Here is a 56,451-nt window from a genome sequence, read left to right as displayed (position 1 = left end):
GCGGGCACCGCCGGGCAGGTCGTCTACGACTACCTCAGGGCCCAGGTCGACGCGCTGTACGCCCAGGACCCGCAGGTGCGCCGCGCCGGACCGGACGCCGTCCACCAGATGCGCGTGGCGAGCCGCCGGCTGCGCAGCGCGCTGAAGTCCTTCGCCGCCGTGGTGCCGGAGACCGGCGCGCTGCAGGATGAGCTGAAATGGATCGCCGGCGTGCTCGGCGAGGCCCGGGACCTGGAGGTCATCCGGGAGAGGTTCGCCGGGTCGCTGGCCGGCCTGGACGAGACCCTGGTGGTGCCGCCGGTCCGCGAGCGCCTCGGCGGCGACCTGGCCGAACGCGAGCGGGCGGCGCTGGCCCGCGCGCACGAGGCGATGAGCGGCGACCGCTACCACGCCCTGCTCGACCGGCTGGACGCGATGATCCTCCGGCCGCCGCTCGCCCCGCTCGCCGCCCGCCCGGCCGGTGCGGCGCTGCCGAAGATCCTGCGAAAGGAGTGGCGCCGGGTCGAGCGGCGGTACGCGGCCGCGCGGGCCATTGAGGACGCCGCGCGCCGCGAGATCGCGATGCACGACGTGCGCAAGGCGGCCAAGCGGGCCCGCTACACCGCCGAGGCGCTGGCCGGCCCACTCGGCGCCGAGGCGGCCGCGATGGCCAGGCGCGCCAAGACCGTGCAGAAGGTGCTCGGCGAGTACCAGGACGGCGTGGTGGCCCAGCAGATCCTGGTGGAGGAGGCCGGGCGGGCCCGGGCGGCCGGCGAGGACACCTTCACCTACGGCGTGCTGGCCGGGCTGGAGCGCGCGGCGGCCGAGCGCTCCCACCAACGGTTCCCCGAGGTGTGGGCGGAGGTCACCGGTTGACCGCTCCCCCCCGCCTCGCCGCCTCGCCGCGCCCTCCGGGCCGAGGTGGCGGCTGACCGCCGCACCACCCGCGGCCGTCCCGGCCGGCCCCCGCGGCGGCCGGGCGATGGAGGTGACCTCGCCGGCCTCGGCTCGGGCAGGCCGAGCCGGTGAGGGGGTGCCGGTGAAGGGGCGCCGGTGAGGGAGTGCCGGTGAGAGTGTGCCGGTGAAGGTGTGCCGCGCCGGCTCGCCGCCGCGCTCACACGTCGCGGCGGCGCAGCAGGACCAGGCCGGCGGCCGCGATCACCGCGCACCACAGGCAGTAGACGCCGAACCCGGCCCACGGCCCCAGCAGGTCCTCGTTCACCCGGGTGACCATCACCCGGCTGCCCGCGTTGGACAGGAAGTACCGGCTGAACGTCTGCCCCCACTCGCCGGGCAGCGCCGCCACCAGCGGCGGCAGGATGAACAGCAGCGCGACCGCCGTGGTGATCGCCCCGGCGGTGTGCCGGATCAGCGTGCCGAGCCCGAGCCCGATCAGGCCGGTCACCGTCAGGTAGAGGGCGGCGCCCACCACGGCGCGCACCGCCTCCGGCTGCCCGAGCGACAGCTCCAGGCCCTTGCCGCCCAGGATCGCCTGGCCGATGAAGAAGGCGCCGAACGCCGCTACCAGGCCGGTCACCAGGACCGTCCCGGCGAACACCGCCGCCTTGGCGGCCAGTACGCCGGCCCGGCGCGGCGCCGCGGTGAAGGTGGTGCGGATCATGCCGGTGCGGTACTCCGCGCTGATCGTCAGTACCCCGAGCGCGACGATGGCGAGCTGGGCGAACGAGGCGCCGAGCAGTACGCGGTCCGCGGTGGGCATGCCGTTCCCGTCACCGCCGGAGGTGGCCGAGGCGGCCAGCGCGGCCGCACCGATCATGATCACTACGGTGATGAGCAGCGTCCAGACCGTCGAACGCACCGAGCGGAGCTTGGTCCACTCCGAGCGGAGCAGGTTGCCCGCGGTGCCGAGGGCCGAGGTGCGGCGGACCGGAGGCGCCGCACCCGGCGCGGGGGAGAGCCGGGTTTCCGTCATGACGCCACCGCCTCGTACTCGACGCTGTCCTTGGTGAGATCCATGTAGGCCGCCTCCAGGGTGGGCCGCTGGTCGGCGAGCTCGTGCAGGGCCAGCCCGGCCGCGCAGGCCAGCTCGCCGATCCGCGCGGCGGTCAGCCCGGTGACCCGCAGCCCGTCGCCGGCCGGGTCGACACCGGCGCCCTGGCCGGTCAGCATCGTGGCCAGCTCGGCGGCCCGCGGCGAGCGGACCAGCACGTGGGCGCGCGCGCTGCCCTGGATGAACGCCTCCATCGGCAGGTCGGCGAGCACCCGGCCGCGGCCGATCACGATGAGGTGGTCGGCGGTCTGCGCCATCTCGCTCATCAGGTGGCTGGACACGAAGACGGTGCGGCCCTCGGCGGCCAGGCTCCGCATGAAGGTGCGGATCCACAAGATCCCCTCCGGGTCGAGCCCGTTCACCGGCTCGTCGAACATCAGCACCGGCGGGTCGCCGAGCAGCGCGGCGGCGATGCCGAGCCGCTGGCCCATGCCGAGCGAGAAGCCGCCGACCCGCCGGCGGGCGACCTCGGTCAGCCCGACCATGGCGAGCACCTCGCGTACCCGGCGGGCCGGGATCCCGTTGCTCTGCGCCAGGCACAGCAGATGATCGTGCGCGCTGCGCCCGCCGTGCACCGCCTTGGCGTCGATCAGCGCGCCGACCGTGCGCAGCGGGTCGCGCAGCTCCCGGTACGGCTTCCCGTCCACCAGGACGGTTCCGGAGGTGGGCCGGTCCAGCCCGAGGATCACCCGCATCGTGGTCGATTTTCCGGCGCCGTTCGGCCCGAGGAAGCCCGTCACCATCCCCGGGCGCACCGTGAACGACAGGCCGGCGACCGCCGTCGTCCTGCCGTAGACCTTCGTGAGGTCGTTCACGTGGATCGTTGTCATGCCTCCACGATGGCAGCGACCGGCGCGGCGGCCATCCGGCCACAGGACGTTCCCGGAGGGGGACCAGGGTCCTATACCGCGCCGCCGGGTCGGACCTGGGGCCTACGCCGGGGCGGGACATCGCCGGCGGGCGGTGCCGGCGGGCGGTGCCGGGCGGCGCGGGACGGGCGGCGCCAGCCCGGCGGTGCGGGACGGCGGCGCTAGCCGGGCAGGGCGACCAGGCCGGACTCGTAGGCGACGATCACGGCCTGCGCGCGGTCCCGAGCACCGATCTTGGCGAACACGCTGGTGACGTGGTTCTTCACCGTGGAGCCGCTGAGCCCGAGCTCGGCCGCTATCTCGGCGTTGGCCCGGCCCCGGGCGATGAGCAGCAGCACCTCCCGTTCCCGCTCGGTCAGCCGGTCCAGCAGGCCCGCCGCGGCGCTCTTCGCGACGCTCGGCGCCGGGCCGATCAGGGTGCCGATCAGCCGGGTCAGCAGCCGGGGGGTGACCACCGCCTCCCCCCGGTGCACCACCCGGACCGCGTCCACCAAGTCCTCCGGGGCGATGTCCTTGGTGAGGAACCCCGACGCCCCGGCGCGCAGCGCGGCGACCACGTACTCGTCCAGATCGAACGTGGTGAGCACCAGCACCCGGGTGGCGGGCGAGCGCTCGGCGATCCGCTCGGTCGCGGCGACCCCGTTCACCCCCGGCATCTGGATGTCCATCAGCACCACGTCCGGCGTCAACTCGGCCGCCCGGGCCGCGGCCTCGGCGCCGTCGGCTGCCTCGCCCACCACCGAGATGTCCGGCTGGGCACCGAGGATCATGCGGAAGCCGGTGCGGATCAGGGCCTGATCGTCGACCAGCAGCACCCGGATCATCTCCGCCACCCTGCGACCGGTTTGCGGGCGTACACCCGGAACCCACCTCCCGGACGGCATCAGTGCACAGAACGCCTCACATGATGCCATCCGTCCGGGCGTCACGCGTCGCGGCGGCGCAACACCAGATAGCCGCCGACCAGCGCGGCGGTGACCCAGACCACGAGCAGGGCGAGCCCGGTCCACGGACCGTAGGCGCGCGCCCACCGGGGATCGTCCGGCGGCCCGGACACATGGATGATCACCATGCCGAGCTGGTCCGGCAGATACTGCATGACCGGCTTGAGCTGCGGCATGTTGCCCAGCCCCTGCGAGCCGAGGAACAGCAGCGGCATCAGGATGCCGAGCGCGCGGGCCGAACCGCGCAGCATCGTGGTCACCCCGGTGGCGAACAGGCAGATCAGGGTGAGATAGGCACATCCGCCGACCAGCGCCTCGACGGTCCCGGGAGCGCCGAGACCGACCCCGCGCGGCCCGAGCGCCGGTTGCGCGGCCAGGAACGCGGCCACCGCGGCCACCGCCGAGACGCCCGCCGCCGGCAGCGCCACCGCGAGCACCTTGCCCGCGTAGAACACCCCGCGGCGTGGCACCGCCGCCAGCGAGGCCCGGATCGTCCCCGCGGAGTACTCCGCGCCCACCGCGGTCACCCCGAACGTCACCAGGGCGAGCTGGGCCAGGGTGAGCCCGTAGAAGGCGGCGAACAGCGGGTCGAACGCGCCCCGCGCCCGCCCGCCGCCCAGGCTCAGCGCGACCAGGTATCCGAGCGCGGCGGACAGCACGACGGTGGCCCCCAGCGCCCACCAGGTCGACCGGACGGTACTGAACTTGGTCCACTCGGCGAGCACCGCACCGCGCAACGCACTACCGATCACCGCGCGCCCCCGCCCCGGTACTCCGTCAGGTCCGCGGTGAGCCGCATGAACGCCTCCTCCAGCGACGCCTGCCGAGCGCCCACCTCGTGCACCACCAGGCCGCGCGCCGCGGCCAGCTCGCCCACCGCCGCCGGCTCGGCGCCGTGCGCCTCCAGGGCACCGTCCGGGCCCTCGGTCACCTCGAACCCCGCCGCGGCCAGCGCGGCCCGCATCCGGCCCGGCTCGGGAGTGCGGATCACCGTGCGCGGCCGCGAGTTCGCCCGGATGAACTCCGGTACCGGGGCGTCGGCGAGCAGCCGGCCCCGGGCGATCACCACCAGGTGGTCGGCGGTGAGCGCGGTCTCGGCCATCATGTGGCTGGAGACCAGCACGGTGCGGCCCTCGGCGGCCAGATCCTTCATCAAAGTGCGGATCCACCGGACGCCGTCGGGGTCCAGGCCGTTGACCGGCTCGTCGAACAGCAGCACCGGCGGGTCGCCGAGCAGCGCGGCGGCGATGCCCAGCCGCTGGGTCATCCCGAGGGAGAACCCGCCGGCCCGGCGCCGGGCGACGCCGGACAGCCCGGTCAGCGCCAGCACCTCGCCGACCCGGGACCGGGCGATCCCATTGCTGCGCGCCAGCCACAGCAGGTGGGCGTACGCGCTGCGGCCGGGGTGCAGGCCGCGCCCGTCCAGCAGTGCGCCGGCCCGGCACAGCGGCCGGGCGTGCTCGCGGTAGGGCCGGCCGTCCACCAGCGCCCGGCCGGCCGCCGGCCGGTCCAGGCCCAGCACCATGCGCATCGTGGTGGTCTTCCCCGCCCCGTTCGGACCGAGGAACCCGGTCACCCGGCCCGGCCGCACGGTGAACGACAGCCCGTCCACCGCGACGGTGTCCCCGTATCTCTTGGTCAGTTCGCGAACTTCGATCACCGGGCCCACGCTAGGAACGCCCCTGCGTGGGCGCAGCCCCCGAAAGTGACCGCGTCCGTCCACCAAAGTGAACATCCACCCCGCAGCGGACGGCGTGGCCGGGGTGCCGCGAGGTCCGCCATATCGCTGTCCGACCGCCGCCGAGCGATCGCCCCCGTTCCGCGGGAACCCACCGGGGCGTCCGGACCGGTCGGTGGTGCCCGGTCAGTGGTGGTGGGGTGGGTGGCCGGCGGGGGAAGTGCCGAGGTCGTCGTCGTGGCCGGCCTTGAGGCGGGACCACTGGGCGGTGGGGCGGCCGTCCTGGCTGAACTGGCCGCCCAGGGAGTCCCAGTGCTGGGGCCACCCCGGCGGGGAGTCCTCCCAGAACTCCTGCCGGCCGTAGGCGGTCCGGTCCAGCAGTCCGTAGGACGGCGCCATCACCTCGTTGCCGCGGCCGGTGGTCCAGTAGGTCTCGTAGACCTGGTCGCCGTCCCGGAGGTAGCTGACCAGGATGCCGAAGTGCCGGCCGGCGACCAGCCGGTCCACCGACTCCGGCGGCACCGAGTACCAGGGGATCGTCCAGCCCATGAAGTCGCGGTAGCGGGAGCTCTCCTCGTACGGTCCCTGGCAGAAGGTGGCGTAGCTCACGTCCCGCGAGTGCAGGTAGGACAGCTCGTTGATGTGGCTGGTGGAGAAGGTGCAGCCCACGCACTGCTCGGCCGCGGGCCGGCCGGTGTGCCACATCTGGAAGTAGGCGATCAGCTGCGACCGGCCGTCGAAGACGTCGATCAACGGCACCGGGCCGCCGGAGCCGATCAGCGGGGTGCGCGGGTCGACCTCGACCATCGGCAGCCGGCGGCGTTCGGCGGCGAGCGCGTCCCCGGCCCTGGTGTGGGCCTTCTCCTTGAGCCTCAACTCGTCGATCCTGGCCTGCCAGGCCTGCCGATCGGTGATCTGCGGGAGGGCGGGGCGGGCCGCCGATCTCTCTGTCACGCGACCTGTATAGCCCCGCCGCCGAGTGCGGCACAACACCACCGGCAGCTCGTGGAGTATCGAGGCGGCCGATCCGGCGCCGGGATCCGCGCGGTGCGAGGCTCCTGCCCGGCCCGCCGCACCGGGGTGGCGGTGCGCCGGCGGCGAGCAGCCGGCCCCGGTACGAAGTCCGGAAAGTCAGGTGATCGGGCACCGGAGCGGGGGATGGCGGGCGAGCATGGAGGGGTGCCGATGCCACGCCGCCTCCTGAACCGCCGGATGATGCCGTCCCTGGGCCGACCACCGGGGGTACGCCGCGTCCTGGCGCCGGTCGCCGCCGCGGCCGGCGACATCGCGCTGTTCGCGCTCGCCCATCCCGGTGGCGGGCCGGCGCCGCTCGTCCTCGCCGGGTACGTCCTCGCCGCGGCGGCGGCCGCCGCGCTCGGTGCCGCCGCCGGGCCACGGATGCCGCTCGCCGGGCTGGTGGTGGCGCTGGCGCTGGCCGCGCTGACCGGCCGCGGCCACATCGTGATGTTGTGGACGTCCTACCGGGCCGGCCGCGCGGTGGTGTCCCGCGCGGGTTTCGCCGGGGCCGCCGGCGCGGCGGTGGGCACCGCGACGGCCTTCATCATGTTCGCACCGGCCGCCCGGGGGTCGGAGTCGCCGCTGGTCGCCGGCTATCTGATCTTCGTGGCGTTGCCGCTGCTGGTCGGGCGGTACCTCGCCCAGCAGGAGCGCCTGATGTCGGCGCTGGCCGAACGCAACCGCGAGCTGGTCCGCCGGCGAGAGCTGCTGGCCGAGCAGGAGCGCCTGGCCGAGCGGCTGCGCATCGCCCGCGACGTGCACGACTCGCTCGGCCACCGGCTCAGCCTGGCCTCGGTGCAGGCCGCGGCGCTGGAGGTGTCCGCGCTGCCGCCGGAGCATTCGCGCGCGGTGCGCCGGCTGGCGGGCACGGTGCGCGAGGCGATGGACGAGCTGCAGGAGCTGGTCGGCACGCTGCGCGCCGAGGACGACCGGGGTGCGGTGCCCGGCGCCGGGGAGATCGGCGCGCTGGTGGCGGGCTTCCGTACCGCCGGGGTGCCGGTGGAGCTTCGGGAGAGCGGGCCGCGCTTCCCGCTGCCGCCGGCCGCCGGGCACGCCGCGTACCGGGTGGTGGAGGAGGGGCTCACCAACGCCGTCAAGCACGCCCCCGGACGGCCGGTCGTCGTGCGGGCCGAGTGGGACCCGGACGCCCTGCTGGTCACCGTCACCAACCCACTCCCACCGGCCGGCCCGGCCGGGGACGCGATCGGGGACCCCGCCGGGCGTGCGGACGGTGCCCGGCTCGGCACCGGGGGCGCGGCCGGCGACCCGGTCGGGCGCCGCACCGGGGAAGCGGCCGGGTACGGGCTGGCCGGGCTGGGGGAGCGGGTGCGGGCGGCGGGCGGGCTGCTGCGGCACGGCCCGGACGGCGACGATTTCCGGCTGTCGGCCATGCTTCCGGCCATGCTTCCGGCCGGCGCGCCGTCCCCGGCGGAGGATCCGCCGGTGGCCACCCTGGCCGGCAACACCCGGGTGGCGCTCGCCGGGGTGGCGGCCGCGCTGCTGATGTTCGGGCTGCTGCCCGCCGGCATGCTGATGGGCCTCCGATGATCCGCGTACTGGTGGCCGACGACGAGCCGCTGATCGTCGAGGGCATCCGGGCGGTGCTCGCCGCCGCGCCCGGCATCGAGGTCGTCGCGCAGGCCGCCGACGGCCGGGCCGCGGTGGCCGAGGCCGTCCGGCACCGCGCCGACGTGGCGCTGCTGGACGTGAACATGCCGCTGCTGGACGGGCTGGAGGTGCTGGCGGAGCTGGGCCGCCGCGCGCCCGGGGTGCGGGCGGTGATGCTGACCGCGTTCGGCACCGAGCCGAACGTCCGGCGGGCGCTGCGGCACGGCGCCGCCGGGTTCGTGCTGAAGAACTGCGCGCCGGACGAGCTGGTCCGCGCGGTCCGCGCGGCGCATCAGGGCGAGGCGTTCCTGTCGCCGGCGGTGACCCGGCTGGTCCTCGGCATGGTGCCCGGCGCGACCGGCACGTCCGGGGCGGGGACGGGCACGGCCGGCACGACGGGCGTGGTGACGGGCACGTCCGGGGCGGTGACGGGCAGGACGGGCACGTCCGGGGCGGTGACCGGCACGTCGGGGGCGGCGACCGACATGACCGACATGACCGGCATGACCGGCATGGCGGGCGGTGCGGCGGCGCGGCGCGCCCGGGAGGCCGCCGATCGGCTGTCGGCGCTGACCGCCCGCGAGTCGCAGGTGCTGGCCCTGGTCGCCGAGGGACTGTCCAACGCCGAGATCGGCCGGCGGCTGCGGACCAGCGAGACCACCGTCAAGACCTACGTCAGCCGGGTGCTCGCCAAGCTGGGTTGCGCCAACCGGGTCCAGGCCGCCCTGCTCGCCCGGGACGCCGCCACCCGTCCCGGCGCGGGCTGAGCCGGGCGCCGCCGTGGACCGTCACCGGGTGCGGCCGGCCGGGCCGGCGTGCGGTGCCGGTAGCCGGTGCCGGTGACGGGTGCCGGTGACCGGCCGGAGCGAGACCGGCGCCGAGGCCGAGTTCTGCTGGCCGAGTTCGGCCGGCCGATCAGGTTCGGACGGTCGGTGGCGTCAGGTGAGGTGCCGTTCGACGGCGACGACGCGGCCGGCGGCGTGGTGCAGGACGGCGACGCCGCCCTTGGGCAGGTGGAACTCGGCCTCGCCGTCGCCGGCGCGCTCGCGCAGCACGCCGGCGACCAGGTCGGGCAGCACCTTGCCGTGGCCGCACAGCGCGGCCGGCCCGCCCGCGTCCAGCAGCGACAGCGTGAGGTCCAGCGCGGCGTCCGGCTCGTACTCGGTCTCGGTGTAGACGCGTTCGGTGCGGACGCCGAGGCCGTGCCGGGCGGCGTACGGCGTAAGGGTCTGCACGCAGCGCAGGCTCGGCGAGCTGACCAGCGACCGCGGCCGGTATCCGGCGAGCACACCGGCGATCGCCGCCGCCTGGGCCCGGCCGCGGTCGTCCAGCGGGCGCAGGTCGTCGTCGCCGGACCACTTCTCCCGGGAGCCGGCCCGCGCGTGCCGGACCACCGCCATCGGCCAGGTGTCGAGCGGCGCGGCCCGCAGCCGGTCCAGCGTCGCCCGGTCCCAGTCCAGCCGCAGCCGGGTGGCGGCCTCGGCCACCGGCACCCACTCGATCCGGTCCACCTCGTCGGACGGCAGGTGCGGGGCGTCCTCGGCGACCCGGGCCACCCAGTAGTCCACCTGTTTCGGCAGCCCGTCGACCAGGTAGCGCGCCGGGGGGAGCGGGCGGCCGAGTACGACGCGCAGGCCGGTCTCCTCGGCCACCTCGCGCAGCGCGGCCGTCACCCGGTGCTCGCCCGGCAGCAGCTTGCCCTTGGGGAACGACCAGTCGTCGTACCTGGGCCGGTGGATCAGCACGATCTCCGGATCGCGCGGGTCGCCGCGCCAGACGACCGCGCCGGCCGACCGGATCGCGGGTTCCGCCGGTGCGGCCCCCGCCGCGGGTTCAGCCATCGATGGTCCTCCAGCGGCGCTTGCCGATCAGGTGTGACTGCAGGTCCGTGAGCGGCTCGCCGTCCGGGCCGCGGTGGTGGCGCTCCCAGCCGCCGTCGCCGGCCAGCCACCAGCTGCTGGTGGTGTCGGCCATCGCGAGGTCGAACAACTCCGACAGGTACGCGCGGTGCTCGGGGCTGGTGACCTTCACCAGCGCCTCCACCCGGCGCTCCAGGTTGCGGCGCATCAGGTCGGCGCTGCCGATCCAGATCTCCGGGCGGCGCGGGCCGCCGAACTCGTAGATGCGGGAGTGCTCCAGGAACCGGCCGAGGACGCTGCGCACCCGGATGTGCTCCGACAGGCCCGGGATGCCTGGACGCAGCGTACACACGCCGCGCACCCACAGGTCGACCGGCACGCCGGCGTTGGACGCCGCGTAGAGCGCGTCGATGACCGGCTCGTCCACCAGCGAGTTGGTCTTCATCCTGATCCGGGCGGGCCGGCCGGCCCGGTGGTGCTCGATCTCCCGCTCGATCCGGGCGAGCAGCCCGTCGCGCAGCGAGTGCGGGGCGACCAGCAGCCGGCGGTACTCCGAGTGCATGGAGTACCCGGTGAGGTGCATGAACAGGTCGGTGACGTCCTCGCCCACGGTCGGGTCGGCGGTGAGCAGCCCGAAGTCCTCGTACAGCCGCGCGGTCTTGGGGTTGTAGTTGCCGGTGCCGATGTGGCAGTACTGGCGCAGCTCGCCGGAGGGCTCCTGCCGGACCACCAGGGCCAGCTTGGCGTGGGTCTTCAGCCCGATGATGCCGTAGACCACGTGGCAGCCGGCGCGCTCCAGCTTGCGCGCCCAGGAGATGTTGGCGTGCTCGTCGAACCTGGCCTTGATCTCCACGACCACCACGACCTGCTTGCCGGACTCGGCCGCGTCGATCAGCGCGTCGACCACCGGGGAGTCGCCGCTGGTCCGGTACAGGGTCTGCTTGATGGTCAGTACGTGCGGGTCGGCCGCCGCCTGCTCGATGAAGCGCTGCACGCTGGTGGCGAACGAGTCGTAGGGGTGGTGCACCAGCACGTCGCGCTCGCGCAGCATCGCGAAGATGTCGTCGTCGGCGTGCACCGCCTCGGCCGGTACGAACGGCGGGAAGCTGAGTTCGCCGCGGTCCAGGTCGGCGATGGCGTTCAGCCCGGTGAGGTCGAGCGGCCCGGGCACCCGGTAGATCTCGTGGTCGGAGACGCCGAGCTCGTCGACCAGCAGCTCCAGCACGGCCGGGCTGATCGTGTCCTCGACCTCCAGGCGCACCGGCGGGCCGAACCGCCGCAGCAGCAGCTCCTTCTCCAGTGCCTGCATGAGGTTCTCGGTGACGTCCTCGTCCACGTCGAGGTCCTCGTTGCGGGTGACCCGGAAGGCGTGGTGCTCCACGATGTCCATGCCCTTGAACAGCTGCCCGAGATGGGCGGAGATGACGTCCTCCAGCGGCACGAAGCGGTGCGGGGAGGCGGTCACGAAGCGCGGGAGCTGCGGGGGGAGCTTGACCCGGGCGAAGACCGTGTGCTTGGTGCCGGGGTTGCGCACCAGGACGGCGAGGTTCAGCGACAGGCCGGAGATGTAGGGGAAGGGATGGGCCGGGTCCACCGCCAGCGGGGTGAGCACCGGGCGGATCCGCTCCCGGAACAGCTTGCGCATGGCGGCCCGCTCGTCCCGGTCGAGCTGGTCCCAGCGGACGATCTCGATGCCGACGCCGGCCAGCTCCGGGCACAGCAGCTCGTGGTAGGCGGTCGAGTGCCGCTGGGCCAGCTCGCCGGCGACGGCCGCGATCCTGGCCAGCTCCTCCTGCGGCTTGAGCCCGCTCTTGGTGCGGCGCAGCAGGCCGGTGGCCATCCGGCGGCGCAGGCCGGCCACCCGGACCCGGAAGAACTCGTCGAGATTGCTGGCGAAGATCGCCACATAACGGGCCCGTTCGAGCAGCGGGACACTCGGGTCCTCGGCGAGATCGAGGACGCGTTCGTTGAAGTGGAGCCAGCTTTCCTCGCGGTTGAGGAAGCGATCCCGCGATGTGATCAGCGGGGTGGGCTCTTCGGACGGCATCGGGAGGACCTCGGCGGACATATGACCTAAATGCCCCGCCTGATGGAATGACACGTTAACTTTTCGGCAACGGCAGATAACACTTGGCCGCCGCCCGGGTGCTCATCCCTGCTGGTCACCCGGCACGTTGGCCGCCTCGCGGGGGCCGGCCTGCTCGCGCAGCCGCTCGTCGCGCTGCCTGGCCCGCTCCTGCTCCCGGGCCAGCCGCTCCTGCTCGCGCTGCTCGCGGGCCCGCTGCTTCTCCTGCTCCTTGGCGAGCTTCTCGTGCTCGCGCTGCTCGCGGGCGCGCTGCCGCTCCAGCTCCTTGAGCTCCTTCTCGCGGGCCTTCTCCAGCTCCCGGAGCTCCTTCTCCCGGGCCTTCTCGAGGTCCTTGAGCTCCTTCTCGCGGGCCTTCTCCAGCTCCTTGAGCTCCTTCTCGCCGGCCCGCGGCGCCGGCTCGCCGGGCGGCGGCAGGCCGGCCCGGGCCCGGACGGAGGCCGCGGTCAGGCCGGGGCGCGGCTCCAGCCCGGTCAGGCCGTTCCAGGCCAGGTTGACCAGGTGCGCCGCCACCTCCTCGCGGTCCGGCCGGCGGGCGTCCAGCCACCACTGGCCGGTCAGCGCCACCATGCCCACGAGCATCTGCGCGTACATCGGCGCGAGGGTGGGGGTGTATCCGCGCTCGGCGAACTGGTCGGCCAGCACGTCCTCGACCTGGCTGGCGATGTCGCTGATCAGGCTGGCGAAGGTGCCGGTGCCGGAGGCCGCGTGCGAGTCGCGGACCAGGATGCGGAACCCCTCGCTGGACTCCTCGACGTACTGGAGCAGCGCCAGGGCGGCCCGCTCCAGCCGGACCCGCGGGTGGCCGGCGTTCAGCGCCCCGGCCACCAGGGAGAGCAGGCGCTGCATCTCGCGGTCGACCACGACCGCGTAGACGCCCTCCTTGCCGCCGAAGTGCTCGTACACCACGGGCTTGGAGACCTTGGCCTTCGCCGCGATCTCCTCGATGGAGGTGCCGTCGAAACCCTTCTCGGCGAACAGCGTGCGGCTGATCCGGACCAGCTGCTCCCGTCGCTCCTTGCCGGTCATTCGGACGCGTGAGCGGGGTTCTGCCATGGGTTCAATAATGACCGGCGCCGGGAGCGGATCAACCACCAATGTCCCGGTTTGGCCTGCTATATCGCTATTTGACAGGGGGGGTTGCGCCGGAAGGGGGATGCGGGCCGCCGGAGGGCGGCCCGACAGCGAGGCTGGATCAGCCAACTCGCTTCGCCGCCAGCCGCTCGGGCGTGGGCCACCGCACGGCGGTCGCCCAGCCGGCCTGCTCGAACCAGCGGATCACCCGCGCGCTCGGGTCGAGCTGTCCCTTGAGGGCGCCGTGCCGGGCGAGGGTCGGGTCGGAGTGGTGCAGGTTGTGCCAGGACTCGCCGAAGGACGGGATGGCCAGCCACCACACGTTGCGGGACTTGTCGCGGACCTCGAAGGCCTCGTCGCCGAAGACGTGGCAGACCGAGTTGATCGACCAGGTGACGTGGTGCAGCAGCGAGATGCGCACCAGGCTGCCCCAGAAGAACGCGGTCAGCGCGCCGGTGATGGACCAGGTGACCAGGCCGCCGATCACGGCGGGCAGCACCAGGGAGGCGAAGACCAGCCACGGGAAGGCCTCGTGGATGCGGCGGACGTCCTTGTCGTTCAGCAGGTCCTTGGCGAACCGCTCGCGGTTGGTGCGCTCGGAGGAGAACATCCAGCCGATATGCGCGAACAGCAGGCCCTTGGTCAGCGCCTTCCAGTCGTTGCCGAACCGCCACGGCGAGTGCGGGTCGCCCTCCTTGTCGGAGTACTTGTGGTGCCGGCGGTGGGTGGCCACCCAGTCGATGACGCCCATCTCCAGCGACATGCTGCCCGCGATGGCGAGCACGATCTTCAGCGGCCGGTTCGCCTTGAACGAGCCGTGCGTGAAGTAGCGGTGCAGGCCCACGGTCACCCCGAGGCCGGTGAAGATATAGAAGACGGTGGCGATGACGACATCGCTCCAGCCGAGGAAGCTGCCCCATGCCATGGGCACCGCGGCGACGAGCGCGAGGAACGGGACCGCCACGAAGATGACGAGGAGGACGCGTTCGAAATTGCTCTTCGGCTCGGGCTCGAGATCCGGGCGGGGCGGCGGCGGCTGAGCCGCGCGATCTTCAACGACGGTCATGGGCAACCTCACGTGGTTCGGAACCGGACTGCTGAATCTCTCTGGCTACGTAACCGTAACCTACGCCATCGTAAGTTAGGAATTCCTAAGTGTGGAATGTGGGGAAGATGACGGTTCCCGGGACTTCCCGTGGCGCTTCCACGCCTTGCGAAAGGGGGCCGGCATCTGCTAAGCCCTCCTGCCCGTTGTGAGCCCGGTCATGCGTGGGCCGTCCGGCGCGGACGCTCCGGTGAGCGCCGCGGGCGCCGGGGTGGGTATTCTTGTCACCGCGAGTTCGGGAGGTCCTCCCACCGGTCCGGCGTAGGGTAATTGGCAGCCCACCTGCCTTTGGAGCAGGGTTGTCCTGGTTCGAGTCCAGGCGCCGGAACACCGATCACGCAGCCCGACGGCCGCGCCCCGCACGTCCAATATGTGGAGGGGGCCTGGATGTCCTCCGGCCCCCGGCGGGTATCCTCACGATGTCGGACGGGTGACCGGGCGGTGTCCCGCGCGCCCGCCCGCCGTGTCTCAGCCGCGACGCCGAGGGAGCCTCAGTCCGTGAGTGTGCCGCGCCCGGCCGCCGTCATCGTCCTCGCCGCAGGTGAGGGCACCCGCATGAAGTCCAGCACCCCCAAGGTCCTGCACGAGCTGTGCGGCCGCGCGCTCGTCGACCACATGCTGGCCGCCGCCCGGGGCCTGTCGCCGGAGCGGCTGATCATCGTGATCGGTCACGCCCGCGAGCAGGTCGAGGCGCATCTGGCCGGCTCCGGCCCGGACGCCCGCGCCGTCGTCCAGGAGGAGCAGAACGGCACCGGCCACGCCGTCCGCACCGTCCTGGAGACCGTCGGCACCATCGCGGGAACGGTCCTCGTCACCTACGGCGACACGCCGCTGCTGCGCACCGAGACCCTCGCCGAGCTCCTGGCCACCCACGCCGCCGAGGGGAACGCCGTCACGGTGCTCACCGCCGAGGTGCCCGACCCCACCGGCTACGGCCGCATCATCCGGGACACCACCGGCGCCGTCCTCGCGATCGTCGAGGAGAAGGACGCCTCCCCCGAGCAGCGCGCCGTCCGCGAGATGAACTCCGGCGTCTACGCCTTCGACGGGCTGCTGCTCGCCGACGCCGTCAAGCGCGTCTCCACCGCCAACGCCCAAGGTGAGGAGTACCTCACCGACGTGCTGTCGATCCTTCGCGAGGAGGGCCACCGGGTGGGCGCCCACGTCGCCGCCGACCACGTGGAGGTCGAGGGCGTCAACGACCGCGTCCAGCTCGCCGCCGCCCGCCAGGTGATCAACGCCCGCCTGCTGGAAGGGCACATGCGCGCGGGCGTGACGATCATCGACCCCGCCTCCACCTGGGTGGACGTCGGGGTGCGCATCGAGCCCGACGCCGTCGTCCACCCCGGCACCCAGCTGCACGGCGCCACGGTGATCGGCGCGGGCGCGCAGGTCGGCCCGGCCAGCACGCTCACCGACACCACGGTCGGCCCCGGCGCGGTGGTGCGCAACGCCGTCTGCGACCACGCCGAGATCGGGCCGGACGCCTCGGTCGGCCCCTACGCCTACCTGCGACCGGGCACCGTGCTCGGCCGCAAGGCCAAGGCCGGCACCTACGTCGAGATGAAGAACGCCCGCCTCGGCGACGGCTCCAAGGTGCCGCACCTGACCTACGTCGGCGACGCCACGATCGGCGAGGGCAGCAACATCGGGGCCTCCAGCGTGTTCGTGAACTACGACGGCGTGGACAAGCACCACACCACGATCGGCGACCACGTCCGGGTGGGCAGCGACAACATGCTCATCGCCCCGGTCGTGGTCGGCGACGGCGCCTACACCGCGGCCGGCTCGGTCATCACCAACGACGTGCCACCCGGCGCGATGGCGGTGGCCCGGGCCCGGCAGCGCAACGTGGCGGGCTGGGTGGAGCGCAAGCGTCCCGGCACCGCCGCCGCCCGCGCGGCGCGCGAGGCGGCGGACCAGGCGGCGGACCAGGCGCCCGTGACCGGCGACGAGGACGAGCGGGGAACCGATGGATGACACGGCGCGATCGACCGACGGCACGACAGGGCGCGGCATGACCGGCGTGCCCGGCGGAAAGGGCACCATGAGCGGCAAGAAGGCGGCCGGCGAGAAGCACCTGATGTTCATCTCCGGCCGGGCCTATCCCGAGCTGGCCGACGAGGTCGCGCGTCACCTCGGCATCGAGGTGACCCCCACCAAGCTGCACGACTTCGCCAACGGCGAGATCTACGCCCGCTACCTGGAGTCGGTCCGCGGCAGCGACGCGTTCGTCATCCAGTCGCACACCGACCCGATCAATACCTGGGTCATGGAACAGCTGATCATGGTGGACGCGCTCAAGCGGGCCTCCGCCAAGCGCATCACCGTGGTGATGCCGTTCTTCGGCTACTCTCGGCAGGACAAGAAGGGGCGCGGCCGCGAGCCGATCACCGCCCGCCTGATGGCCGACCTGTTCAAGACCGCGGGCGCCGACCGGCTCATGTCGGTCGACCTGCACACCCCGCAGATCCAGGGCTTCTTCGACGGGCCGGTCGACCACCTGTTCGCGATGCCCGTCCTGCACGGCTACCTGGCCGACAAGCTCGACCCGGCCACCACGACCATCGTGTCGCCCGACACCGGCCGGGTGCGCCTGGCCGAGCGCTGGGCCGACCAGCTCGGCACCGCGGTCGCGTTCATCCACAAGCGCCGCGATCTCGACGTCGCCAACCAGGTCAAGGTGCACGAGGTGGTCGGCAAGGTCCGCGGCCGTACCTGCGTGCTCATCGACGACATGATCGACACCGGCGGCTCGATCTGCAAGGCGGCCGACGCCTTGTACGAGCAGGGCGCCACCAACGTCATCGTGGCCGCCACCCACGCGATCTTCTCCGACCCGGCGGTCGACCGCCTGAAGAACTCGCGGATCTCCGAGGTGGTCGTCACCAACACCCTGCCGATCCCCGGCGAGAAGCGGTTCGACAAGCTCACCGTGCTGTCGATCGCCCCGCTGCTGGCCCGGGCGATCAGCGAGGTCTTCAACGACGGCTCGGTCACCAGCCTCTTCGAGGGGGACAGCTGACCGGTGGCCGGACGGGTACCGCAGGTCCGGTAGTCTCTTCAGGGTTGTCCGCGCTCGTAACGCCTTCCGCTAGGGCGGGTGAGGGTGAGCGCTTTCACTTGAGACTCCCTAGGAGAGATCCGTGTCCGAGGTACGCATCGCCGCCGAGCAGCGCTCCACGTTCGGCAAGGGCGCCGCGCGCAAGATCCGCCGCGCCGACAAGGTCCCGGCCGTCCTGTACGGGCACGGCATCGAGCCCAAGCACCTGACCCTGCCGGGTCACGACCTGCTGCTCGCGCTGCGCACGCCGAACGTGCTGATCCGGCTGGCCGGCGAGGGCGTGGACGAGCTGGCGCTGCCCAAGGGCGTGCAGCGCGACCCGATCAAGGGCTTCGTCGAGCACGTCGACCTGCTGCTGGTGAAGCGCGGCGAGAAGGTCACCGTCGACATCCCGGTGACCACCACCGGTGAGGTCGCGCCCGGCGCGCTGCTCGACCAGCAGCTCGTCTCGGTCGGCGTCGAGGCCGAGGCCACCCACATCCCCACCGGCGTCGAGGTCGACGTCGACGGCCTGGACGTCGGCGCGGTGGTGACCGCCGGCGACCTGAAGTTGCCCAAGGGCGCGACGCTGGCCACCGACCCCGAGACGGTCGTGCTGCAGGTCAGCGTGATGCCGACCGCCGAGGAGGAGACCACCGAGGGCGCCGAGGGCGAGAGCGCCGCCGTCGGCGGCGAGACCGCCGAGGCGCCGGCCGACGAGTCCGCCGAGTAACCTCCCGTATCGTCGGCAGGGCAGCCAGGGGGCCGGGAACGGCCGTCCGGGCTGCCCTGTTCGGTATGGCGGCCCGGGTCCGGTCCGCGAGTGGTGCCGAACGGGCGGGCGGCCCGCCCGCCCCCGATGCCCCCGGGCGGCGGACCCACCTGAGGCAACGGAACGGAGAGGTCGGTCGTGGACCGCTGGTTGATCGTCGGGCTCGGCAACCCCGGCCCGGAGTACGCCGGAAATCGGCACAACGCGGGTTTCATGGTGCTGGACGAGCTGGCCGCCCGGGCCGGCGGCCGGTTCAAGGCGCACCGGTCGCGGGCGGAGATCGTCGAAGGGCGGCTGGCCGGGGCACCGGTGGTGCTCGCCAAACCCCGGTCGTTCATGAACCTGTCCGGCGGTCCGGTCAAGGCGCTGGCCGACTTCTACAAGGTCACCCCGGCGAACATGATCGTGGTGCACGACGAGCTGGACATTCCCTACGGCGCCCTGCGGATCAAGCTCGGCGGCGGCGACAACGGGCACAACGGACTTCGCTCGATCACCAAGTCGATCGGTACCCGCGACTACCTGCGGGTGCGGTTCGGCGTGGGCCGCCCGCCCGGCCGGATGGACGCCGCCGACTACGTGCTGCGCGACTTCGCGACCGCCGAGCGCAAGGACCTGCCCTTCCTGGTCGACCGGTCCGCCGACGTGGTCGAGTCCCTGATGACCGCCGGCCTGGAGGCCACCCAGAACACCTTCCACCCCCAGGACCTCAAACCCCTCAGACCACCGCGCTGAGTTCTGGAAAAACGGGGGAGCGGGTCGGGGCGCATGGCTAGCATCCTCACGCATGGTGTTCTTCTGGTCACCTGGAGGAGGCGTGAGGGAAGGCGAGCGGGCTCCGGGCGCCGTTCATGGCGGTCCGGCGGCCCCGGGGGTGGTTTCCGGGCCGGCGGTGGGCTGGGCGGTTCCTGGAGGGCCGTCGCGCGCGGGACGGCTGGGGAAGGCCGCGTTCGAGCGGGCGGTGGCCGCCGCCGCCCTGCTGCTGCTCGCCCCGGTGCTCGTCGCGCTGGCGATCGGCGTGCGGCTGACCGGGCCGGGTCCGGTGCTGGTCCGCCGCGCGAAGGTGGGGCGCGGCGGCGCCCGCTTCACCGCCGTCGCGCTGCGCACCATCCGGCTCGACGCGCCGGGCGGCCAGGGAGGGTGCCATCCCGTCCGGCGTGGCGGCGGCCGGGGCGCCGGCGGGCACGGCGCGTTCGTCCGGTTGCGGCGGGACTCCCGCCTCACCCGGTACGGCGCCTGGCTGCGCCGGCACTCGCTCGACGAGCTGCCCCAGCTGCTGAACGTGCTGCTCGGCCAGATGTCGCTGGTCGGGCCGCGGCCCCGCGGCCCCGGCGAGATCCCCGCGGGCGCCGCCGGAGCGGCCGGGGCGCTGCGCCGGCTGCCGATGCGTCCCGGCATGACCGGCCTGTGGCAGGTGGACGGCGGCCCGGACCTCTCCTTCGAGGAATCGGTACGGTTGGACTTACGTTATGTCGAGCACTGGTCTCTCGCTTTGGATCTTCATATCCTGTGGAGGACCTGGTCCGTGGTGGCGCGCGGTCCGGGGGCGCGTCAGCCCGGGAACGCCAGGAGCTCCGAAGAGCAGCACCAGGAAGGGCATCGTGACGACACGCGACGACCACGCGCTCGCCCGCGATCTCGCCGCCGAGGCGGGTGAGCGGCTGCTGGCCCTGCGGGACCGGCTCGGCTTCGCCGACCCGGTCGCACTCCGGCGGGCCGGCGACCGGGAGTCCCACCTCCACCTGATGGAGTCGCTGTCCCGGCTGCGGCCGGACGACCGCGTGCTCTCGGAGGAGGCGACCCAGCAGGAGCGCTCCGATCCGCGCCGGCGCACCGCCGAGCGAGTGTGGATCATCGACCCGCTGGACGGCACCCGCGAGTTCGGCGACGACGGCCGGGCCGACTGGGCCGTCCACGTGGCGCTGTGGCGCCGCCGGCCGGGCGACGGCACGCCGGCCGCCGGGCGGCCGGCCCCGGAGGGCGAGCTGGTCGCCGGGGCGGTCGCGCTGCCCGCCCAGGGGGTGACGCTGTCGACCGCGGCGCCGCCGAAGCCGCCGCCGCGCCAGGAGGGCATGCGCATCGCGGTCAGCCGTACCCGCCCGCCGGAGTTCGTCCAGAAGCTCGCCCGGCTGGTCGGCGCCGAGCTGGTGCCCATCGGCTCGGCGGGCGCGAAGATCGCCGCGGTGCTCACCGGCGAGGTCGACGCCTACGTGCACGCCGGCGGCCAGTACGAGTGGGATTCGGCCGCGCCGGTGGCGGTGGCCCTGGCGGCCGGCGCCCACGCCAGCCGGATCGACGGATCGCCGCTGCGGTACAACCAGAAGGACCCGCTACTGCCGGATATTCTGGTATCCCTACCGGATCTGGCGCCAACGTTGCTCGCCGGCATCCGCGACGTGCACCGCCAGTGAAGCCTTCCGGAGGACCGCAGATGCTCCCGAGCGATTACACGACGTCACAACTGGACGTGCTGGAGGCCGAGGCCATCCACATCATGCGCGAGGTGGCGGCCGAGTTCGAGCGGCCCTGCCTGCTGTTCTCCGGCGGCAAGGACTCGATCGTCATGCTGCGCATCGCCGAGAAGGCGTTCTGGCCGGCGCCGATCCCCTTCCCGCTCATGCACGTGGACACCGGGCACAACTTCCCCGAGGTGATCGAGTTCCGCGACCGGCGGGTCGCCGAACTGGGCGCCCGGCTGGTGGTGGCCTCGGTGCAGGCGTCGATCGACGCCGGGCGGGTGGCCGAGGAGACCGGCCGGCGGGCCAGCCGCAACCGGCTGCAGACCACCACCCTGCTGGACGCGATCGAGGAGCACGAGTTCGACGCCGTGTTCGGTGGCGCGCGGCGCGACGAGGAGAAGGCCCGCGCCAAGGAGCGCGTGTTCTCCTTCCGCGACGACTTCGGCCAGTGGGACCCGAAGAACCAGCGCCCCGAACTGTGGAACCTGTACAACGCCCGCATCCGCAAGGGCGAGCACATCCGGGTCTTCCCGCTGTCCAACTGGACCGAGCTCGACATCTGGGACTACATCCGGCGGGAGAAGATCGAGATCCCGGCCATCTACTTCGCGCACTCCCGCACGGTCTTCGAGCGGGACGGCATGCTGCTCGCCGACTCGGAGGTGGTGCACCGCGGCGACGACGAGCCCACCTTCGAGACCGTCGTCCGCTACCGCACCGTCGGCGACATGACCTGCACCGGCGCCGTCCAGTCCACCGCCGCCACCATCGAGGAGATCATCGCCGAGATCGCCGCGACCCGCATCACCGAGCGCGGCGCGACCCGGGCCGACGACCGGGCCTCGGAGGCCGCCATGGAGGACCGCAAGAAGGAGGGCTACTTCTGATGATGACCGCGCCCCGCCCCTTCACCCCTGCGACCTCTGGAGACCGGTTCTGATGGACATCCTGCGTTTCGCCACGGCGGGCTCGGTCGACGACGGCAAGTCCACGCTCATCGGGCGCCTGCTGTTCGACTCCAAGGCCATCTTCGAGGACCAGCTCGAGGCCGTCGAGCGCACCAGCCGCGACCGGGGCACCGAGTACACCGACCTGTCGCTGCTCACCGACGGCCTGCGCGCCGAACGCGAGCAGGGCATCACCATCGACGTCGCCTACCGCTACTTCGCCACCCCGCGCCGCAAGTTCATCATCGCCGACACCCCCGGGCACATCCAGTACACCCGGAACATGGTCACCGGCGCGTCCACCGCCGACCTGGCCATCGTGCTGATCGACGCGCGCAAGGGCGTGCTGGAGCAGTCCCGCCGGCACGCCTTCCTCACCTCGCTGCTGCGGGTGCCGCACCTGGTGCTCGCGGTGAACAAGATGGACCTGGTCGATTACTCGGCCGAGCGGTTCGAGGAGATCCGCGAGGAGTTCACCGCGTTCGCCGCCAAGCTCAACATCGCCGACCTGACCTTCATCCCCATCTCCGCGCTGCACGGCGACAACGTCGTGTCCCGGTCGGAGAACATGCCCTGGTACAACGGCACCTCGCTGCTGCACCACCTGGAGAACGTGCACATCGCCTCCGACCGCAACCTGGTCGACGTGCGATTCCCGGTGCAGTACGTCATCCGGCCGCAGCGGGCCACCGACCACGAGTTCCATGACTACCGCGGCTACGCCGGCCAGGTGGCGGGCGGCGTCATCAAGCCGGGCGACGAGGTCATGCACCTGCCGTCCGGCCTGGTCACCCGGGTCGCCGCGATCGACACCTTCAATGGGCCGGTGGAGGAGGCGTTCCCCCCGATGTCGGTCACCCTGCGGCTGGCCGACGACATCGACATCTCCCGCGGCGACATGATCTGCCGGCCGAACAACCGGCCGCAGGTCGCCCAGGATCTCCAGGCGATGGTGTGCTGGATGGCGGACGGCGTGAAGCTCGCGCCGCGCACCAAGCTGGTGATCAAGCACACCACCCGCACCGCGCGGGCGATGGTCCGCGACCTCAACTACCGGCTCGACGTGAACACCCTGCACCGTGACGAGTCGGCCCAGTCGCTCGGCCTGAACGAGATCGGCCGGGTGTCGCTGCGGGTCACCCAGCCGCTGTTCGTGGACGACTACGCCCGCAACCGGCTCACCGGCGGGTTCATCCTGATCGACGAGTCCACCAACGGCACCGTCGGCGCCGGCATGATCACCGACGCCCGCTGACCGGCCCGCCCGCCCGCGCGCATCGGACGATGCCTCCGGGCGCGCGGGCCGGCATCGACCCGGAGTCACGTTCAGCCCGATCACCGAGCACGCCAGGTCATCTCTTCGCCACGCTGCTGACCGGTCGCTGAACCCCGTTCTGCGTTCGTCGCCCGCCACCATGCACCCGGTGACGCGAGCGTGAACCGAGGGCGGGGGATGTGGAGAGACGTGGGGACGGATCTGATCTCCCCACGAAAGGCCGGCTCGATGCCATGGTGTCGAAGATGACCGCTCCGCCGACCGCACCCGGCCTGGACGCGGAGTTGATCGCCGAGTCCAGGACCCGGCCGGAGACGTTCGCGGTGCTGTTCGACCGTTACTCAGCGATGCTCTACCGCTACGTCTCCCGCCGGCTCGGGCCGGAGGTGGCCGAGGATCTCGTCGGTGAGACGTTCATGGTCGCCTTCGCCCGCCGCGACCGGTACGACCTCGGCCGGCCGGACGCCCGGCCCTGGCTCTTCGGCATCGTGACCAAGCTGATCGCCCGGCATCACCGCTCCGAGGCGGCCCGGTACCGGGCGCTGTCCCGGCTGCCGATGTCGCCCGACACCGAACCGGTGGCCGACCGGGTGGCGGCCGGGGTGAGCGCCGCGGCGTCGAAGGCGCGGCTGGCGGCGGCGCTCGCCGGGCTCGGCAAGGGAGACCGGGACGTCCTGCTGCTGCTCGCCTGGGGCGATCTCTCCTACGAGGAGGTGGCGGAGGCCGCCGGCATACCGGTCGGCACGGTGAAGTCACGGCTCAACCGGGCCAGGCGCAAGGTGCGCGCGGCCCTCGGCGACATCGACCCGACCCGGGACGAGGAGTAGCGGTGGACGACCTCAAGATGCTTCGTGACCTCGGCCGTGATCTGGAGCACGAACCCGCCGACCTGCTGGCGCGGCAGCGGGACCGGTTGCTCGCCATGTCCATGGCCGGGAGCGGTCCTGATCACTCCGGGCGACGGGCCCGCCTGCCGCGCACCACCCGGGCCGGCAGGTCCGCTGGAGGTGGGCTGCCGGTTCGGCGGCGGCGGTGGGCGTGGGCCGCCGCCGCCGCGGCGGTCGCCGCGGTCACCGTCGCCATCGCCGTCGTGCCCGCCATGCTGGTCCGCGGCTCGGTACCCGCCGCGCGGGTGGTCGCCGGCCCGTCCTGGGATCGGCCCGCCAAGCAGGGGACGAGCACGAACGTCCTGCTGGTGGCGTCGGATCGACCGTCGCCGCAATCGGGGCTCGGAGTGAGGGCGGACGCCATCATGCTCCTCCACCTCGCGGCCGATCCGCGGCGGACGATGGTGATCACCATCCCGCGACGCTCGGTCGTCCGCATCCCCTCATGCCCGGCCGCGACCGGGGGGACGGCGCCGCGGCTGGACATGATCAACCGGACGCTGGACATCGGCGGTCTGGAGTGCGTGTGGAAGACGGTCGAATCCCTCACCGGGCTACATGTCGACCATGCCGTCGAGGTCGGTTACTCCGGGTTCGCCGCCATCGTGGATGCGATGGGCGGAGTTTCGGTCAAGCTGCCCGCGGCCATCGACGACCCCAAGGCGAAGCTCCGGCTGCCCGCCGGGACGTCGGTGCTCGATGGTGCGCAGGCGCTCGGCTACGTCCGCAGCCGGGCCGCCGGCGACGGCTCCGACCTGGCCCGGACCAGGCGGCAGGCGGCGCTGCTGCTCGAACTGCTGCGCAAGGCCACCGCCGAGAGCGTGCTGGACGACCCCGCCAGACTGGCCAGGCTGCTGGAGGCGGTCAGCCGGTCGATCACGACGGACCGGGAACTGGACGTGGCCACGATGACGTCCATGGCGCAGGCACTGGGATCGGCCGGGCCCGACATCCGGTTCGTCGACGTGCCGTGGGAGCCGTACGTGAACGACCGGAACCTCCCCCAGTGGAAGCAACCGGAGGCGGACCGCCTCTTCGCCACCCTGGCGAAGGACTAGCTCTTCGGCCTTGCCGCCGCGGATCCGGACGCGTCCCGTCCGGATCCGTCGCCCGGCGGCCGTGCCCGACGCCCTAGCCGAACAGTTCGTCGATCGTGCCGATCGTGGCCGCGCGGCGGCCCCAGCTCTCGATCTTTTCGCGGTCGGTGCACTCAAGGATGCGGGCTCGGATGTCGTCGGGTACGGCGATGCCCCGGCCGTCCAGTACGAGCAGCAGCATCCTTGCCTCGCCTTCGGCCAGCCCTTCGGCCAGCCCTTCGGCCAGTCCTTCGGCTCTGCCCTGGCCGAAGTAGCGGCGGGCGTAGTCGCTCTTGTACTCGCGGGTACCGGTGCGCATCATCGCCTCCAGGATCTGTCCGGCCGCTGCTGGAAGCATCGCCATGACCTCATCAATATATCTTTCCGCCTGGTCGAGCTCGGCGTGTTCGAGCCCGTTGAGCATCGCGGCCAGCACCTTTTCGCCGTCGTCACCGGCGCCGTGGGTGATCGCCGACAGTACGGCCAGTTCTAGGTTGTCTTGCGCCTGGGCCGCATCGATGATCTTCGGTATCTGTGCGGGACCGAGGACCAAGGGTTTGAGCACCAGACCGGGGTGGCCGAGGACGAGGGGATGGGCACACCACCGGGCGACGGCCGGCTTGGGGCTGATGACGAGCAGGGTGACCGGGCATTTAAGCCGGGCGCGCAGGCCGGCCAGGTAGACCGGCCAGCTCCAGCGCTTCCCGTCGTCCCTGCCGAGCTGGACCTCCACGATGAGGGCCATCGCGGGCTTGCCGCCGGCGCGGAGGCCGACCACGGTGTCGGCGCGGTATTCGGTGGGTTGGTGCTGGGTGAGGTCGGCCGACTCCACACGAGCCTCGGTGAAGGCGGGGACGGCGCCAGGCTTGACGCAGCTGAGCAGATCGACGGCCAGAGATGGTCGTTCCTTGATCAGTTCAAGCCAGATCTGGTGATCACGCTTAGGCATGATGTGAACACTATTAGTATTCACATCGCTACGTTATGTAGTTGGCAAAATCCCCGCCGTCGGCCGGGGTGATCAGGGCGGAGGGCGCCGGGGAATGCGCCGTCGCCTGGGGGTGCTGTCCGACCTCGCACCAGACGGTGCGTCCGGCACCGCCCGGGGCGGTGGATCTGTGGCCCGGTGATCTGTTCCGGTGGCACCCGGAGTAATGTTCTGCGGGTCCGGGGGTGGATATGGAGAGATCATGTCGTACGAGGCCTCCACCGTCATCGAGGCGGGTGCGGAGCGGGTGTGGTCGGTGCTGTCGGACATCGACCGCTGGCCGGAGTGGTCGGAGTCGGTGACCTCCGCGCGGCGGCTGGACGGCGGCCCGCTGACCGTCGGCAGCCGGGCGGCGGTGACCCAGCCGAAGCTGCGGCCGGCGACCTGGACGGTCACCGAGCTGGAGCCGGGCATCCGGTTCGACTGGGTGTCGAAGAACCCGGGAGTGGTCACCGTGGGCGGCCACCGGCTCACGCCCCAGGGCGACGGCCGGACCGCTGCGGTGCTGACGATCGAGCATCGGGGCCCGCTGGCGCCGCTGGTCCGGCTGTTCATCGGCCGGCTCACCCGGCGCTACATGGAGATGGAGGTCGCCGGCCTGAAGCGCCGCAGCGAATCGGGCTGAGCGCCCGGCCGGTCACCGGGCCGCCGGTCACGGGATGTCGGTCGTCGGGTCGTCGGTCACCGTGGCGCTGCGCCGTGCCCCCGGGCCGCCGGGACGGTGGTCCGGGGCCGGCGCAGCCGGGCGGCGGCGCCGAGGACCGGGACGAGGCGGGTGGCCAGGTTGCGGACCGCGATGCCGGGCCGGCTCGCCGGGATGAGCAGCGCGGCGGTCATCGGCATGGCCCGCTGCTTGGCGTCGGTCAGCACCCGGTGCCCGGCCTCGTACCGGCCGAACGCGGCCCGGTGGTCGGCGGGCGCCTCGGCGAGCGCGCCGGCCAGCGCGAAGGCGCCGGTCACCGCGAGGGTGGAGCCGTCGCCGAACAACGACACGCAGGACGCGGCGTCGCCGAGCAGGGCGACCCGGCCCCGTGACCAGGGGCTCACCCGGACCTGGCTCACCGAGTCGAAGTACAGCTCGTCGCTCTCCAGCGCGCGGGCCAGGATCTCCGGGACCCGCCAGCCGGCGCCGGCGTACGCGGCGGCCAGCAGCCGCCGGTGCTGTGCCAGGTCGCGGTGGTCGAATCCGGGCACCGCCGGGGCGCGGAACATGAAGGCGGCGCCACCGTGGCCGTCGCGGCCGGGGTGCACGGCCACCGCGCGGCCCGGGGTGTTGTACATGACGACCTCGCGCTCGTCACCGGCGAGGCCGTCGATGGGCACGGTCGCCACGTAGACACCGCGGTGGCGGACGAAGTCCGCCTCCGGCCCGAACACCAGCCGCCGCACGGTCGAATGCAGCCCGTCCGCCCCGATGACGAGGTCGAAGCGGCGGGGCGCGGCGCGTTCGAAGGTGACGTCCACCCCGGCGTCGTCCTGCTCCAGGGTGGCGATGGAGTCACCGAAGACGTATTCGGCGTGGTCGCGGCTCGTCTCGTACAGGATGGCGGCCAGGTCGTCGCGGGGGATCTCGACCTCGCCGTCACCTTCCCGCAGGGCTCCCATGGCGATCCGCCCCGCCCGGCGGCCGGTGGCGGTCACGAAGGACAGCGCGGCGACCTTGGTCGCCGCGGCCCGGACGCGGGGCATGGCGCCCATCTGTTCCACGACGGTGACGGCGCCGCCGCGCACGTCGACCGGGTTGCCGCTGGACCGCAGGCCGGCGGCGCGTTCGATCACCGTGGGCCGGAACCCGTGCCTGGCCAGCCAGTACGCGAGCGTCGGCCCGGCGATGCCGGCGCCGGAGATGAGGACGGTCCGGTTCTGCATGGCGGCTCCTGTACCTCGAACATCAGGTCAACTGGAGGAAAATCCTCCGGTTAGCCGTTACGGTAACCTAACCGGAGGAGAATCGTCCAGTTGTCGAAGAGGTCGAGCGTGGCGGGCAGGGCGGGAGACGCGGAGCTGCGGGCGGACGCCCGGCGCAACCGGCAGCTGATCATCGAGGCCGCGCAGCAGCTGTTCCTGCGCGACGGCGCCGATGTGCCGCTGGAGGAGATCGCCCGCCGGGCCGGGGTGGGCATCGGCACGCTGTACCGCCGCTTCCCGGACCGGAACGCTCTCATCCACGCGGCCGGTCTGGCGATGCTGGAACGCCTGGCGGAGCTGGCCGAGTCGGCCTGGCGGGAGGAGCCGGACGCCTGGCACGCGCTGCGCCGCTTCCTGCGCGGCGCGCTCGAACTGCGGCTGGGCGCCCTGCAGTCGGTGATCGAGCCGCGGCTGCACGCCGCCATGCGGGCCGCGCCGGAGTTGCGGGAGATCCGGCAGCGGATCATCGTCCTGGTCGAGCGGATGATCCGGCACGCCCATCAGGACGGCGCGCTGCGCCCGGACGTCGAGCCCGGCGACATCGCGCTGATGATGACGATGCATGTCCAACTGCCGGGGGCGGCGCCGGACGAGCGGGCGGTCCGGCGGGTCGTGGAGATCATGCTGGACGGCCTGCGGGCCGGTGATCAGCCGGAACTGCCGGACGGGGCCATGCCGATCGGTGCGGTGCAGCCGGATCCCGTGGAACCCTGATCCGCGGTGGCCCGGATCGGGCGGCCGCCCGTCCGGCGGCCGCACCGGACACCGGTGACCCGGGTGTCCGGTGGTCCGAATGCCGTCGGCACGCGTCCGGCCGCCGGCGCGGGCCGGAGTGGGACATCCGGCGTAGATCCTTTACTTTTCACCGGTGTTTCGATTACGCAGCGCGATAATATCTGCACGTTACGTGTTGACCGCCATCCCTCGGGGGGTCCTGCCGATGGCCGTGCGTCTGATCTTCATAGGTGGGCTGGGCCGCAGCGGCACGGCCCTGCTCGAGCGGCTGCTCGGCGAGGTTCCGGGTGTCGCCGCGCTGGGCGAGGTCGTGCATCTGTGGGAACGGGGGGTCGCCGCGCGGGAGCTCTGCGGATGCGGCGAGCGCTTCACGAGTTGTCCGTTCTGGCGGCGGGTGGGGGTCCGCGCGTTCGGCGGCTGGTCCACCGGGCTGGCCGACCGGGTGCTGACGTTGCGCCGCCGGCTCGACCGCACCCGGCACATTCCGGCACTGGCCGCCCGGGGGGCGCGGGCCGGGCTCAGCGGCTACACCCGGGCCTACACCCGGGTGTACGAGGCGGCGGCGGAGGTGGCCGGCGCTCCGGTGGTCGTCGATTCGAGCAGGCATGCCTCGCTGGCCTTCTGCCTGCGCACCTCGCCGGTGGTCGATCTCAGCGTGGTGCACGTGGTGCGCGATCCGCGCGCGGTGGCGCACTCCTGGCGGCGCCGGACGGACCGCATGCCCGATCCGGGCCGGGCGAGCCGGCGGCCGTGGCGGACCACCGCCCACTGGATGGTGCAGAACCTCGCCTTCGAGCTGCTCGCCCGCCGGGGCGGTACGGTCATCCGGGTGCGTTACGAAGACCTGGTGGCCGACCCGGTCGCGGTGCTGTCCGCGCTGCTGGTCCGGCTCGGGCTGTGCCGGGAGCACGAGGCCGAGGCGCTGGCGTTCCTGCGCCCGGGCGCCGCCGACCTGTCGGTCGCGCACACCTGTGCGGGTGATCCGATCCGGTTCCGGGCCGGGCCGCTGGCGCTGGGCCGGGACGAGGCGGGGTGCGAGCGGCTGTCCCGGCCGCACCGGTGGCTGGTCACCGCACTGGCCTGGCCGCTCATGGTCCAGTACGGCTACCGGATCCGCGACCGGCGGCCGCCGGACGGCCTGCCCGCCGGATGGCTGCCCGCCGGGGTCACCCCCCAGGAGTGCCGGTGACCGCGATCCGGCCGGAGCCGTCCGGCACCGGCCGGGCGGTCCGGGCCCGCCGGGCGTTCCGCGGCCACGGACGCCGGTGCTCATTACCGCCAGATAGCGGTTGATGCCGCGACAAATCCTCATTCGGCGCGTCCGGCCACCTAAGATCATGCCTGACGGCGATCGACGGTGCACGCCCGTGCGGGCGGGTGGAGGGCGACATGGCGGACGAACGGCCGGCACCGAGCGGCATCGACACCCGCATCCCGAACGGGGCCCGTATCTACGACTACATCCTCGGTGGCAAGAACAACTACGCCGCGGACCGGGCGGCCGGCGACCAGATGATCGGCACCAATCCGGGCGCGCCTGCCACCGCCAAGGCCAACCGCGCGTTCCTCGGCCGGGCCGTCCGGTACCTGGCCGAGGAGTGCGGCATTCGGCAGTTCCTGGACATCGGCACCGGGCTGCCCACGCAGCAGAACGTGCACGAGGTGGCGCTCGCCGCGGTGCCCGACGCCCGCGTCGTCTACGTCGACTACGACCCGGTCGTCGTCGCGCACGGGCAGGCGCTGCTCGCCACCAGCGATTCGGTCACCGTGATCCAGGGTGATCTGCGCCGGCCCGGGGAGATCATCGACCATCCGGAGACCCGGCGGTTCATCGACTTCGGGGCGCCGGTGGCCGTGCTGATGGTGGCCGTGCTGCACTTCGTCTCCGACGAAGAGGATCCGGCGGGCATCCTGGCCCGGTTCGCCGAGGTCATGGCGCCCGGCAGCCATCTGGTCATCTCGCACACCGTCAACGAGGCTCCCGACCAGGTCATGGAGTCCGCCAAGCAGGGCTTCCGCGGCGCGGGCGCCCCGCTCACCCCGCGGACCCGGGACGAGGTGCGGGCCTTCTTCGCCGGCTTCGAGCCGGTGGAACCGGGCCTGGTCGAGGTGGCCCGCTGGCGCCCGGCGATCGAGCCGCCCGCCGGCCGGAAGTCACCCTGGGTCATCGTCGGCGGCGTCGCCCGCAAGCGGTGATCCGCATGGCGGCATAGTGGTCTTCGCCGCTATCGGGACGTCGTCCCATCGGAACGCGCCGGGCGACCGGCCGGCCCCTCACCAGATGGCCTCCTGGGCGTCGATCACCGGGGTCAGCCAGTCGGCGGGCGGGCCGAGCGGGTGATGGCCGTCCTGCTCGTAGCGGTCGGCGATCGCGATCAGGTAGTGCACGGCGGCCTGGCGCGCCTCTCCGGCCGACAGGCCGAACGGGGCGAGGGTGCGGAACGAACGGGCGACGCAGGACTCGGCGGCGGCGCGCGGCCGCATCCGGCGCAGCGCCCGCTGGAAGGCGTGGTGCAGCGCGTCGAAACCGAGCGGGACGCCGGTGGCGAAGCGTTCCCAGTCCCACACCAGCAACCGGCCGCCGGGACCGGGCGCGATGTTCCACGCCGAGAAGTCGCCGTGCCAGGCGTGCCCGGTGGTCGTCTGCGGGCCGGCGCCCGCCATGGACCGGCCGAGCAGGGCGATCTCGTGCACGGCCCGGTTCAGCAAGGCGGCCGGCACCCGGCCCCGGCGCACCGGCAGCGGGGCCAGGGCCAGCAGTTCCAGCCCGTGCCACTCGTCGTGGTACAGCACGTCGGGCGCCGTCACGACCTGCGGCCGGGCGGCGGCGACCAGCCGCAGGGTCTCGGCCTCGTGCCGGACCAGCGCCCGCGCGCGGTCGTGGTCGCCGACCTTCACGAAGGCGAGCGGCCTGCCGGACGGCCCGCGTACCGCCAGGACCGGCTTGCGGCCGGCCCGCCGGTCGGGCCGGACCAGCGGGACGGCGCGGACCGGATGGCCGAAGACCTCGGCGAGATGCGCCTCGATGGTGTCCGGCACCGGGGACGGCGCGCGTCGCGCGGCGAGCCGGCGCGCCCAGGGCGCCGGGCGGCGGCGTGACCCGGTCGGCGGCATCGGGTGCGGGGCCCGCCCGATGGCGGTGCCCGCGCCGTCCGCGCTCGCGCCGCCGCTCAGGTCCACGCCCGCCTCGGCGGGGTCCGGGACACCGGGCGGGGAGGTGCCGTCGGCCGGTGCGGCGGACTCGGGTGCGGTCCGCGGGGACGGGACGGTGGCCAGCAGCGGCCGGCCGGGCAGGCCCGGGCCGGATGTCCGGGCGGATTCGAGGGGATCAGAGGCCGCCGGGGCGGCGGAGGACGGACGCGGGGCCGGCGGGGGATAGCGCAAGCTGATCACCTCTTCGAGATGGCGGAGCGGCGGCCGGTCGGTTCTGCCACGGACTCATGCCCAGCAGGGCCGATTCCTCACCGGCCGGTCGTCCCGGCGCAGGAAGACGGGCGGAACGCGGCGCTGACGGTCGCTTCCCGCCGTTCATGACGCGGGCGGGGGCTCACGAGGCGTGCGCGGCCGGACCGGCGGGGTGGCGGCGGCCCGGCCGGGGCGGCGGCTCGCCGCCGGGTGACATGACGACGCCGAGCACCGGGGTGCCGGTGCGGCGCAGCCGGTGGACGGCGCCGGCGAGATGCCAGGTGCGGGTGTCGCCCCCGGCGATCAGCAGCAGCGCGGCGTCGGCCCCGGCGGCGTGGTCGGTGCGCACCCAGATCGGGGCGAGCCCGGCCATGGCCGTGCGGAGTTCGTCGGCGAGAGGCTCGGGGTCGGCGCCCGGGGTGACGGCCCGCACGAGCAGCTCGCCGCCGTCCCGCAGCCGCCGGGACACCGAGATCGCCAGCTCGCGCAGCTCGTGCGGACCGTCACCCTCGCACAGCACGGTCAGGCCGGTGCGGCGCTCCACGTCGGCGGGGTCGCGCAGCCGGGTGTCGAGCCGGTCGCGGGCCAGGGCGGCCCCGATACCGGCCAGCAGGCCGGCGAAGACCCCGCCGGCCAGGTAGAGCGGCGGGCCGGGCCCGGCGGGCGCGGCGGGTGGCCGGGCGTCGCTGATGACGGTGCCGGGGGTGACCGCCACGGTGGTCAGCGCGTCGTACCTGGCGGTGAGCGCGTCGAGCTGCCGGGCCAGAACGCGCTGCCGGTCGGCGGCGACGGCGTGCCCGGCCGAGCCGGGTGCCAGCCGGGCGAGCCGGGTGGCCGCGCCGGACAGCGCCGCCTCGGTCTGCCGCAGCCGGGCCGACAGCGCCTTGGCCTGGAGGTCCAGCGTCGCGGCCGCCGTCGCCGCCCGGTCGTCGAGATAGGCCTGGGCGAACGCCGCCGCGCCGGCGGCGGCGTTCGCCGGGTCACCGGCGGTGAAGGAGAGGGCGAGCACCGCCGACCCGGAGGGCACCGCCACGGTGACCCGGTCGCGCAGGGCGGCGGGGTCGGCGGCCTTCAGCGTGCGGGCGGCGCGGGCGGCGACGGCGGCCGAGCGGGCCAGCCGGGCCTCGGTGCCGAGGTCCGGCGGCTCCCGGCGGCCGGTCGCCGGGCCGGCCTGGTCCGGTACGCCGGTGGCCAGGACGAGCACCTCGGCGGTCGCGGCGTAGGAGGGCGGGGTGACCGCGAGGGCGGCGCCGCCGCCGCACGCCCCGGCGAGCAGGAACGCGATCAGCACGGTACGGCGCCGCCGCAGCGCCGCGCCGAGACCGATGACCCCGCGCCCGGGGCGGGGGACGGAGAAGGAGGACGCCGGGTGGCTCATCGAAACGGCCGGCCTCTCGCTGTGGGGGTTCGCCGAGGGATCTGCCCGGTCGCGGAGTGACTGCCGTCTCTGGTCGCCTCCCCCGTGGCGCAGACCTAGAGAACTATAGGCGCAACCCAAGATTTTCCGATCCGGTACCGGCGTTTTTCTGACCTGCCTTCCTTTCGGATTTTGTAATAAATGCCAATTTATTGGCGGGCACACTCGGGCGCTACCTGCGGGTTCTGCCGATGGCGTACCCGGGATCCCGGTCGGCGCGCGACCGGCCGATCATGGATGAGTTTCCGGCGATCGGCCCGGATCGATGGGAAGGTGAATACCGTCCGGCCGGCTGCGGCCGGTGCGGGCAATCGCACGGCAGGAGGTTTACGGGTCTTGCGTAGAATGGCGGGAATATGGTTTTTCGCGGCCGGTCTCGCCGCCGGCTGCGGGCTGATCGTCTACGCCATGGTCTCCGCGCGTCCTCCCCGGCCTCCGCTGGCCGACGAGCGCCCGCCCCCGGGGTGGACGGCGAGCGGCGCGCCGGGATGCGCGGCCACCGCCAAGCTCATCCCGGGCTGCGGCGCCTGGTGGGGAGTGGCACCGGACCTGGCCGGCGGGCGGCGGCCCGCGGCGGCCGTCGCCGCCGCCGAGAAGCGGATGGGCCGCCGGGCCGACATCCTCCACGTGTACCACCGCGGCGGCGATGATTTCCCCACGCCGGCCGAGCGCCGGCTGGCCAGGCACCGGTTGCTGCTGATCGACTGGACGCCGTCCCCGGGCGACACCTGGGCCGAGATCGCCGCGGGTGCGGCCGACCGCCGCGTCGACCGGCTCGCCGAGCGGATCCGGCGCCGGCTGCCCGGCCGGTTCTTCCTGGCCCTGCACCCGGGGCCGGAGCGCGACGTGCGCGAGCGGCCCGGTTCGGGGATGACCGCCGCGGACTACGCCGCGATGTTCCGGCACGTGGTGCTGCGGCTGCGCCGGCACGGGGTGCGCAACGCCGTGACCGTGATGACCTTCGCGGGGCCGGCCGGCCGGCCGGACGGGCCATGGTCCGGGCGGCTGTACCCCGGCGACGACGTGGTGGACTGGATCGGCGTCGAGCGCTACGCCGGCGGGCGGGCCGGCGACTTCGCCGCCCTGGTCGACCACCCGCGCCGGTCCGGGTTCTACCGGTGGACCCAGCGGCATTACCCCGGTAAGCCGATCATGGTGGCGGAGTGGGGGGTCGCCGAGCGTCCGGACGACCCCGGCGCCAAGGTCACCTTCTACGAGACGGTCCGCCGGCAGATCCGTGCGTACCCGCAGATAAAGGCGCTGGTCTACGCCGAAGCCGCGGCCGGGCCGCGCGGGGACACCCGATTCGACACCACCGAGGCCGCCGGCCGGGCCTTCGCCGAGCTGGCCCGCGCGCCGTACTTCAGCTCGACGCCGGTGCCCGGCCGGTGAGCGGGCTCAGCGCACCCAGCCGCCGGTCTCCAGCAGCCGGACCACCGACTCCACGGCCCGGTCCACCGGCACGCCGGTCGTGTCGATGGCCAGATCGGCGTCGCCGGGCTCCTCGTAGGGGTCGGAGATCCCGGTGAACTCCGGGATCAGCCCGGCCCGCGCCTTGGCGTACAGGCCCTTGCGGTCGCGCCGCTCGCACTCCTCCAGCGGGGTCGACACGTGCACCAGCAGGAAGTCGGCGCCGACCTCCTCCACCATGTGCCGCACCTCGTCGCGGGTGGCGGCGTACGGTGCGATCGGCGCGCAGATCGCCAGGCCGCCGTGCCGGGCCACCTCGGCGGCCACGAAGCCGATCCGGCGGATGTTCAGGTCGCGGTCGGCACGCGAGAAGGTGAGGCCGGCCGACAGCAGGCGCCGCACGACGTCCCCGTCCAGGTAGGTGACCGTGCGGCCGCCACGCTCCAGCAGCGCGTCCCGCAGGCAGCGCGCGATCGTCGACTTGCCCGAACCGGACAGGCCGGTGAAGAAGACCACCAGCCCGCGCCGGTGCGGCGGGCCGGGCAGCGTGACCGGTTCCGGACCGGCCAGGTGCTCGGTGGCGCCGTAGGCGGTGGCCAGGTGCTCGCGCAACTCCAGATCGATCTCCGGCTCGCGCGGGGCCAGCGGCGCCACGACCACCCGGGTGCCGGCCGGCAGCCGGTCGCGCGCCTTGAGCGCCGCCCGCACCACCCCCGGGCCGCTCTCGCCGAAGGCCAGCGGCAGCAGCAGGATCGCCGCGTCCAGCTCTTGGGCGGTCGCGGTGATCTCGCCGAGGTCGTCCAGCGGCCCCCGCATGGTGACGGCCAGCACCGGACGGCCGCCGGCCTCGGCGCGCACCTCGGCCGGCGGGCGGCGCAACCGGGCGAACGGGCCGTGCTCGGCGGCCCCCAGCGAGCGCACCGGCCCGGCGACCAGCCCGTCGGCGGTGCGCTCGGTGACGGCGAGCACGGCGAGCCCGGCGCCCTCCGGGTCGCGCAGCACCAGCTCGTCGCCGGCGGACACCGGATGGTCGTGCGGGAGGTACAGGGTGACCGGGTCGGGCCACGGCGTGCCGTCGGCGAGCCGGCCGTTCTCGGTCACCGAGGCGACGTCGGCCGAGCCGAGGAAGCCGGTCAGCGGGCCGAAGGCGCCGCCCAGCAGCAGCTCCAGGTCGGCCAGCTCGCGTGCGTCCGGTGTCCACGACAGGTCGGGTCCGGCGTTCTCCGGCGCGACGGCCGTCCGCTCCACGTTTCCCACCGGCACAGGATAGTGAACCGGAGAGCCCGCGGTAGAGGCATAGCCGGGGTGGTCCCAGAGCGTCAACAGGAGGACATCCAACCCTCCGGAGGTGATCGTGGACGTTGCCGAGGAGCGACGTTTCCGCGAGTTCGTGGCGTCGCGCTCGCCGGCGCTGATGAGGCTGGGCTACCTGCTGACCGGCGGTGACCAGCACGCGGCCGAAGACCTGCTGCAGACGGTGCTGGCCCGGGCCGCGGCGCGCTGGGAACGCGTCGACGATCCCGAGCCGTACGTCCGGCGGGCCATGTACCGCGAGCAGGTGAGCTGGTGGCGCCGCGCCGCGCGGCGGCCGGAGACCGTGGTCCCCGAGGCGCCGGACGTGCCGGGCCGCGACGACACGCACGCGGCCGAACTGAAACTCGTGCTCCGCCGCGCGCTCGCCCGGCTGACCGCGCGCCAGCGCGCCGCCCTGGTGCTCCGCTTCTTCGCCGACCTGCCGGAGGCCGAGGTGGCCCAGATCATGGGCTGCTCCGTCGGCACCGTCCGCAGCACGGTCCACCGCTCGCTCGCCCGGCTGCGCGTCCTGGCGCCCGAGCTCGCCGACCTGGACTCCGCGTCCCGGCCCTCGATCAAGGAGGTCCAATCATGACCCTGCGCCCCCTGGTGTCCGAGGCGCTCAAGGAATGGGCCGAGGAGGCCCGGATCCCGCCCGACCTGGCCGACCGGGCGCTGCGCGGCCGGCGGCACCGCACCGCCCGCCGGTCGGGCACGATGGCGCTGGCCGCCGCCGCGACCGCCGCGATCGTGACCGGCGGCATGCTCGCGCCCCGCCTGCTGGACGGCACCCCGCCCGCCGCGACCGACCCCGCGTCCCCGGCCGCCACCTCCCCGGCGTCCCCGGCGCCGACCTACCCCGCCCCGACGCCGGTGGACACCGGCGCCCCGGTGCCCGTACCGCGCGAGGTGACGCCCGCGGAACTGCCGGCATCGCTGGACGTCCACACCGACACCGGCGACTCCCCGCCGAAGAAGCTGATCGCCGCCGGGCGGATCGCGGTCGCCGCCTACTACGTCTCCGGCACCGAGAAGATCGGCAAGAACAGCGACCGTGCCCACAGCACCTGGTACCTGTACGACCCGGGCACCGGCTCCTACGAGGAGACCGGCTGGTCGCAGGTGGACGTCGCGCCCGGGCTGAAGTACGCGGCGGTGCTGGAGCGCGACCTGCCGGCCCGCCGGGTGGGCATCCTGGACATGGCGACCCGGCAGGTGCGGTGGATCGCCCTGCCGCAGCCGGCGACGGACGTGGCCTGGTCGCCGGACGGTTCCCGGATCCTGGTCACCTCCTTCGACCAGGACCCGTCGGTCCGCATCGACATCTCCGCCGACGGGAACAGCTGGAAGAGTTCGCCGACCCGGCGCCTCGGCTTCCACATCGTGGACGCGGCCTCCGGGCAGGTGGCCTTCCACCGGGGGGCTTCCGGCGCCGACGGGCTGTTCGACGCCACCCCGTTCCGGTGGAGCCTCGACGGAACCCTGGTCATCGAACCGAACCCGGCGGCGCAGCGCCCGCCGGCCGAACCGGGCGGCGAACCGGTACCGAACGAGCTCTTTTACGACCTGGACGGCCGCCTGCGGCCCCCGTCCGTCCAGGACGTGGGCGGGACCTACCAGGCCGCCTACTCGTCCGGCGAGGCCGGCTACTCGCCCGGCGGACGGTTGTACAGCGGTCGGGTGAAGCCGAAGATCCCCGAGCCGGCCCGGACGTACTCCGGCGAGGAGCTGGAGCGCCCTCCCGCCGACCCGGGGCCGCTGACCGAGGTGCTCGACGTGGCCACCGGCCAGGTGGTAGGCCGGCAGAAGATGCTGCAGGTGAACGCCTGGGCGGACGATGGCCACCTCATCGGCTGGCAGTGCCTGGGCGAGTGCGAGGACGAGTTCGACGCCCGGCTGGCGCTGGTCAGCCTGGACGGCTCGAAGATCGTCCGGCTCTCCGGGGAGGCCCGTGACAGCCAGAAGTACGGCAGCTGGCATCCGCTGCTGACCCGGCGCTGACCGGCGCCGGCCCGCCTCGCGTCCGGGCGGTCCGGGCCGGCGGGCGACTCCGCTCCCGCGAGCCCGGCGCCGCCGGGCCGGGCCGCCCCGGAGCCGATCGCGGGGGCGCTCCGGTCCTGCCGGTCGTGCCGGTGGCCGGCCGGTCCACCGGCCCGTGCGGCCCGTGCGGCGTGACCCGTGCGGCGCGGGCGGCCGGCCGGTTCCGCGGCCGGCCCGCCCCGCCGGCCCTGCCTGGTGTGGGCCGGTCAGCCGGTCGGGCGATATTTCATCAGATAGCGCTCGACGTTGTCGGCGTAGGTGACCCAGTTCGGCGGCACGCCGCGGTAACGGAGCATCGGCTCGACCCCGGTGCGGTACAGCCCGCTCAGGTTGCGCACCGGGTCGCCGGGCACCGAAGTTATCTTGGGGCCGAGCGTGCAGAAGAACCGGCCCAGGGCCGGAATGGACAGCTTCGGAGATAGCGGCGGCTTCGGCTCCGGCCGGCTCAGGCCGCCGGGCTGCCAGTGCCGCAGCACGCTGGGCGTCCACCGGGCGATGCCGTATTCGTCGTTGCGCCGGTCGGCCAGGTGGGTGTCGAAGCCGCTCTCCGTCTTGAGCAGCGCCGCGATGAACGCGGGGCTGAGGCCCGGCTGGGTGCACATGGTGCCGGCCTGGATGATGAGCTTGCGGTACTTGGCGGGGATGTCGCTGTCCAGGTTCAGATAGCGCGAGTCCGGCCCGGCCGGCGAGCGGATGGCGACCGGCGCGGGCGACGACGACCCGGTCGCCGAGCCTAACGGGCTGCTCGCCGCGCCGGGCGTCACCGAGCCGGTGGCGCCCGTCGGCGCCTGCCGGCCGACCGGCAGCAGGTCGAACCCGGCCAGGACGGCACCCGCGGCGACCGCCGCCAGCACCGCACCGGCGACCACGGCGCCCGGACGCCACCGCCCGGCCCGGGACGCGGCGTCCGCCTCCGCCGAGCCGCCGGGGCCGCCACCGGAGAAGGCGGGACCGGTGCCCGCGGCGGCCGGATGGGTGGCGGTGCCGTCGCCGCCGGTCGCGCCCGGCCTCCCGGTGTCGCCGTCCGGACGGCCGGGGGCCACGGTCGTCTCCGCGCCGGGCGGCGGGATGGCCGGGCCGGTCCCCGGCACCACGCCGGCGGCGGGCTCGCTCGCGGGGGTGGGCTCGCTCGCGGGGGTGGGCGCGGCGTCGCTCGCCGGCCCGCCTCCGGCGGCCGACTCCAGGGCCGCGACGAACTCGCCGACCGTCGGCCAGCGCTCCTCCCGGTCGGCGGCGAGCGCCTTCATCACCACCTGGCCGACCGCCGCCGGCACCTCCGGCCGGTCGGTGCCGGGCGGCGTCCGCTCGCCGTACGGCGCGGGCGCCCGCCCGGCGAGCAAGTGGTAGACCAGCGCGCCCATGCCGTAGACGTCCGCGCGGGCGTCAAGGTCGTGGCCGATGGCGAGCTGCTCGGGCGCCGCGTATCCGAGCGTGCCGAGGCCGGCGGTCGCCCCGCCCATGGTGGCGAACTGCTTGGCGATGCCGAGGTCGGCCAGCAGCAGCCGCTCCTCGCCGGCGGAGGTGGAGCGGACCAGCACGTTGGACGGCTTGACGTCCCGGTGCACGACGCCCATGTCGTGCAGCACCGTCAGCCCCGCCGCGACGCTCGCCGCGGCGCGCACCGTCTCGCCGAGCGGCAGCGGCCCGCCGGCCAGCCGCTGCTCCAGGGTGCCACGGTCGGCGTACGACATCACGAAGTACGGCCGGCCGTCGGGCAGCTCGCCGATGTCGAAGACCTGGACGATCAGATAGGAGTCGGCCTGCCGCAACAGCCTGGCCTCCTGGAGGAACCGCCGCCGGACCCCCTGCCGGCCGGCCCAGTGCTCGTCGAGGATCTTGACGGCTACCGGCACGTCGAGCCGCTCGTCGTAGCCGAGCCAGACGTGGCAGAACCCTCCCTCGCCGAGAAGGCTGTCGATGCGATAGCGACCCGCGTGCGTCGGGCGGCTCATGCGGCCAATTTAGTGATTCCTTGCTGGAGCTTGTCAACGGTTGTAACCGTCTGGTGATGGTCGGGCCGGCCGGTGTCCGGGACGCGCGCGGGCCCGCGGGCTACGGTCATGCCATGCAGACGGTGCTGATCCAGACGGAGGCCGACGAGGCCGACAGTCCGCGCTCATGGGAACTCGTACCAGGTCAGGAGGTGACGTTCGGGCGCGGCGCCCCGGATGTGGCGGTGGACGTCGAGATCGCCGACCCGGCGGTCTCCCGGCTGGCGGGCCGGATCCGGGCGGTCGACACCTACTGGGTGCTGACGAACCTGAGCGGCACGCACACCTACGTCGTGGAGAACCCCGAAGGCGGCGGCGAGTTCGTCAAGGTGGCACCCGGCCGGGTGGACGCCCCCATCCCGTTCGAGTTCGCCCGGGTGGTGCTGCCCGGCGGGCGCGAGCCGGTGTCCTTCCTGGTCTTCGCGGCGGTGCACAACTACCTCGACCCGGTCTCGCTGTCCTCCGGGGCGGGCACGTCGCTGGCCTTCCCGCTGGACCCGACGGCCAAGTACTTCCTGGTGCTGGTCGCGCTGTGCGAGCCGCGGCTGCGCGACCCGTCCAGCCAGGTCATCCCCACCGTCAGCCAGATCATCGACCGGCTGGGCGACAGCGGGCTCACGCCGAGCGCGGTGGCCTTCCACATCAAGTACCTGGCGACGGCCAAGCTGCGGGTGCGCCAGGACGGGGAGGGTGGCCGGGCCGACTGGCAGCGCGCCGCGCTGATCTCCCTCGCCCTGCGCTTCGATCTGGTGCGGGAGGAGCACCTGGCGCTCCTCCCGCGGCTCTAGCCGTGCGGTTCAGCAGTTCGGGATGTCCCGCCCGCTGTTGTCCTTGGCCTGGTCGTTTCCCCAGCGCTTGAGGTAGTAGGCCGACACCCACTGGTTCCTGGTGGGGCTGCCGGAGTCGAGGTCGGTCTTCAGCCACCAGTGGTTGTAGTCCGCGCCGACCTGGACGTTGGGACCCCAGACGCGGCAGTAGACGTAGTTGGTGCCCTTGTTGAGCGTTCCGGTGCGGGTGCCGCCGGGTGTGGCGTACCCGGGGGCGTCGGCGTGGGTGTCCACCCAGTAGGTGGGCGGTGGCGTGGCGCAGGTGTTCCCGCTGGTCACGTTCCGCCAGGTCATGCTGTTCGCCGTGCCGTAGACGACGCCGCCGATCGTCGGTCTGACCCGCTCGGACCCGGCCTCTCCCCAGCTGGCGGAGCCGTCACCGTTCTGGTCGAAGCCGAGTTCGAAGTGCAGGTGCGGGTGGTCGTTCGCCGTCGGCCCGCTCTTGCCGACCAGGCCGATCGTGGCGCCGGCCGCCACCTTCGCCCCCACCTGGACGGCGCGTGACTGCAGGTGGAGGTAGGTGGTGAAGTAGCCGCCGCCATGATCGATCTGGATCATGTTGCCGGCGTTGGCGTGGTAGAAGGACTGCTTCACGGTGCCGGCCAGCGGGGCCACGACGGTGGCGCCCAGCGTGCCGGTCTGGTCGGGCTCCTTCACCATGTCCAGGGCAGGGGCGTGTCCCCAGGTGTCCAGCCGCCACTTCTGCCCGCAGGGGAAGGGCAGCTGGATGTTCGGCGCCGCCGCGCGCCCGCTGCCCGCCGCCGTGGTCGTGCCGGTCGCCGTGGTCGTGCCGGCCGGCCTGGACGCGGCCGAGGCCGGAGCGGCCGTGGCGAGTGCCGCGCCGAGCAGCGCGGCGACGGCCGTGGCGGACATCGCCGCCACGGTGGTGCCGGTGGCCGGTGCGGTGTCGGTTAATCGGGTCATATGAATCGTGCCCCTTGGAGTCGGGTCTGGTGGGCCGGTCCGGGTGCCGGACCGGCCTGGTGCCGGCCGGTGGCCGATGATGGCGGACGCCCCCGTGGTGCCCGCCATCACCGGCCGCCCCCGTGGCGTGCGATGGCGAACGCCCCCGCGCGCCCGCGGACCCCGCAGGTCCGCCGTCCCGGCCGTCTTCGTCCGATGACCGAGAGCAAACCGCAAACGCCCCGCCGCCGACACCTCCCGGTCGGGAGGGGGCCCGGCGGGAACCCTCACCGGAGGTTCCGCCGTTCCCCCGCGGTGCGGGCCGGGCGAGCCGCCCCCGCGGTGCGGAGCCGGCTCAGATGAGGCGGGCGAAGTGGTTCTGGGGCTTGCGGACGACGAAGGTGATCTCGTCGCGGGAGGCGGGCAGGCGCTCGCCGGACAGCTTCTCCACGACGCGGCACACCATCCGCACCAGGCGGCCGTGCGGTCCGCGCAACGCCGGCCCGGAGGCGCCCGGCAGCTCTTCGGAGATCATCAGGCCGCGCATCAGGCAGTACGACTGGATGCCCTCCCGCGAGGCCACCGGCTCGTACACCGCGGGCAGCGGGCCCACCGCGCCCCGGGGGGCGAGCCTCGGCCACAGGACCCGCCGGAGCCGCCCGCGCACCATCCGGTCGCACAGGCCGTACGCCGACGAGCGGTCGCGCATCCGGATCAGCAGCAGGCCGCCCGGCCGCAGCGTGCCCTCCAGGCGGTCCAGCACCAGTTCGGCGTGCCTTATCCGCTCCAGCACGAAGGGAAGGTGCACCACGTCGAACGCGCGCGGCGGCAGCGGGGCGGCCCGCAGGTCGCCCAGGTAGCAGGCCGCCAGGTCGGTACGGGCCCGCACGGCCGCGCGCAGCGCCGGGAGGTCCTCGTCGATGCCGGTGATCCTGGTCTCGACACGGTCGGCGCTCACGCCCTCGCCTCGCCCGCAGCCGACGATGAGGACGTCGAGCCGCCGGCCGAGCTGTTCGGCCCACAACTCCCGGATCCGCCGGCCGAAGAGGTCGTCCTGGGTCGCCGGGCGCCACCGCACGTCTGACATGCCACTCAGCGTATCCATCCGCGCGCCCTGGGTGACGGATCGCCGGCGGGGACAGGCCGCCCGGCGGATCCGCAGGCTCGGCTTTCCCCATCCTCTTCTCGTATGCCCGCGAATCTGGCGGACCGGTGGTTCCCGGCATGCCGCGGTCCGGCGGCAAGTAGCCTTGAGGGGACCCCGCGACCGATCCGGGGCCGCCCCCGCCGCCGCGCAGGGTCACCTGCGGCGGACCGAGCACGCCGGCCGGCGGGCGCGCGGCGTTGCGGCACGCGGGCGTGTCGTCACGCGGGCGTCCGCGCCGGGCCGCTCGCGAGGCGATCGAACAGACGGGCATGACCATGTGGGGGCATTTCTGATGAGTCTTTCCGGACTGCTCGATCTCGTCGTGGCGGACGCCGACCTCTCCGGCGCGCTGGAGCGGGCGGACCAGGACGTCGACCTGGTGGCGCCGCCGGCGCTACGGCCGTTCGCCGTCGCCGCCCTGGCGCGCCTGCGGCCGGTGCTCGCCGTCACCGCGACCGGGCGCGAGGCCGAGGACCTGGCCGCCGCGCTCTGCGGGCTGGTGGCCGACGACGCGGTGGCGGTGTTCCCCGCCTGGGAGACCCTGCCGCACGAGCGGCTCTCACCGCGCAGCGACACCGTCGGCCAGCGGCTGGCCGTGCTGCGGCGGCTGGCCCACCCGGTCCAGGGCGACGCCGCCGCCGGCCCGCTGCGCGTGGTGGTCACCCCGATCCGGGCGCTGCTGCAGCCGCTGGTCGCCGGGCTCGGCGACCTGGCGCCGGTCCGGTTGCGCGCCGGTGACGACGCCGAACTGGAGGAGGTGGTCGAGCGGCTGGTGGCCGGCGGCTACCACCGGGTCGACATGGTGGAGAAGCGCGGCGAGGTCGCGGTGCGCGGCGGCCTGCTGGACGTCTTCCCGCCCACCGAGGAGCACCCGCTGCGGCTGGAGTTCTGGGGCGACACCGTCGAGGAGATCCGCTGGTTCAAGGTCGCCGACCAGCGTTCCCTGGAGGTGGCCGAAGACGGGCTGTTCGCCGCGCCCTGCCGCGAGCTGCTGCTCACCCCGCAGGTCCGGACACGGGCCCGCGAGCTGGCCGGGCGGTACCCGGCGCTGGCCGAGATCCTCGACCAGCTGGCCGAGGGCGTCCCGGTCGAGGGCATGGAGGCGTTCGCCCCGGCGCTGGTCGACGGCATGGACCTGCTGATCGACCACCTGCCCGCCCGCGCGGCGATCTTCGTCTGCGACCCCGAGCGCATCCGCGGCCGGGCCGTGGAGCTGGTGCACACCAGCCAGGAGTTCCTGGAGGCCTCCTGGATCAACGCGGCGGCCGGCGGTGCGGCCCCGATCGACCTCGGCGCGGCCGCCTTCCGTGACCTGGCGGAGGTCCGGGGGCACGCGGGCGAGCTCGGCCAGCCGTGGTGGAGCATCGCGCCGTTCGCGACCACCGGCACCGGCGACGGCGCCGCCGCGGCCGGCCCGGCGGCCGGCGATCCGCACCTGTACGGGGACGGCACGGCGGTGGAACTGGCCGCCCGGGAGGCGGAGGCGTACCGCGGGGACACCCAGCGGGCACTGGGCGACATCAAGGGCTGGCTCGGCGACGGCCGGTCGGTGGTGCTGCTCAGCGAGGGCCACGGCCCGGCCGAGCGCATCGTGGAACTGCTCAGGGGGGTGGACGTCGCCGCCCGGCTGGTGCCCGGCCTGCCGGAGGCGCCCGGCCGGGACGTCGTGCACGTCACCACCGGCCGGATCGAGCACGGCTTCGTCACCGACCGGGTCGCCGTGCTCACCCACCTGGACCTGGTCGGCCAGAAGGCGTCCACCAAGGACATGCGCCGCCTGCCGTCCCGGCGCCGCAACATGGTCGACCCGCTGCAGCTCAAGGTCGGCGACCACGTGGTGCACAGCCAGCACGGCGTCGGCCGGTACGTCGAGATGGTGCAGCGGTCGGTGCAGGGCGCCACCCGCGAGTACCTGGTGATCGAGTACGCCAAGGGCGACCGGCTGTACGTGCCGACCGACCAGCTCGACGAGGTCACCCGGTACGTCGGCGGCGAGTCGCCGAGCCTGAACCGGATGGGCGGCGCCGACTGGGCCAAGGCCAAGTCGCGGGCCAAGAAGGCGGTCCGCGAGATCGCCGGCGAGCTGATCCGCCTGTACAGCGCCCGGATGGCCTCGCCCGGCCACGGCTTCGCCTCCGACACCCCCTGGCAACGCGAGATGGAGGACGCCTTCCCCTACGCCGAGACCGGCGACCAGCTGGAGGCCATCGACGAGGTCAAGCGGGACATGGAGCGGCCGGTGCCGATGGACCGGCTGATCTGTGGCGACGTCGGCTACGGCAAGACCGAGATCGCGGTGCGGGCCGCGTTCAAGGCCGTCCAGGACGGCCGGCAGGTCGCGGTGCTGGTCCCGACCACGCTGCTCGTCCAGCAGCACCTGTCGACGTTCGGCGAGCGGTTCGCGAGCTTCCCGGTCGTGGTGAAGCCGGTGTCACGGTTCCAGAGCGACGCCGAGGTCAAGGCGACGCTGGCCGGGCTGAAGGAGGGCGGCGTCGACATCGTGATCGGCACCCACCGGCTGCTCAGCCCGGAGGTGCGCTTCAAGCAGCTCGGCCTGATCATCATCGACGAGGAGCAGCGGTTCGGCGTCGAGCACAAGGAGGCCATGAAGCACATGCGCACCCAGGTGGACGTGCTCGCCATGTCGGCGACGCCCATCCCGCGCACGCTGGAGATGGGCCTCACCGGCATCCGCGAGATGTCCACCATCCTCACCCCGCCGGAGGAGCGGCACCCGATCCTCACCTTCGTCGGCCCGTACGACGAGAAGCAGATCACCGCGGCGGTGCGGCGCGAGCTGATGCGCGACGGCCAGGTGTTCTTCGTGCACAACCGGGTGTCGTCCATCAACAAGGTCGCCGCCCGGCTGCGCGAGCTGGTCCCCGAGGCCCGGGTCGCGGTCGCGCACGGCCAGATGAACGAGCAGCAGCTCGAGAAGATCATGGTGGGGTTCTGGGAGCGCGACTTCGACGTGCTGGTCAGCACCACGATCGTGGAGTCGGGGCTGGACATCCCGAACGCCAACACCCTGATCGTGGACCGGGCCGACAACTACGGCCTCTCCCAGCTCCACCAGCTGCGCGGCCGGGTCGGCCGGGGCCGCGAGCGCGGCTACGCCTACTTCCTGTACCCGCCGGAGGCGCCGCTCACCGAGACCGCGCACGAGCGGCTGGCCACCATCGCCCAGCACACCGAGATGGGCGCCGGCATGTACGTGGCGATGAAGGACCTGGAGATCCGCGGCGCGGGCAACATCCTCGGCGCCGAGCAGTCCGGCCACATCGCGGGGGTGGGGTTCGACCTGTACGTCCGGATGATGGCGGAGGCCGTGCAGGAGCAGAAGGCCAAGCTGTCCGGGGCCGAGACCGTGCCCGAGCGCGCCGACGTCAAGGTCGAGCTGCCGGTCAACGCGCACGTGCCGCACGACTACGTCACCTCCGAGCGGCTGCGCCTGGAGGCCTACAAGCGGCTGGCCGCGGTGACCTCCGGCGCCGACATCGTGGCGGTCCGCGAGGAGCTGGTCGACCGGTACGGCCGCCCGCCGCAGGAGGTGGACAACCTGCTGGAGGTGGCCCGGTTCCGGGTGCACGCGCGCGAGGCCGGGTTGACCGACGTCGCGCTGCAGGGACAGCACATCCGGTTCGCCCCGGTGACCCTGCGCGAGTCGCAGCAGGTGCGGCTGAACCGGCTGCACCCCAAGGCGATCTACAAGCCGGCGGCCGAGACCCTGCTGGTGCCGGTGCCCAAGACCAAGCCGGTCGGCGGCCGGCCGCTGCGCGACCTGGAGCTGCTCGCCTGGTGCGCCGACCTGGTGGAGGCGATGTTCCTGGAGCCCGCGCGGGCCGCCGCGGCTCGATGAACGGCCGGTGGCGGCGGCCGAGTAAAGTTACCCGCGTCTGTCGAAGGGACCGCTAGTGAAGTCGAATCGTCTGCGCGTGCTGCTCGCCGCGGCCGCCGCGACCGCCGGGCTGACCGCCTGCTCCTCGCCGGTCGGGGTCGGCACCGCGGCCACCGTCGGCGGCGAGCGCATCACCACCGCGCGGCTCAACGCCGACGTCGTGGAGTTCCAGAACGCCGTCCGGACGGCGAAGATCCCGCCGGACCAGTTGCAGATCCAGTCCTCCGTCCCGCAGGCCGTGCTGCTGCAGCTGGTGCAGATGCGGCAGTTCCGGCAGTTCGCCGAGCGGCAGGGGGTCACAGTGAGCGACGGCGACCTGGACAAGTTCGTCGCCGAGCAGGGCGGCCTGGAGAAGATCGGGCCGAACGCGCTGATCCGCGGCGTGCCGCCGTCGGAGACCCGCGAGTGGATCCGCACCGCGCTGATCTACCAGAAGTCGCTGGAGCGGTTCGGCGCCAACCTGACCGACCAGGCCTCCCAGCAGGCCGCGCAGGCCAAGCTGTTCCAGCAGCTCGACACCATCCCGATCAAGGTCGCGCACCGCTACGGCACCTGGGACACCCAGCGCGGCCTGGTCGAGGAGCCTCGGTTCGGCGCGCCCGCCCAGGCCGAGGCGCCGGCCGGCGGCCAGGGCCAGGGCGGCGGCCAGGGCGAGCCGGACCCGGCCACCGGCCAGTGAGATGACCCTCGTCGTGCTGACCACCTCGCCCCGGGTGGCCCCCGGGCTGCTCAGCGGGCGGGCCTGGTCGGTGCTGGGGGCCGGGCGGGTGCTCACCGGCACCGCCGATCACCCGCTGCTGCCGTATCTGTCGGACGAGGGCATCGCGGCGGAGGTCGTGCCGCCGGACCCGGCCGGGGTGGCGCGGGAGAGCGTCACCGGCACCCTGGTGTGGCTGGCCGCGCCGGACGGCGACGAGGACTTCCTGCGCGCGGTCGGCCAGGCCGCCGTCGCGCTGCCCGAGCCGCCGGTCATCGAGGTGGTCCCCGGCTCCTACGACCTGCCGGGCGCGCGGCTGCTGGATGTCGCCGGCGTGATGGACCGGCTGCGCCGCGACTGCCCGTGGGACCGGCGGCAGACCCACGAGTCGCTGAAGCCGTACCTGATGGAGGAGGCCTACGAGGTCCTTGCGACCATCGAGGACGGCGACCGGGCCGCGCTGCGCGAGGAGCTCGGCGACCTGTTGTTCCAGGTGGTCTTTCACGCCCGGCTGGCCCAGGAGCGCGACGCCGCGGACGGCGGCTTCGACCTGGACGACGTGGCGGCCGGGCTGGTGGAGAAGCTGGTCCGCCGGCACCCGCACGTGTTCGCCGGCACGGTGGTGAGCGACGCCGACGAGGTCAACGAGAACTGGGAGGCCATCAAGGCCGCCGAGCGGGCCGCCAAGGGCCGCGGGTCGGTGCTGGACGGCGTGCCGATGGGCCAGCCCGCGCTCGCGCTGGCCGCCGGCCTGCAGCGCCGGGCCGAGCGGGCCGGTGCTCCGGAGTCGCTGGGGCGGGCGGTCGGCCAGGGCGTCGGCCGCGAGCTGTTCGACCTGGTGCGACGGGCCCGGGCGGCCGGCCTCGACCCCGAGGCCGAGCTGCGCGCCGCGGCCCGGGACTACCGCGACCGGGTGCATGCGTGGGAGCGCTCCCGCGAGACGCCGGAGCCGGGGAGCGGGCCGCACGCCGGCCGGTAGGTGCCGCTAGGCTCAGCAGGCGAACCGTCCGCATCGCGCACGGCAGCGCCGCCGTGCAGGGCTTACCGGGGAAGGCCCCCGGGCAACGAGAAATAGGAGCACCTGTGGCTGCCATCGAGGCCGTTACCGCCCGCGAGATCCTCGACTCCCGGGGCAACCCCACGGTCGAGGTCGAGATCCTGCTCGACGACTACAGCACCGGCCGCGCGGCGGTGCCGAGCGGCGCGTCGACCGGGCAGTTCGAGGCGGTGGAGCTGCGCGACGGCGACGACCGGTACGGCGGCAAGGCCGTGCGCAAGGCCGTGCTGAACGTCACCGACGAGATCGCCGAGGAGATCATCGGGCTGGACGCCGAGGAGCAGCGCCTCGTCGACCAGACGCTGATCGACATGGACGGCACCCCCAACAAGAGCCGGCTCGGCGCCAACGCCATCCTGGGTGTGTCCCTGGCCCTGGCCAAGGCCGCCGCGGAGAGCGCCGACCTGCCGCTGTTCCGCTACGTCGGCGGGCCCAACGCCCACCTGCTGCCGGTGCCGATGATGAACATCCTCAACGGCGGCGCGCACGCCGACAGCAACGTGGACATCCAGGAGTTCATGATCGCGCCGATCGGCGCGGAGACCTTCTCCGACGCGGTGCGCATGGGCGCGGAGACGTACCACTCGCTCAAGGGCGTGCTCAAGGCCAAGGGGTACGCCACCGGTCTCGGCGACGAGGGCGGCTTCGCGCCGAACCTGCCGAGCAACCGCGACGCGCTCGACCTGATCCTGGTCGCCATCGAGAAGGCCGGCTTCACCCCGGGCACCGACATCGCCCTCGCGCTCGACGTGGCGGCCACCGAGTTCCACTCCGGCGGCGTCTACACCATCGACGGCAAGGGCAACAGCACCGACGAGCTCATCGCCTTCTACCAGGACCTGGTGCGCTCCTACCCGCTGGTCTCCATCGAGGACCCGCTGGACGAGGAGGACTGGGCGGGCTGGCAGGCGATCACCTCCGTCCTCGGCGACCAGGTGCAGCTGGTCGGCGACGACGTGTTCGTCACCAACCCCGATCGGCTGGCCCGCGGCATCGAGGAGCGCGCGGCCAACGCCCTGCTGGTGAAGGTCAACCAGATCGGCACCCTGTCGGAGACCCTGGACGCCGTCGACCTGGCCCACCGCAACGGCTACCGCTGCATGATGAGCCACCGGTCCGGCGAGACCGAGGACACCACGATCGCCGACCTGGCGGTGGCCACCAACTGCGGCCAGATCAAGACCGGCGCCCCCGCCCGGTCGGACCGGGTGGCCAAGTACAACCAGCTGCTGCGCATCGAGGAACTGCTGGACGACGTCGCCCGCTACGCGGGTCGCGCCGCCTTCCCGCGGTTCCGCGGCTAGGTTTTCCCTACGGCCTGCCCGGGTTCGTCCGGGCGGGCCGGGGAAACGGGGAGGGCCATGAAGAAGCGACCGCAGCTGACCGGCCGGGCCGCGATCCTGGCGGTCGTGGTGTGCGCCATCGCGATGAGCCTCGCCTACCCGGTGCGGGAGTTCATCGCGCAGCGCCGCCAGATCGCCCAGCTGGAGCAGCAACGGGCCGAGGCGCTGGAGGATCTGCGCGAGCTCGGCGAGCGCAGCAGGCTGCTGCAGGATCCCGGCTACATCAGCCGGGAGGCACGGTCCCGGCTGCACTACTGCCGGGCGGGCGAGAAGTGCTACGTCTGGAAGGACACGGCCCGCGGGTCCCGGTCGCCGGCGGCCGGCGCCCCCCCGCAGGCGAAGGCTCCCTGGTACCAGACGGTGTGGGAGTCGATCGAGGCCGTCGACCGGGGCACCGGCCGGCGGGTGGAGCCGGGGCGCACCCCGGCGCCGTGACCGTAGATCATCTCAGGAGTGGACATGGTGGATCCGGCCGACGCGGCCGCGGTCGAAGGTCAGCTCGGCCGCCCGCCGCGGGGCCTGAGGGCGGTGGCGCACCGCTGCCCCTGCGGGCTGCCGGACGTGGTGGAGACGGCACCCCGGCTGCCCGACGGGTCGCCGTTCCCGACCCTTTACTACCTGACCTGCCCGCGGGCGGCGTCGGCCATCGGCACCCTGGAGTCCTCCGGGCTGATGAAGCGGATGCAGGCCCGGCTGGCCGAGGACACCGAGCTCGCCGAGGCCTACGCCCGGGCACACGCCGACTACGTCGCGCGCCGGGACCGGGCCGCCGCCGAGGCCGGGGTGGCGCCGCTGCCGCCGGACATGCAGAGCGCCGGCGGCATGCCCGGCCGGGTGAAGTGCCTGCACGCCCTGGTGGGGCACGAGCTGGCGGTGCCGGGTGCCAACCCGTTCGGCCGCGAGGCGCTCGACGCGCTGCCGAAGTGGTGGCAGGACGGCCCGTGCGTGGCGGTGCCCGGCGGGCCCGAGGCGGCCGGTGACGGGGCCGGAGAATCACCGGAGGACGCATGACACGGGTGGCCGCGGTCGACTGCGGCACGAATTCGGTCCGGCTGCTGGTCGCGGACGTGCACGACGGCACGCTGACCGACGTCGAGCGCCGGATGGAGATCGTCCGGCTGGGCGAGGGCGTGGACCGCACGGGCACGCTGTCTCCCGAGGCGCTGGAGCGCACGTTCGCCGCGATGCGCGGATACGCCGCGCTGGCGGCCGAGCACGGCGCCGAGCGGGTGCGGGTGGTGGCCACCAGCGCCACCCGGGACGCGGCCAACCGCGACGACTTCGCGGCCGGCGTGCGGGAGATCTTCGGGGTGCCGCCCGAGGTGGTCACCGGGTCGGAGGAGGCGCACCTGTCGTTCCTCGGCGCCACCGCCGGCGTGAGCGGCCTGGCCACGCCGGTCCTGGTGGTGGACATCGGCGGCGGGTCCACCGAATTCGTGCTCGGCACCCGGGACGTGGAGAGCGCCATCTCGGTCGACATCGGCTGCGTGCGGCTCACCGAGCGGCACCTGGCCGGCGGGACGACCACCCAGGCGGTGGCCGCGGCCATCGCCGACATCGAGGCGGCCCTGGACCGGGTGACCGCCGTGGTGCCGGTGACCCGGGCCGCCACGCTGGTGGGCCTGGCCGGATCGGTCACCACGGTGGCCGGCATCGCGCTCGACCTGCCCGCCTACGACCCCGCGCGGATCCACGGCGCGCGCATCGGCGCCGAGCAGGTTCACGAGATCAGCGAGCGGCTGCTGGCCATGACGCACGACGAGCGGGCGGCGATCCCGGTGATGCACCCCGGCCGGGTCGACGTCATCGGGGCCGGCGCGCTGGTCCTGGACCACATCGTGCGCCGGTACGGCCTGCCGGAGGTCGTGGTGAGCGAGCACGACATCCTGGACGGCATCGCCCACGGCCTGGTGGCCTGAGCGGGCATGGGTCCCGCCGAGCCCGGTACGAGCCCCCGGACGAGCCCTCGGGTGAGGGCGGCATGAGCTCGGTGCCCCCCGGCAGCGGCCGGCCGGAGGATCCGGCCGGCCCCGAGACCCCGGTGGCGCGTACCCCGGCCGAGGTGGCCGTGCTGGCCGCCGGCAGTGGCACGCTCGGCGAGCTGACCGCGCGCGAGTCGGTGTGCCGGGCCTGCCCGCGGCTGGTGGAGTGGCGCGAGCACGTCGCCGACGTGCGGCGGCGCGCGTTCGCCGAGCAGACCTATTGGGGCCGGCCGGTGCCGGGGTGGGGGGCGGCCGACCCGCGTGTCCTGATCGTCGGCCTGGCGCCCGCCGCGCACGGCGGCAACCGCACCGGGCGGATCTTCACCGGGGACCGCAGCGGCGACTGGCTGTTCGCCTCGCTGCATCGCACCGGATTCGCCGCGCTGCCCACCAGCACGCACGCCGGGGACGGGCAGCGGCTGATCGGCGCCCGGGTGGTGGCGGCCGTCCGGTGCGCCCCGCCGGCCAACAAGCCGTCGGTCGAGGAGCGCGCCGCGTGCGAGCCCTGGCTGGCCCGGGAGCTGGAGCTGGTGGCCGGCACGGTGCGGGTGGTGGTGGCGCTCGGCGGGTACGCCTGGCAGGCGGGGTGGCCGGCGCTGCGCGCGGCCGGGTTCCAGGTGCCGCGCCCGCGGCCGGCGTTCGGGCACGGCGTCGAGTACGAGATCGCCGGACCGGGCCGGGTGGTGCGGCTGCTCGGCTGCTACCACCCGAGCCAGCAGAACACCTTCACCGGCCGGGTGACCGAGGCGATGCTGGACCAGGTGTTCGCCCGGGCCGCCGAACTGGCCGCCCGGGACTGACCCGGAGCGGATCCGGGGTAGGTGCCGAACAGGGGGCCCGACCGGCCGGTGGACGTGATGTCCGTCACTGTGCGCTGGTCGACCGGTGTTCCCCGGAAAATCTCCTGTCGATCAGGGCCAAAGGTCAATATATTCCAGACTTTCGCCCATGGCCGATTGGCGGCGAGATCTGGTTGTGACGTATGCTTGTGAATGGTTTCACAAGCGACCATGCCGCAAAGGGGCACTCACGTGGACCACAAGACGAAGCACATCCTGATCGTCGGCGGAGGGTACGTCGGTCTCTACACGGGCCTGCGGCTGCAGCACCGGCTGCGCCGCGAGCTGCGGTCCGGCGAGGTGCGGATCACCATCATCGACCCGCAGTCCTACATGACCTACCAGCCCTTCCTGCCGGAGGCGGCCGCGGGCAACCTGTCCCCCCGGCACGTCGTCACGCCGCTGCGCCGGATGCTGCCCAAGGTCCGCATCCTCAACGGGCGGGTCACCAAGGTCCACCACGCCGAGAAGACGGTCACCTTCCAGCCGGCCGCCGGGCCGAGCGAGGAGCTGTCCTACGACATCATCGTCATGGCGGCCGGCTCGGTCTCCCGCACGCTGCCCATCCCGGGCCTGGCGGACGCGGCCATCGGGTTCAAGACCGTCGGCGAGGCCATCGCGCTGCGCAACCGGGTGCTGGCGCTCTTCGACCGGGCCGACTCCACCGACGACGAGCAGGTGCGCCGGCGGGCGCTCACCTTCGTGGTGGTCGGCGGCGGCTTCGCCGGCGTCGAGGCCCTGGCCGAGCTGGAGGACATGGGCCGCGACGCGGTGCGCTACTACGAGAGCCTGAGCGAGGACGGCCTGCGCTGGGTGCTCGTGGAGGCCAGCGACCGCATCCTGCCGGAGGTCGGCCCCGAGATGGGCGCCTGGACGCTGGAGCAGCTGCGGGCCCGCGGCATCGAGGTCAAGATGCGCACGCTGCTGAAGTCCTGCGAGGGCGGCCGGGTGGTGCTGTCGGACGGGGAGACCTTCGAGTCGGCCACCATCGTGTGGACGGCGGGTGTGAAGCCGAGCCCGGTGGCCCACGCCGGGGACCTGCCGCTGGACGAGCGGGGCCGGATCAAGACCTCTCCCCGGCTGACCGTGGTGGGCACCCGCGACGCCTTCGCCGCGGGCGACGTGGCCGGGGTGCCCGACCTCACCAATCCCGGACAGTACTGCGCGCCGAACGCCCAGCACGCGGTGCGGCAGGCGAAGGTGCTCGCGGACAACATCGTCAGCACGGTGCGGGGCCGGCCGCTGCGCGACTACCGGCACCGGTACGCGGGCTCGGTGGCCGGTCTCGGCCTGCACAAGGGCGTCGCCAACGTCTACGGGATCAAGCTGCACGGATTGCCTGCGTGGTTCATGCACCGCACGTACCATCTGTCCCGGGTGCCGACGTTGAACCGCAAGGTCCGCGTGGTGGCCGACTGGACGCTCGCGCTGTTCTTCAAGCGGGAGACCGTCTCACTCGGTGAGATCGAGTCGCCGCGGGAGGAGTTCCGCGCCGCCGCGACCACCGGCTGACGGCCGATACCTGCGACCCGCGCCCCCCTCGCCGGGGGCGCGGGTCGTACTGTTCTGCCGGGGCATAACCTTGGCGACGTAGGGAGAAATTGGGCTTCTTGGGTGGTCTGTTGGGCATTGACCGAGTCACGGGAGCGCGTGACGGATACCGTTATCTTGCGCACAACGGATGGAAGAGCACAGACGTTGGCTCTGACCCGTTACGCAAGTGTGGTCCGTTACGTATGATTTACGGCGCCCCCGTAGCCCAATGGCAGAGGCAAACCCCTTAAAAGGGTTCCAGTGTGGGTTCGAGTCCCACCGGGGGCACCCGTGCCGCTATATCAAACGTCGCCGGGACCGCCTCCGCATCCGCTTCTCCGCTTCCGCGCGCCGATCGCCCGATGGCAGCGGGGGATCCGTTGCGCCGCTCGGCAAATCGTTACCGTTCCGTGATGTCGTCGAACGATGAGCGCGCGGGCCGCGGGATGCGCTTTGGGCCCCCTTGTCGAAGCGGTAAAGGGGATGAGGTGCCGTTACTCGCCTAGATGCGTCGTCGGCGCATCGAAAGGGATACCTTCCACAGTGGCCCTGGTGGCGGGGTCAAGTAATCAGTTGCCGGTTCGCCGGATAATGCGAAGAGTTTACTACCCGACATATCGATTAAAGTCGGACTCTCCTTGGTGTTATAGGCAGGACAGAACCTGGGTGCGCCTTCTCCATGGCGCGCACCGGTGGCGCGGGCCCGGCCGGGGGAGGCCCTCGCCGGGCTCGGCCCGTGCCGCTTCACCCCGCCGCGTCCCGCCGCTTCGCCCGTCGCATCTCCCGCCGGTTCCGCCCGTCGCGGGGCCCGCGGCCGGCGCCGCGGGTGGAAGATCGGAAAATACGCCGGGAAGTGGGCGCGTGCCGGAACTTCGGAGCGGCATACGTCGTTGTACCCGTTGCCGCTGGAGCTGGGATGCCGGTGCCGGCGGCGGAACACGGCAGGGGCCTCCCCCACCGCCACCGGACACTTAAGAGCTGAACGCGCCAGGCGGCACCGCCTGTACGGCCGAGCCGCACAGGCAGACGCAGGTCGCAGTGGAGGCATTGATGCAGAGCAAGAACCCGGTCATCGGGAAGCTGGGCCGGAACGGCCGCCAGGCATGGGGCGGCCCCCAGGCGAGCCCCGAATACCTGCAGAGCATGTACGACGCGCCGGCGTACGCCCCGCCCACCGCCGCCCGGCCGATGACCATCGACGACGTCGTCGTCCGCGGGTTCATCACCCTGGGCACCCTGGTGGCGTCCGCCGCGCTGGCCTGGTACCTGAACCTCGGCGCGGTGATCATCTTCCCGGCGGTGATCGTCGGCCTGGTGCTCGGCCTGATCGTGTCGTTCAAGCAGAGCACCAACCCCGCGCTGATCCTCGGCTACTCCGTCTCCTACGGGCTGGCCATCGGGGTGATCAGCAACTACTACAACGACCGCTTCGATGGCATCGTCTTCCAGGCGGTCCTCGGCACCATGGTCGCCTTCGGCGGCACGCTGGCGGTGTACGCGCTCAAGATCTTCCGGCCCACGCCGAAGTTCATCAAGTTCGTGGTCGCCGCCGGGTTCGCCGCGATCGGACTGATGCTGGTCAACTGGATCGCGAGCATCTTCACCGACGGCGGCCTCGGCCTGCGCACCGACAGCCCGATCGGCTGGATCTTCAGCGTCGCGATGATCCTGCTCGGCTGCTTCTTCCTGCTCCTGGACTTCGACGCCGTCGAGCAGGGCGTCCGCGCGGGCGTGCCGGAGCGCTACAGCTGGCTGATGGCCTTCGGCCTCACGGTCAGCCTGGTCTGGATCTACCTGGAGATCCTCCGCTTCGTCAGCTACTTCTTCAACAACGACTAGATCCACGTCAAAAACGCCCCGCCGGTTCTCCGGCGGGGCGTTTCGCGTCGCATGGCCGTGCACGCAGTGGGTACGCCCACTACCAGCGACCGATGATCTACCCCGGGAAGAAAAGGCAGGCCGCCCAGGTCTTGCCATCCCGGAGTCGGTGATGCAGTGTCTAGCAAAAGAGGCTTCACTCATGGAGGTGCCCATGTCGTTGAACCACTCACCGGAGCTGCAGAACAAGCTGATCGCCAGAGTCCCGGACATCACGGGTCGTGCACTCCCGGAGTGGTTCCAAGCCATCGACAACGGCCCGTCGTTCCTACGCTGTGACGAGCGGGCCAACTGGCTCGCCGACGAGCACGGGCTGACCCACGGCTACGCCGCCGCGATCGTCATCGAGCACGAGCGGCAGCGCCGTTCCCGGATGGGCTTCCTGTAGCCCCATCCCGTCCTCAAGCGCCCACGCCTGCCGGTGTGGGCGCTGCTGTGTTTTTTGGCGCTCGCTCCGCTCGTGCTGCGTTCGG

At 73.3% G+C, this 56,451-nt stretch carries 50 protein-coding genes and 2 tRNA genes (1 of these 52 only partly in view); 34 read left to right on the top strand and 18 right to left on the bottom strand.

Translation table 11 applies throughout. The features are described 5' to 3' along the window. Positions 1–855, top strand: part of the annotated coding region (locus tag Sru01_RS14450) for a CYTH and CHAD domain-containing protein (RefSeq protein ID WP_203984969.1) (this coding region is incomplete at its 5' end). 257 nt of the annotated region lie to the left of the window's left edge; 855 of its 1,112 annotated nt are in view. A gap of 238 nt (positions 856–1,093) precedes the next feature. On the opposite strand, the gene Sru01_RS14445 is transcribed toward Sru01_RS14450, so the two are convergent. From Sru01_RS14445 to Sru01_RS14420, 6 genes are all read right to left on the bottom strand, one after another. Next, positions 1,094–1,912, bottom strand: coding sequence for an ABC transporter permease (locus tag Sru01_RS14445; RefSeq protein WP_203984968.1), 819 nt, complete (start codon positions 1,910–1,912; stop codon positions 1,094–1,096). Continuing rightward, complete coding sequence (locus tag Sru01_RS14440; RefSeq protein WP_203984966.1) at positions 1,909–2,820, bottom strand: ABC transporter ATP-binding protein; 912 nt, start codon at positions 2,818–2,820, stop codon at positions 1,909–1,911. Before Sru01_RS14440 ends, Sru01_RS14445 begins: the two co-directional genes overlap by 4 nt. A gap of 200 nt (positions 2,821–3,020) precedes the next feature. Continuing rightward, a complete protein-coding gene (locus Sru01_RS14435) occupies positions 3,021–3,683 on the bottom strand; it encodes a response regulator (RefSeq protein ID WP_203984965.1) in 663 nt (220 codons plus the stop codon). 101 nt (positions 3,684–3,784) lie between these two features. Then, positions 3,785–4,555, bottom strand: a complete 771-nt coding sequence (locus Sru01_RS14430) for an ABC transporter permease subunit (RefSeq protein ID WP_203984964.1) — start codon at positions 4,553–4,555, stop codon at positions 3,785–3,787. After that, positions 4,552–5,463 (bottom strand): ABC transporter ATP-binding protein, encoded by a 912-nt coding sequence (locus Sru01_RS14425; RefSeq protein WP_203984963.1) that lies wholly within the window; start codon positions 5,461–5,463, stop codon positions 4,552–4,554. The genes Sru01_RS14430 and Sru01_RS14425 overlap by 4 nt, the downstream gene beginning before the upstream one ends. 204 nt (positions 5,464–5,667) lie before the next feature. After that, positions 5,668–6,435: a DUF899 family protein gene (locus tag Sru01_RS14420; protein WP_203984962.1), complete on the bottom strand. Its 768-nt coding sequence runs from the start codon at positions 6,433–6,435 to the stop codon at positions 5,668–5,670. A 231-nt stretch (positions 6,436–6,666) separates the two neighbouring features. On the opposite strand from Sru01_RS14420, the gene Sru01_RS14415 reads away from it, so the two are divergent. Together Sru01_RS14415 and Sru01_RS35590 are read left to right on the top strand one after the other, a co-directional pair. Continuing rightward, on the top strand, positions 6,667–8,046 hold the full coding sequence (locus Sru01_RS14415) for a sensor histidine kinase (protein WP_203984961.1): 1,380 nt from the start codon (positions 6,667–6,669) through the stop codon (positions 8,044–8,046). After that, positions 8,043–8,873, top strand: a complete 831-nt coding sequence (locus Sru01_RS35590) for a response regulator transcription factor (RefSeq protein WP_239137417.1) — start codon at positions 8,043–8,045, stop codon at positions 8,871–8,873. The genes Sru01_RS14415 and Sru01_RS35590 overlap by 4 nt, the downstream gene beginning before the upstream one ends. 171 nt (positions 8,874–9,044) lie before the next feature. Here Sru01_RS35590 and Sru01_RS14400 read toward each other — a convergent pair whose 3' ends face one another. The 4 genes from Sru01_RS14400 to Sru01_RS14385 form a co-directional block, all read right to left on the bottom strand. Further along, positions 9,045–9,947 carry an NUDIX hydrolase gene (locus tag Sru01_RS14400; RefSeq protein ID WP_203984959.1) on the bottom strand — a complete coding sequence of 301 codons (903 nt, stop codon included), beginning with the start codon at positions 9,945–9,947 and terminating at the stop codon, positions 9,045–9,047. Further along, entirely contained in the window at positions 9,940–12,012 is a 2,073-nt protein-coding gene (locus tag Sru01_RS14395) for an RNA degradosome polyphosphate kinase (protein ID WP_239137416.1), read from the bottom strand. Before Sru01_RS14395 ends, Sru01_RS14400 begins: the two co-directional genes overlap by 8 nt. A 102-nt stretch (positions 12,013–12,114) precedes the next feature. Further along, a complete protein-coding gene (locus tag Sru01_RS14390) occupies positions 12,115–13,104 on the bottom strand; it encodes a TetR/AcrR family transcriptional regulator (RefSeq protein WP_239137415.1) in 990 nt (329 codons plus the stop codon). A gap of 139 nt (positions 13,105–13,243) precedes the next feature. Beyond that, the gene (locus Sru01_RS14385; protein WP_203984957.1) at positions 13,244–14,188 is read right to left on the bottom strand and encodes an acyl-CoA desaturase; all 945 of its coding nucleotides are present in this window, start codon (positions 14,186–14,188) and stop codon (positions 13,244–13,246) included. 294 nt (positions 14,189–14,482) lie between these two features. Between Sru01_RS14385 and Sru01_RS14380 the strand changes: the two genes are divergently transcribed. The 11 genes from Sru01_RS14380 (at position 14,483) to Sru01_RS14335 (ending at position 24,669) form a co-directional block, all read left to right on the top strand. Beyond that, positions 14,483–14,555, top strand: a tRNA-Gln gene (locus tag Sru01_RS14380). A gap of 170 nt (positions 14,556–14,725) precedes the next feature. Further along, entirely contained in the window at positions 14,726–16,207 is a 1,482-nt protein-coding gene (gene glmU, locus Sru01_RS14375; protein WP_203984956.1) for a bifunctional UDP-N-acetylglucosamine diphosphorylase/glucosamine-1-phosphate N-acetyltransferase GlmU, read from the top strand. Positions 16,208–16,274: 67 nt separating this feature from the next. Beyond that, entirely contained in the window at positions 16,275–17,252 is a 978-nt protein-coding gene (locus tag Sru01_RS14370; RefSeq protein ID WP_203984972.1) for a ribose-phosphate diphosphokinase, read from the top strand. Positions 17,253–17,373: 121 nt separating this feature from the next. Continuing rightward, positions 17,374–18,003 carry a 50S ribosomal protein L25/general stress protein Ctc gene (locus Sru01_RS14365; RefSeq protein WP_203984955.1) on the top strand — a complete coding sequence of 210 codons (630 nt, stop codon included), beginning with the start codon at positions 17,374–17,376 and terminating at the stop codon, positions 18,001–18,003. 177 nt (positions 18,004–18,180) lie between these two features. Then, the gene (gene pth / locus Sru01_RS14360; protein ID WP_203984952.1) at positions 18,181–18,777 is read left to right on the top strand and encodes an aminoacyl-tRNA hydrolase; all 597 of its coding nucleotides are present in this window, start codon (positions 18,181–18,183) and stop codon (positions 18,775–18,777) included. Between the two features lie 139 nt (positions 18,778–18,916). After that, positions 18,917–19,699, top strand: a complete 783-nt coding sequence (locus Sru01_RS35585; protein WP_275412169.1) for a sugar transferase — start codon at positions 18,917–18,919, stop codon at positions 19,697–19,699. Continuing rightward, positions 19,641–20,453, top strand: coding sequence for a 3'(2'),5'-bisphosphate nucleotidase CysQ (locus tag Sru01_RS14355; RefSeq protein ID WP_239137418.1), 813 nt, complete (start codon positions 19,641–19,643; stop codon positions 20,451–20,453). Before Sru01_RS35585 ends, Sru01_RS14355 begins: the two co-directional genes overlap by 59 nt. Positions 20,454–20,473: 20 nt before the next feature. Next, positions 20,474–21,388: a sulfate adenylyltransferase subunit CysD gene (gene cysD / locus Sru01_RS14350; RefSeq protein WP_203984946.1), complete on the top strand. Its 915-nt coding sequence runs from the start codon at positions 20,474–20,476 to the stop codon at positions 21,386–21,388. Between the two features lie 52 nt (positions 21,389–21,440). Continuing rightward, a complete protein-coding gene (gene cysN / locus Sru01_RS14345) occupies positions 21,441–22,703 on the top strand; it encodes a sulfate adenylyltransferase subunit CysN (RefSeq protein WP_203984944.1) in 1,263 nt (420 codons plus the stop codon). A gap of 266 nt (positions 22,704–22,969) precedes the next feature. Continuing rightward, positions 22,970–23,551 carry an RNA polymerase sigma factor gene (locus tag Sru01_RS14340; protein ID WP_203984942.1) on the top strand — a complete coding sequence of 194 codons (582 nt, stop codon included), beginning with the start codon at positions 22,970–22,972 and terminating at the stop codon, positions 23,549–23,551. A 2-nt stretch (positions 23,552–23,553) separates the two neighbouring features. Then, positions 23,554–24,669, top strand: a complete 1,116-nt coding sequence (locus tag Sru01_RS14335) for an LCP family protein (protein ID WP_203984940.1) — start codon at positions 23,554–23,556, stop codon at positions 24,667–24,669. Between the two features lie 73 nt (positions 24,670–24,742). Here Sru01_RS14335 and Sru01_RS14330 read toward each other — a convergent pair whose 3' ends face one another. Beyond that, the gene (locus Sru01_RS14330) at positions 24,743–25,636 is read right to left on the bottom strand and encodes a hypothetical protein (RefSeq protein ID WP_203984938.1); all 894 of its coding nucleotides are present in this window, start codon (positions 25,634–25,636) and stop codon (positions 24,743–24,745) included. A 241-nt stretch (positions 25,637–25,877) separates the two neighbouring features. Between Sru01_RS14330 and Sru01_RS14325 the strand changes: the two genes are divergently transcribed. Then, positions 25,878–26,300 (top strand): SRPBCC family protein, encoded by a 423-nt coding sequence (locus Sru01_RS14325; protein ID WP_203984937.1) that lies wholly within the window; start codon positions 25,878–25,880, stop codon positions 26,298–26,300. A 56-nt stretch (positions 26,301–26,356) separates the two neighbouring features. Here the strand turns inward: Sru01_RS14325 and Sru01_RS14320 are convergent, their stop codons facing one another. Continuing rightward, on the bottom strand, positions 26,357–27,544 hold the full coding sequence (locus Sru01_RS14320; protein WP_203984936.1) for an FAD-dependent monooxygenase: 1,188 nt from the start codon (positions 27,542–27,544) through the stop codon (positions 26,357–26,359). 90 nt (positions 27,545–27,634) lie between these two features. On the opposite strand from Sru01_RS14320, the gene Sru01_RS14315 reads away from it, so the two are divergent. The 3 genes from Sru01_RS14315 (at position 27,635) to Sru01_RS14305 (ending at position 30,514) form a co-directional block, all read left to right on the top strand. Further along, positions 27,635–28,297, top strand: coding sequence for a TetR/AcrR family transcriptional regulator (locus Sru01_RS14315; RefSeq protein ID WP_203984935.1), 663 nt, complete (start codon positions 27,635–27,637; stop codon positions 28,295–28,297). Between the two features lie 226 nt (positions 28,298–28,523). Beyond that, entirely contained in the window at positions 28,524–29,507 is a 984-nt protein-coding gene (locus Sru01_RS14310; RefSeq protein ID WP_203984934.1) for a sulfotransferase, read from the top strand. 200 nt (positions 29,508–29,707) lie between these two features. Next, positions 29,708–30,514 (top strand): SAM-dependent methyltransferase, encoded by an 807-nt coding sequence (locus Sru01_RS14305; RefSeq protein ID WP_203984933.1) that lies wholly within the window; start codon positions 29,708–29,710, stop codon positions 30,512–30,514. 78 nt (positions 30,515–30,592) lie between these two features. Here the strand turns inward: Sru01_RS14305 and Sru01_RS14300 are convergent, their stop codons facing one another. Both Sru01_RS14300 and Sru01_RS14295 read right to left on the bottom strand, forming a co-directional pair. Continuing rightward, the gene (locus Sru01_RS14300) at positions 30,593–31,702 is read right to left on the bottom strand and encodes a hypothetical protein (protein WP_203984932.1); all 1,110 of its coding nucleotides are present in this window, start codon (positions 31,700–31,702) and stop codon (positions 30,593–30,595) included. Positions 31,703–31,865: 163 nt separating this feature from the next. After that, on the bottom strand, positions 31,866–33,101 hold the full coding sequence (locus Sru01_RS14295; protein WP_203984930.1) for a GumC domain-containing protein: 1,236 nt from the start codon (positions 33,099–33,101) through the stop codon (positions 31,866–31,868). Between the two features lie 384 nt (positions 33,102–33,485). On the opposite strand from Sru01_RS14295, the gene Sru01_RS14290 reads away from it, so the two are divergent. After that, positions 33,486–34,532, top strand: a complete 1,047-nt coding sequence (locus tag Sru01_RS14290) for a glycoside hydrolase family 26 protein (protein ID WP_203984928.1) — start codon at positions 33,486–33,488, stop codon at positions 34,530–34,532. Positions 34,533–34,538: 6 nt separating this feature from the next. Here Sru01_RS14290 and cysC read toward each other — a convergent pair whose 3' ends face one another. Continuing rightward, positions 34,539–35,807, bottom strand: coding sequence for an adenylyl-sulfate kinase (gene cysC / locus Sru01_RS14285; protein WP_239137414.1), 1,269 nt, complete (start codon positions 35,805–35,807; stop codon positions 34,539–34,541). Between the two features lie 91 nt (positions 35,808–35,898). On the opposite strand from cysC, the gene Sru01_RS14280 reads away from it, so the two are divergent. Next, positions 35,899–36,438 carry a SigE family RNA polymerase sigma factor gene (locus Sru01_RS14280; protein ID WP_307812021.1) on the top strand — a complete coding sequence of 180 codons (540 nt, stop codon included), beginning with the start codon at positions 35,899–35,901 and terminating at the stop codon, positions 36,436–36,438. Next, positions 36,435–37,844 carry a hypothetical protein gene (locus Sru01_RS14275; protein WP_203984926.1) on the top strand — a complete coding sequence of 470 codons (1,410 nt, stop codon included), beginning with the start codon at positions 36,435–36,437 and terminating at the stop codon, positions 37,842–37,844. Before Sru01_RS14280 ends, Sru01_RS14275 begins: the two co-directional genes overlap by 4 nt. A 245-nt stretch (positions 37,845–38,089) precedes the next feature. On the opposite strand, the gene Sru01_RS36210 is transcribed toward Sru01_RS14275, so the two are convergent. Continuing rightward, the gene (locus tag Sru01_RS36210) at positions 38,090–39,835 is read right to left on the bottom strand and encodes a serine/threonine-protein kinase (RefSeq protein WP_203984924.1); all 1,746 of its coding nucleotides are present in this window, start codon (positions 39,833–39,835) and stop codon (positions 38,090–38,092) included. A gap of 113 nt (positions 39,836–39,948) precedes the next feature. Here Sru01_RS36210 and Sru01_RS14265 point away from each other — a divergent pair, with 113 nt between their 5' ends. Beyond that, positions 39,949–40,662 (top strand): FHA domain-containing protein, encoded by a 714-nt coding sequence (locus tag Sru01_RS14265; protein ID WP_203984923.1) that lies wholly within the window; start codon positions 39,949–39,951, stop codon positions 40,660–40,662. 9 nt (positions 40,663–40,671) lie between these two features. On the opposite strand, the gene Sru01_RS14260 is transcribed toward Sru01_RS14265, so the two are convergent. Beyond that, positions 40,672–41,625 carry a M23 family metallopeptidase gene (locus tag Sru01_RS14260; RefSeq protein WP_203984922.1) on the bottom strand — a complete coding sequence of 318 codons (954 nt, stop codon included), beginning with the start codon at positions 41,623–41,625 and terminating at the stop codon, positions 40,672–40,674. Positions 41,626–41,959: 334 nt separating this feature from the next. Continuing rightward, positions 41,960–42,691: a class I SAM-dependent methyltransferase gene (locus tag Sru01_RS14255; RefSeq protein WP_203984921.1), complete on the bottom strand. Its 732-nt coding sequence runs from the start codon at positions 42,689–42,691 to the stop codon at positions 41,960–41,962. Positions 42,692–43,043: 352 nt separating this feature from the next. On the opposite strand from Sru01_RS14255, the gene mfd reads away from it, so the two are divergent. The 12 genes from mfd (at position 43,044) to Sru01_RS14195 (ending at position 56,366) form a co-directional block, all read left to right on the top strand. Further along, positions 43,044–46,610: a transcription-repair coupling factor gene (gene mfd / locus Sru01_RS14250; protein WP_203984920.1), complete on the top strand. Its 3,567-nt coding sequence runs from the start codon at positions 43,044–43,046 to the stop codon at positions 46,608–46,610. A gap of 55 nt (positions 46,611–46,665) precedes the next feature. Beyond that, positions 46,666–47,328, top strand: coding sequence for a SurA N-terminal domain-containing protein (locus Sru01_RS14245; RefSeq protein ID WP_203984919.1), 663 nt, complete (start codon positions 46,666–46,668; stop codon positions 47,326–47,328). A 1-nt stretch (position 47,329) separates the two neighbouring features. Beyond that, positions 47,330–48,325: a nucleoside triphosphate pyrophosphohydrolase gene (locus Sru01_RS14240; protein ID WP_203984918.1), complete on the top strand. Its 996-nt coding sequence runs from the start codon at positions 47,330–47,332 to the stop codon at positions 48,323–48,325. A gap of 104 nt (positions 48,326–48,429) precedes the next feature. Continuing rightward, a complete protein-coding gene (gene eno / locus Sru01_RS14235; RefSeq protein WP_203984917.1) occupies positions 48,430–49,707 on the top strand; it encodes a phosphopyruvate hydratase in 1,278 nt (425 codons plus the stop codon). A 57-nt stretch (positions 49,708–49,764) separates the two neighbouring features. After that, the gene (locus Sru01_RS14230) at positions 49,765–50,181 is read left to right on the top strand and encodes an FtsB family cell division protein (protein ID WP_203984914.1); all 417 of its coding nucleotides are present in this window, start codon (positions 49,765–49,767) and stop codon (positions 50,179–50,181) included. Positions 50,182–50,205: 24 nt separating this feature from the next. After that, positions 50,206–50,757, top strand: a complete 552-nt coding sequence (locus tag Sru01_RS14225) for a DUF501 domain-containing protein (protein ID WP_203984912.1) — start codon at positions 50,206–50,208, stop codon at positions 50,755–50,757. Beyond that, positions 50,754–51,665, top strand: coding sequence for a Ppx/GppA phosphatase family protein (locus Sru01_RS14220; RefSeq protein ID WP_203984910.1), 912 nt, complete (start codon positions 50,754–50,756; stop codon positions 51,663–51,665). Before Sru01_RS14225 ends, Sru01_RS14220 begins: the two co-directional genes overlap by 4 nt. Positions 51,666–51,727: 62 nt before the next feature. Beyond that, positions 51,728–52,528, top strand: a complete 801-nt coding sequence (locus Sru01_RS14215; protein ID WP_203984909.1) for a uracil-DNA glycosylase — start codon at positions 51,728–51,730, stop codon at positions 52,526–52,528. 192 nt (positions 52,529–52,720) lie between these two features. Further along, complete coding sequence (locus Sru01_RS14210; protein WP_239137413.1) at positions 52,721–54,079, top strand: NAD(P)/FAD-dependent oxidoreductase; 1,359 nt, start codon at positions 52,721–52,723, stop codon at positions 54,077–54,079. A 236-nt stretch (positions 54,080–54,315) separates the two neighbouring features. Then, positions 54,316–54,388, top strand: a tRNA-Leu gene (locus Sru01_RS14205). A 762-nt stretch (positions 54,389–55,150) separates the two neighbouring features. Next, complete coding sequence (locus tag Sru01_RS14200) at positions 55,151–55,939, top strand: Bax inhibitor-1/YccA family protein (protein WP_203984907.1); 789 nt, start codon at positions 55,151–55,153, stop codon at positions 55,937–55,939. A gap of 193 nt (positions 55,940–56,132) precedes the next feature. Beyond that, entirely contained in the window at positions 56,133–56,366 is a 234-nt protein-coding gene (locus Sru01_RS14195; protein ID WP_203984905.1) for a DUF4287 domain-containing protein, read from the top strand. The last annotated feature ends 85 nt before the right edge of the window (positions 56,367–56,451 follow it).

The organism is Sphaerisporangium rufum (assembly GCF_016863395.1).
Classification (GTDB): domain Bacteria; phylum Actinomycetota; class Actinomycetes; order Streptosporangiales; family Streptosporangiaceae; genus Sphaerisporangium; species Sphaerisporangium rufum.
The sequence above is the reverse complement of the archived record's forward strand: the minus strand, read 5'-3'. Positions and strand labels throughout refer to the sequence as shown.

What these genes read in the sequence shown, in the direction of transcription:
- Sru01_RS14305 (WP_203984933.1), top strand. Translation starts at nt 29,708, where the DNA reads ATGGCGGACGAACGGCCGGCACCGAGCGGCATCGACACCCGCATCCCG.
- Sru01_RS14390 (WP_239137415.1), bottom strand. Translation starts at nt 13,104, where the DNA reads ATGGCAGAACCCCGCTCACGCGTCCGAATGACCGGCAAGGAGCGACGG.
- Sru01_RS14310 (WP_203984934.1), top strand. Translation starts at nt 28,524, where the DNA reads ATGGCCGTGCGTCTGATCTTCATAGGTGGGCTGGGCCGCAGCGGCACG.
- Sru01_RS35590 (WP_239137417.1), top strand. Translation starts at nt 8,043, where the DNA reads ATGATCCGCGTACTGGTGGCCGACGACGAGCCGCTGATCGTCGAGGGC.
- Sru01_RS14400 (WP_203984959.1), bottom strand. Translation starts at nt 9,947, where the DNA reads ATGGCTGAACCCGCGGCGGGGGCCGCACCGGCGGAACCCGCGATCCGG.
- Sru01_RS14395 (WP_239137416.1), bottom strand. Translation starts at nt 12,012, where the DNA reads ATGCCGTCCGAAGAGCCCACCCCGCTGATCACATCGCGGGATCGCTTC.
- Sru01_RS14210 (WP_239137413.1), top strand. Translation starts at nt 52,721, where the DNA reads ATGGTTTCACAAGCGACCATGCCGCAAAGGGGCACTCACGTGGACCAC.
- Sru01_RS14385 (WP_203984957.1), bottom strand. Translation starts at nt 14,188, where the DNA reads ATGACCGTCGTTGAAGATCGCGCGGCTCAGCCGCCGCCGCCCCGCCCG.
- Sru01_RS36210 (WP_203984924.1), bottom strand. Translation starts at nt 39,835, where the DNA reads ATGAGCCGCCCGACGCACGCGGGTCGCTATCGCATCGACAGCCTTCTC.
- Sru01_RS14435 (WP_203984965.1), bottom strand. Translation starts at nt 3,683, where the DNA reads ATGATCCGGGTGCTGCTGGTCGACGATCAGGCCCTGATCCGCACCGGC.
- Sru01_RS14220 (WP_203984910.1), top strand. Translation starts at nt 50,754, where the DNA reads ATGACACGGGTGGCCGCGGTCGACTGCGGCACGAATTCGGTCCGGCTG.
- Sru01_RS14265 (WP_203984923.1), top strand. Translation starts at nt 39,949, where the DNA reads ATGCAGACGGTGCTGATCCAGACGGAGGCCGACGAGGCCGACAGTCCG.
- Sru01_RS14240 (WP_203984918.1), top strand. Translation starts at nt 47,330, where the DNA reads ATGACCCTCGTCGTGCTGACCACCTCGCCCCGGGTGGCCCCCGGGCTG.
- Sru01_RS14320 (WP_203984936.1), bottom strand. Translation starts at nt 27,544, where the DNA reads ATGCAGAACCGGACCGTCCTCATCTCCGGCGCCGGCATCGCCGGGCCG.
- Sru01_RS14215 (WP_203984909.1), top strand. Translation starts at nt 51,728, where the DNA reads ATGAGCTCGGTGCCCCCCGGCAGCGGCCGGCCGGAGGATCCGGCCGGC.
- cysD (WP_203984946.1), top strand. Translation starts at nt 20,474, where the DNA reads ATGCTCCCGAGCGATTACACGACGTCACAACTGGACGTGCTGGAGGCC.
- Sru01_RS14200 (WP_203984907.1), top strand. Translation starts at nt 55,151, where the DNA reads ATGCAGAGCAAGAACCCGGTCATCGGGAAGCTGGGCCGGAACGGCCGC.
- Sru01_RS14445 (WP_203984968.1), bottom strand. Translation starts at nt 1,912, where the DNA reads ATGACGGAAACCCGGCTCTCCCCCGCGCCGGGTGCGGCGCCTCCGGTC.
- Sru01_RS14325 (WP_203984937.1), top strand. Translation starts at nt 25,878, where the DNA reads ATGTCGTACGAGGCCTCCACCGTCATCGAGGCGGGTGCGGAGCGGGTG.
- Sru01_RS14330 (WP_203984938.1), bottom strand. Translation starts at nt 25,636, where the DNA reads ATGCCTAAGCGTGATCACCAGATCTGGCTTGAACTGATCAAGGAACGA.
- Sru01_RS14260 (WP_203984922.1), bottom strand. Translation starts at nt 41,625, where the DNA reads ATGACCCGATTAACCGACACCGCACCGGCCACCGGCACCACCGTGGCG.
- Sru01_RS14340 (WP_203984942.1), top strand. Translation starts at nt 22,970, where the DNA reads ATGACCGCTCCGCCGACCGCACCCGGCCTGGACGCGGAGTTGATCGCC.
- Sru01_RS14290 (WP_203984928.1), top strand. Translation starts at nt 33,486, where the DNA reads ATGGCGGGAATATGGTTTTTCGCGGCCGGTCTCGCCGCCGGCTGCGGG.
- Sru01_RS14225 (WP_203984912.1), top strand. Translation starts at nt 50,206, where the DNA reads ATGGTGGATCCGGCCGACGCGGCCGCGGTCGAAGGTCAGCTCGGCCGC.
- Sru01_RS14230 (WP_203984914.1), top strand. Translation starts at nt 49,765, where the DNA reads ATGAAGAAGCGACCGCAGCTGACCGGCCGGGCCGCGATCCTGGCGGTC.
- Sru01_RS14195 (WP_203984905.1), top strand. Translation starts at nt 56,133, where the DNA reads ATGTCGTTGAACCACTCACCGGAGCTGCAGAACAAGCTGATCGCCAGA.
- Sru01_RS14255 (WP_203984921.1), bottom strand. Translation starts at nt 42,691, where the DNA reads ATGTCAGACGTGCGGTGGCGCCCGGCGACCCAGGACGACCTCTTCGGC.
- mfd (WP_203984920.1), top strand. Translation starts at nt 43,044, where the DNA reads ATGAGTCTTTCCGGACTGCTCGATCTCGTCGTGGCGGACGCCGACCTC.
- Sru01_RS14415 (WP_203984961.1), top strand. Translation starts at nt 6,667, where the DNA reads ATGCCACGCCGCCTCCTGAACCGCCGGATGATGCCGTCCCTGGGCCGA.
- cysN (WP_203984944.1), top strand. Translation starts at nt 21,441, where the DNA reads ATGGACATCCTGCGTTTCGCCACGGCGGGCTCGGTCGACGACGGCAAG.
- Sru01_RS14370 (WP_203984972.1), top strand. Translation starts at nt 16,275, where the DNA reads ATGAGCGGCAAGAAGGCGGCCGGCGAGAAGCACCTGATGTTCATCTCC.
- Sru01_RS14440 (WP_203984966.1), bottom strand. Translation starts at nt 2,820, where the DNA reads ATGACAACGATCCACGTGAACGACCTCACGAAGGTCTACGGCAGGACG.
- Sru01_RS14275 (WP_203984926.1), top strand. Translation starts at nt 36,435, where the DNA reads ATGACCCTGCGCCCCCTGGTGTCCGAGGCGCTCAAGGAATGGGCCGAG.
- Sru01_RS14295 (WP_203984930.1), bottom strand. Translation starts at nt 33,101, where the DNA reads ATGAGCCACCCGGCGTCCTCCTTCTCCGTCCCCCGCCCCGGGCGCGGG.